General features: G+C 66.1%; 53 protein-coding genes, 2 tRNA genes, 1 pseudogene and 1 riboswitch (2 of these 57 running past the window's edge). Of the genes and pseudogenes, 18 read left to right on the top strand and 38 right to left on the bottom strand.

Annotated features, from left to right (window positions below):
• Nucleotides 1-402, top strand: the 3' portion of a protein-coding gene (locus E3O06_RS17085; RefSeq protein ID WP_134504689.1) for a single-stranded DNA-binding protein. It extends 48 nt beyond the left edge of the window; only the last 402 of its 450 coding nucleotides appear in the window; the start codon falls outside the window, past its left edge; its stop codon occupies nt 400-402.
• Nucleotides 403-472: 70 nt separating this feature from the next.
• Nucleotides 473-958: a hypothetical protein gene (locus E3O06_RS18140; RefSeq protein WP_241980362.1), complete on the top strand. Its 486-nt coding sequence runs from the start codon at nt 473-475 to the stop codon at nt 956-958.
• On the opposite strand, the pseudogene E3O06_RS18500 reads toward E3O06_RS18140, so the two are convergent.
• The 8 genes and pseudogenes from E3O06_RS18500 to E3O06_RS17045 all read right to left on the bottom strand — a co-directional run bounded on the left by E3O06_RS18500 (nt 930) and on the right by E3O06_RS17045 (nt 10,112).
• Nucleotides 930-1,609: pseudogene (locus E3O06_RS18500) on the bottom strand (SCO6745 family protein). The gene E3O06_RS18140 and the pseudogene E3O06_RS18500 overlap by 29 nt on opposite strands.
• Nucleotides 1,501-2,874, bottom strand: a complete 1,374-nt coding sequence (locus E3O06_RS17660) for a gluconokinase, GntK/IdnK-type (protein ID WP_166788244.1) — start codon at nt 2,872-2,874, stop codon at nt 1,501-1,503. The pseudogene E3O06_RS18500 and the gene E3O06_RS17660 overlap by 109 nt, the downstream one beginning before the upstream one ends.
• 309 nt (nt 2,875-3,183) lie before the next feature.
• Nucleotides 3,184-4,737, bottom strand: a complete 1,554-nt coding sequence (locus tag E3O06_RS17070) for a mannitol dehydrogenase family protein (RefSeq protein WP_134504687.1) — start codon at nt 4,735-4,737, stop codon at nt 3,184-3,186.
• A 62-nt stretch (nt 4,738-4,799) separates the two neighbouring features.
• Nucleotides 4,800-5,726: an ABC transporter permease gene (locus E3O06_RS17065; protein ID WP_134504685.1), complete on the bottom strand. Its 927-nt coding sequence runs from the start codon at nt 5,724-5,726 to the stop codon at nt 4,800-4,802.
• Nucleotides 5,726-6,658 (bottom strand): ABC transporter permease, encoded by a 933-nt coding sequence (locus E3O06_RS17060; RefSeq protein ID WP_134504683.1) that lies wholly within the window; start codon nt 6,656-6,658, stop codon nt 5,726-5,728. Before E3O06_RS17060 ends, E3O06_RS17065 begins: the two co-directional genes overlap by 1 nt.
• On the bottom strand, nt 6,655-7,788 hold the full coding sequence (locus E3O06_RS17055; RefSeq protein WP_134504681.1) for an ABC transporter ATP-binding protein: 1,134 nt from the start codon (nt 7,786-7,788) through the stop codon (nt 6,655-6,657). Before E3O06_RS17055 ends, E3O06_RS17060 begins: the two co-directional genes overlap by 4 nt.
• A 3-nt stretch (nt 7,789-7,791) precedes the next feature.
• On the bottom strand, nt 7,792-9,018 hold the full coding sequence (locus E3O06_RS17050; protein ID WP_134504679.1) for an extracellular solute-binding protein: 1,227 nt from the start codon (nt 9,016-9,018) through the stop codon (nt 7,792-7,794).
• 98 nt (nt 9,019-9,116) lie between these two features.
• A complete protein-coding gene (locus E3O06_RS17045) occupies nt 9,117-10,112 on the bottom strand; it encodes a LacI family DNA-binding transcriptional regulator (protein WP_134504677.1) in 996 nt (331 codons plus the stop codon).
• Between the two features lie 277 nt (nt 10,113-10,389).
• Between E3O06_RS17045 and uxaC the strand changes: the two genes are divergently transcribed.
• A complete protein-coding gene (gene uxaC, locus E3O06_RS17040; protein WP_134504675.1) occupies nt 10,390-11,871 on the top strand; it encodes a glucuronate isomerase in 1,482 nt (493 codons plus the stop codon).
• Nucleotides 11,868-13,100, top strand: coding sequence for a D-mannonate dehydratase ManD (gene manD, locus E3O06_RS17035; protein ID WP_134472017.1), 1,233 nt, complete (start codon nt 11,868-11,870; stop codon nt 13,098-13,100). Before uxaC ends, manD begins: the two co-directional genes overlap by 4 nt.
• Before the next feature lie 71 nt (nt 13,101-13,171).
• Here manD and E3O06_RS17030 read toward each other — a convergent pair whose 3' ends face one another.
• Nucleotides 13,172-14,719, bottom strand: a complete 1,548-nt coding sequence (locus E3O06_RS17030) for a UxaA family hydrolase (protein WP_134504673.1) — start codon at nt 14,717-14,719, stop codon at nt 13,172-13,174.
• A gap of 83 nt (nt 14,720-14,802) precedes the next feature.
• On the opposite strand from E3O06_RS17030, the gene E3O06_RS17025 reads away from it, so the two are divergent.
• Genes E3O06_RS17025 through E3O06_RS17015 form a run of 3 tightly spaced genes read left to right on the top strand, consistent with a single transcriptional unit; the run spans nt 14,803 to nt 17,460 of the window.
• Entirely contained in the window at nt 14,803-15,798 is a 996-nt protein-coding gene (locus tag E3O06_RS17025) for a LacI family DNA-binding transcriptional regulator (RefSeq protein ID WP_134504671.1), read from the top strand.
• Between the two features lie 40 nt (nt 15,799-15,838).
• Entirely contained in the window at nt 15,839-16,504 is a 666-nt protein-coding gene (locus tag E3O06_RS17020; RefSeq protein WP_198415844.1) for a bifunctional 4-hydroxy-2-oxoglutarate aldolase/2-dehydro-3-deoxy-phosphogluconate aldolase, read from the top strand.
• Nucleotides 16,501-17,460: a sugar kinase gene (locus E3O06_RS17015; protein WP_134504670.1), complete on the top strand. Its 960-nt coding sequence runs from the start codon at nt 16,501-16,503 to the stop codon at nt 17,458-17,460. The genes E3O06_RS17020 and E3O06_RS17015 overlap by 4 nt, the downstream gene beginning before the upstream one ends.
• Before the next feature lie 216 nt (nt 17,461-17,676).
• Here E3O06_RS17015 and E3O06_RS17010 read toward each other — a convergent pair whose 3' ends face one another.
• From E3O06_RS17010 to E3O06_RS16990, 5 genes are all read right to left on the bottom strand, one after another.
• Nucleotides 17,677-18,372: a tyrosine-type recombinase/integrase gene (locus E3O06_RS17010; RefSeq protein ID WP_134504668.1), complete on the bottom strand. Its 696-nt coding sequence runs from the start codon at nt 18,370-18,372 to the stop codon at nt 17,677-17,679.
• Complete coding sequence (locus E3O06_RS17005; protein WP_134504666.1) at nt 18,372-18,608, bottom strand: helix-turn-helix domain-containing protein; 237 nt, start codon at nt 18,606-18,608, stop codon at nt 18,372-18,374. The genes E3O06_RS17010 and E3O06_RS17005 overlap by 1 nt, the downstream gene beginning before the upstream one ends.
• Before the next feature lie 223 nt (nt 18,609-18,831).
• Nucleotides 18,832-19,200, bottom strand: coding sequence for a GIY-YIG nuclease family protein (locus E3O06_RS18495; RefSeq protein ID WP_134504664.1), 369 nt, complete (start codon nt 19,198-19,200; stop codon nt 18,832-18,834).
• A 741-nt stretch (nt 19,201-19,941) separates the two neighbouring features.
• Entirely contained in the window at nt 19,942-21,696 is a 1,755-nt protein-coding gene (locus E3O06_RS16995) for a thrombospondin type 3 repeat-containing protein (protein WP_134504662.1), read from the bottom strand.
• Between the two features lie 366 nt (nt 21,697-22,062).
• Nucleotides 22,063-22,138: transfer RNA gene (locus E3O06_RS16990), tRNA-Arg, on the bottom strand.
• A 69-nt stretch (nt 22,139-22,207) separates the two neighbouring features.
• Between E3O06_RS16990 and E3O06_RS16985 the strand changes: the two genes are divergently transcribed.
• The gene (locus E3O06_RS16985; protein ID WP_134504660.1) at nt 22,208-22,582 is read left to right on the top strand and encodes a hypothetical protein; all 375 of its coding nucleotides are present in this window, start codon (nt 22,208-22,210) and stop codon (nt 22,580-22,582) included.
• A gap of 31 nt (nt 22,583-22,613) precedes the next feature.
• Here the strand turns inward: E3O06_RS16985 and E3O06_RS16980 are convergent, their stop codons facing one another.
• Entirely contained in the window at nt 22,614-23,747 is a 1,134-nt protein-coding gene (locus tag E3O06_RS16980) for a 3-isopropylmalate dehydrogenase (protein WP_134504658.1), read from the bottom strand.
• A gap of 148 nt (nt 23,748-23,895) precedes the next feature.
• On the opposite strand from E3O06_RS16980, the gene E3O06_RS16975 reads away from it, so the two are divergent.
• Together E3O06_RS16975 and E3O06_RS16970 are read left to right on the top strand one after the other, a co-directional pair.
• Nucleotides 23,896-25,344, top strand: a complete 1,449-nt coding sequence (locus tag E3O06_RS16975) for an aldehyde dehydrogenase family protein (RefSeq protein ID WP_241980360.1) — start codon at nt 23,896-23,898, stop codon at nt 25,342-25,344.
• A gap of 35 nt (nt 25,345-25,379) precedes the next feature.
• Nucleotides 25,380-26,153, top strand: a complete 774-nt coding sequence (locus tag E3O06_RS16970) for an SDR family NAD(P)-dependent oxidoreductase (RefSeq protein ID WP_134504656.1) — start codon at nt 25,380-25,382, stop codon at nt 26,151-26,153.
• A gap of 10 nt (nt 26,154-26,163) precedes the next feature.
• Here the strand turns inward: E3O06_RS16970 and E3O06_RS16965 are convergent, their stop codons facing one another.
• The 5 genes from E3O06_RS16965 to E3O06_RS16945 all read right to left on the bottom strand — a co-directional run bounded on the left by E3O06_RS16965 (nt 26,164) and on the right by E3O06_RS16945 (nt 32,835).
• Complete coding sequence (locus E3O06_RS16965) at nt 26,164-27,597, bottom strand: amidase (RefSeq protein ID WP_134504654.1); 1,434 nt, start codon at nt 27,595-27,597, stop codon at nt 26,164-26,166.
• A 50-nt stretch (nt 27,598-27,647) separates the two neighbouring features.
• Nucleotides 27,648-29,423, bottom strand: coding sequence for a dipeptide ABC transporter ATP-binding protein (locus E3O06_RS16960; RefSeq protein WP_134504652.1), 1,776 nt, complete (start codon nt 29,421-29,423; stop codon nt 27,648-27,650).
• Nucleotides 29,420-30,280: an ABC transporter permease gene (locus E3O06_RS16955; RefSeq protein WP_134504650.1), complete on the bottom strand. Its 861-nt coding sequence runs from the start codon at nt 30,278-30,280 to the stop codon at nt 29,420-29,422. The genes E3O06_RS16960 and E3O06_RS16955 overlap by 4 nt, the downstream gene beginning before the upstream one ends.
• Nucleotides 30,277-31,224 carry an ABC transporter permease gene (locus E3O06_RS16950; protein WP_134504648.1) on the bottom strand — a complete coding sequence of 316 codons (948 nt, stop codon included), beginning with the start codon at nt 31,222-31,224 and terminating at the stop codon, nt 30,277-30,279. Before E3O06_RS16950 ends, E3O06_RS16955 begins: the two co-directional genes overlap by 4 nt.
• A 99-nt stretch (nt 31,225-31,323) precedes the next feature.
• Nucleotides 31,324-32,835, bottom strand: coding sequence for an ABC transporter substrate-binding protein (locus E3O06_RS16945; RefSeq protein WP_134504646.1), 1,512 nt, complete (start codon nt 32,833-32,835; stop codon nt 31,324-31,326).
• Nucleotides 32,836-33,055: 220 nt separating this feature from the next.
• Here E3O06_RS16945 and E3O06_RS16940 point away from each other — a divergent pair, with 220 nt between their 5' ends.
• Nucleotides 33,056-33,823 carry a FadR/GntR family transcriptional regulator gene (locus E3O06_RS16940; RefSeq protein ID WP_134504644.1) on the top strand — a complete coding sequence of 256 codons (768 nt, stop codon included), beginning with the start codon at nt 33,056-33,058 and terminating at the stop codon, nt 33,821-33,823.
• A gap of 7 nt (nt 33,824-33,830) precedes the next feature.
• On the opposite strand, the gene E3O06_RS16935 is transcribed toward E3O06_RS16940, so the two are convergent.
• Nucleotides 33,831-34,091 carry a YbbN family protein gene (locus E3O06_RS16935; RefSeq protein WP_134504642.1) on the bottom strand — a complete coding sequence of 87 codons (261 nt, stop codon included), beginning with the start codon at nt 34,089-34,091 and terminating at the stop codon, nt 33,831-33,833.
• Between the two features lie 79 nt (nt 34,092-34,170).
• Between E3O06_RS16935 and orn the strand changes: the two genes are divergently transcribed.
• The 4 genes from orn to E3O06_RS16915 all read left to right on the top strand — a co-directional run bounded on the left by orn (nt 34,171) and on the right by E3O06_RS16915 (nt 36,715).
• Nucleotides 34,171-34,845 carry an oligoribonuclease gene (gene orn / locus E3O06_RS16930; RefSeq protein ID WP_134504640.1) on the top strand — a complete coding sequence of 225 codons (675 nt, stop codon included), beginning with the start codon at nt 34,171-34,173 and terminating at the stop codon, nt 34,843-34,845.
• Between the two features lie 44 nt (nt 34,846-34,889).
• Nucleotides 34,890-34,965: transfer RNA gene (locus E3O06_RS16925), tRNA-His, on the top strand.
• A 70-nt stretch (nt 34,966-35,035) separates the two neighbouring features.
• On the top strand, nt 35,036-35,386 hold the full coding sequence (locus E3O06_RS16920; RefSeq protein WP_134504639.1) for a metallopeptidase family protein: 351 nt from the start codon (nt 35,036-35,038) through the stop codon (nt 35,384-35,386).
• 24 nt (nt 35,387-35,410) lie between these two features.
• Nucleotides 35,411-36,715: a D-alanyl-D-alanine carboxypeptidase family protein gene (locus E3O06_RS16915; RefSeq protein ID WP_134504637.1), complete on the top strand. Its 1,305-nt coding sequence runs from the start codon at nt 35,411-35,413 to the stop codon at nt 36,713-36,715.
• A 6-nt stretch (nt 36,716-36,721) separates the two neighbouring features.
• On the opposite strand, the gene E3O06_RS16910 is transcribed toward E3O06_RS16915, so the two are convergent.
• The 11 genes from E3O06_RS16910 to E3O06_RS16860 all read right to left on the bottom strand — a co-directional run bounded on the left by E3O06_RS16910 (nt 36,722) and on the right by E3O06_RS16860 (nt 46,725).
• Nucleotides 36,722-36,985, bottom strand: coding sequence for a hypothetical protein (locus E3O06_RS16910; RefSeq protein WP_241980358.1), 264 nt, complete (start codon nt 36,983-36,985; stop codon nt 36,722-36,724).
• Nucleotides 36,986-37,013: 28 nt separating this feature from the next.
• Complete coding sequence (locus tag E3O06_RS16905; RefSeq protein WP_241980356.1) at nt 37,014-37,574, bottom strand: AAA family ATPase; 561 nt, start codon at nt 37,572-37,574, stop codon at nt 37,014-37,016.
• Nucleotides 37,567-38,361 (bottom strand): energy-coupling factor transporter transmembrane component T family protein, encoded by a 795-nt coding sequence (locus E3O06_RS16900; protein WP_134504635.1) that lies wholly within the window; start codon nt 38,359-38,361, stop codon nt 37,567-37,569. The genes E3O06_RS16905 and E3O06_RS16900 overlap by 8 nt, the downstream gene beginning before the upstream one ends.
• Nucleotides 38,358-39,887 carry an ABC transporter ATP-binding protein gene (locus tag E3O06_RS16895; RefSeq protein WP_134504633.1) on the bottom strand — a complete coding sequence of 510 codons (1,530 nt, stop codon included), beginning with the start codon at nt 39,885-39,887 and terminating at the stop codon, nt 38,358-38,360. The genes E3O06_RS16900 and E3O06_RS16895 overlap by 4 nt, the downstream gene beginning before the upstream one ends.
• 3 nt (nt 39,888-39,890) lie before the next feature.
• Nucleotides 39,891-40,535, bottom strand: a complete 645-nt coding sequence (locus E3O06_RS16890; protein WP_134504631.1) for an ECF transporter S component — start codon at nt 40,533-40,535, stop codon at nt 39,891-39,893.
• Between the two features lie 32 nt (nt 40,536-40,567).
• Nucleotides 40,568-40,678, bottom strand: a riboswitch (TPP riboswitch).
• 373 nt (nt 40,679-41,051) lie between these two features.
• Nucleotides 41,052-41,378 carry a hypothetical protein gene (locus tag E3O06_RS16885; RefSeq protein WP_134504629.1) on the bottom strand — a complete coding sequence of 109 codons (327 nt, stop codon included), beginning with the start codon at nt 41,376-41,378 and terminating at the stop codon, nt 41,052-41,054.
• 9 nt (nt 41,379-41,387) lie between these two features.
• Nucleotides 41,388-42,605, bottom strand: coding sequence for a DNA polymerase IV (gene dinB, locus E3O06_RS16880; RefSeq protein WP_134504627.1), 1,218 nt, complete (start codon nt 42,603-42,605; stop codon nt 41,388-41,390).
• A gap of 52 nt (nt 42,606-42,657) precedes the next feature.
• Entirely contained in the window at nt 42,658-43,458 is an 801-nt protein-coding gene (locus E3O06_RS16875) for an ABC transporter permease (protein ID WP_134504625.1), read from the bottom strand.
• Between the two features lie 9 nt (nt 43,459-43,467).
• Nucleotides 43,468-44,394: an ABC transporter permease gene (locus tag E3O06_RS16870; protein WP_134504623.1), complete on the bottom strand. Its 927-nt coding sequence runs from the start codon at nt 44,392-44,394 to the stop codon at nt 43,468-43,470.
• Between the two features lie 32 nt (nt 44,395-44,426).
• Nucleotides 44,427-45,629 carry an ABC transporter substrate-binding protein gene (locus E3O06_RS16865; protein WP_134504622.1) on the bottom strand — a complete coding sequence of 401 codons (1,203 nt, stop codon included), beginning with the start codon at nt 45,627-45,629 and terminating at the stop codon, nt 44,427-44,429.
• Nucleotides 45,630-45,672: 43 nt separating this feature from the next.
• Nucleotides 45,673-46,725 (bottom strand): ABC transporter ATP-binding protein, encoded by a 1,053-nt coding sequence (locus E3O06_RS16860; protein WP_134504620.1) that lies wholly within the window; start codon nt 46,723-46,725, stop codon nt 45,673-45,675.
• A gap of 138 nt (nt 46,726-46,863) precedes the next feature.
• Here E3O06_RS16860 and E3O06_RS16855 point away from each other — a divergent pair, with 138 nt between their 5' ends.
• Together E3O06_RS16855 and E3O06_RS16850 are read left to right on the top strand one after the other, a co-directional pair.
• Nucleotides 46,864-47,670, top strand: a complete 807-nt coding sequence (locus E3O06_RS16855; RefSeq protein ID WP_134504618.1) for a FadR/GntR family transcriptional regulator — start codon at nt 46,864-46,866, stop codon at nt 47,668-47,670.
• A complete protein-coding gene (locus tag E3O06_RS16850) occupies nt 47,667-48,461 on the top strand; it encodes a cache domain-containing protein (RefSeq protein ID WP_134504616.1) in 795 nt (264 codons plus the stop codon). The genes E3O06_RS16855 and E3O06_RS16850 overlap by 4 nt, the downstream gene beginning before the upstream one ends.
• Here the strand turns inward: E3O06_RS16850 and E3O06_RS16845 are convergent.
• From E3O06_RS16845 to gatC, 5 genes are read right to left on the bottom strand one after another with little or no spacing between them, the layout of a single operon-like run.
• Nucleotides 48,458-49,561: a VIT1/CCC1 transporter family protein gene (locus E3O06_RS16845; protein ID WP_134504614.1), complete on the bottom strand. Its 1,104-nt coding sequence runs from the start codon at nt 49,559-49,561 to the stop codon at nt 48,458-48,460. The two genes, E3O06_RS16850 and E3O06_RS16845, sit on opposite strands and share 4 nt — an antisense overlap.
• A gap of 2 nt (nt 49,562-49,563) precedes the next feature.
• Nucleotides 49,564-49,830 carry a hypothetical protein gene (locus tag E3O06_RS16840; protein ID WP_134504612.1) on the bottom strand — a complete coding sequence of 89 codons (267 nt, stop codon included), beginning with the start codon at nt 49,828-49,830 and terminating at the stop codon, nt 49,564-49,566.
• Nucleotides 49,831-49,833: 3 nt separating this feature from the next.
• The gene (gene gatB / locus E3O06_RS16835) at nt 49,834-51,339 is read right to left on the bottom strand and encodes an Asp-tRNA(Asn)/Glu-tRNA(Gln) amidotransferase subunit GatB (RefSeq protein ID WP_134504610.1); all 1,506 of its coding nucleotides are present in this window, start codon (nt 51,337-51,339) and stop codon (nt 49,834-49,836) included.
• A complete protein-coding gene (gene gatA / locus E3O06_RS16830) occupies nt 51,339-52,886 on the bottom strand; it encodes an Asp-tRNA(Asn)/Glu-tRNA(Gln) amidotransferase subunit GatA (RefSeq protein ID WP_134504608.1) in 1,548 nt (515 codons plus the stop codon). The genes gatB and gatA overlap by 1 nt, the downstream gene beginning before the upstream one ends.
• 2 nt (nt 52,887-52,888) lie before the next feature.
• On the bottom strand, nt 52,889-53,185 hold the full coding sequence (gene gatC, locus E3O06_RS16825) for an Asp-tRNA(Asn)/Glu-tRNA(Gln) amidotransferase subunit GatC (RefSeq protein WP_134504606.1): 297 nt from the start codon (nt 53,183-53,185) through the stop codon (nt 52,889-52,891).
• A gap of 790 nt (nt 53,186-53,975) precedes the next feature.
• On the opposite strand from gatC, the gene E3O06_RS16820 reads away from it, so the two are divergent.
• Complete coding sequence (locus E3O06_RS16820) at nt 53,976-55,118, top strand: glutathione-independent formaldehyde dehydrogenase (RefSeq protein WP_134504604.1); 1,143 nt, start codon at nt 53,976-53,978, stop codon at nt 55,116-55,118.
• A gap of 51 nt (nt 55,119-55,169) precedes the next feature.
• Here E3O06_RS16820 and ligA read toward each other — a convergent pair whose 3' ends face one another.
• Nucleotides 55,170-56,258, bottom strand: the 3' end of a protein-coding gene (gene ligA / locus E3O06_RS16815) for an NAD-dependent DNA ligase LigA (protein WP_134504602.1). The gene runs 1,161 nt beyond the window's last position; 1,089 of the gene's 2,250 nt are visible here — the last part of the coding sequence; its start codon lies off the right edge, out of view; the stop codon is at nt 55,170-55,172.

The raw sequence follows: 56,258 nt of genomic DNA, 5'->3' as shown, positions 1-56,258 counted from the left end.
CCTCAGCAGTCGGTCACAGAGAACGGCGACACCCGCTTCTACGTGCGCGTCGGCCAGCCCCACTTCCGTCACGAATACAGCGGCAGCTTCACCTCGCTCGAACCGACGTTCCACGACCTCGTCGCCTACCGCGCCACCGCCGAACGGGCTCTCAACCGACTCGCCAAAGGTGACAGCTTTGTCGCCGAAGGGTATGTGCGCACCTTCCAGGTCGAGCGCGACGGTGAAACCATCCAACGCGAAGAGTTCGTCGCCAAGAAGATCGGCCACGACCTCGCGCGCACTAACTACCAGGTCACTAGAACCAATCGCTCGGCTCCGGGCAGCGAACAAGACGCTGCGACAACGCAGACGGCAATCGTCAGCGAGACGGAAGCTGCTCACACCAGCTCGGGGTGGTGAAGCAGCGATGGCAGGGTCACTCGTCGAGTGGGCATCCGGAGATCACGACGACGCTTTCGGAGCGAGCTCGTTGGACGATCTCGACGGGCCACTCACTGCGGAGCCGCCGCATCCGATCAACTGGAACCTCCTCAGCGCTGACGACGCCGAGGCCGAATGGATCGAACTCAACCGCTGGGTGAACTGGCTGCGGCGCACCTACGGACTGCCGGCATCCGTCGTGCCGCCGTTCTGGCACCGACACCCCATCGGCGCGAGGCTGAGGCTGCCTTCTGTGCTCCTGTCCCTTCTGGTTGACAAACCGACTCGGTGTTCTTCCACGCTCAAGGAAGGCGGACGGCGCAACGTATTCACGATGAGAATCGGAGACCGACCGAACCTTTACGAACAGGCCTCGGCACGCTGCGACGCCGACGACTTCAACTTTGGAACCCATTTCGTTATCGAGATACGCGGCTTAGGAGTCGGAACGTTCAGCGTGGGGAAACCGATCCGAGTCCAGCGCGCTCTAGCCGTCAGAACCTCATTCAGCTCGCGCGCGGCGACTTTGGGATGAAGGACGCGGTCGGGTCCAGATCCGGGTCCCAGGGGCGGGGCATCCCGATCGGGTTCGGAAACGGGAAAACTGTTGGGCACGCTCTCGCGATGGGCGCGAGCGTGCGGGCGATACCTGCGATCTCATCGTCGTTCAATCCTCGCCACGGCCCGACGGCCAACCGATTGGTCATGTGCTCGGCTCGATCCACTGCCGCCCTGCCCTTCTCGCTGATCGCACCCTGGCCGGTCAGTAACCCGCGAGCAACGAGTTTTCAACTTCGACCGCCCACTCTTCCTCGGTCCAGCCACGCGACTTCCGCACACTTATCGCATCGAGGTCCACCGCGCTTCGCAACACGATTGTGCTGATGCCCGCGATCCCTCCCTCGACCAGCGCCATCACGTGACCGTCTCCGCGATGTTCGCGAAGAGTGGCCGCGGCCTGCCAGAGCCGACGATTCGGATCCGCCTCCACCGGTAGGACGCTGTTCGCCGCCGCGAGTTGTCGACCTATGGCGTCGACACGAGCCGCTACCGGGGCAAGTACGTCAGCCGCATCGGCTAAAAAGTCTGCGCTATCACCGCACTCATGGTGTGGGTCTCCCCCGGCGCCAGAGTGACCTGATCGCTCATCACATTGGCGGTTTCGACGCACACCATGCCGGTCCATTCCTCGGCGCCGAAGTCGGGCATGGCTGCCGCCTTGGCGCTCCACGGGTTCCAGATCACTCGGCTCTGCGAGCCCTCGGTCGAGATGGACACTGTGCGCCCGGTTCCATCGGCAATGCGCGCCTCAGCGTTGGTGCCGAGGTAAATCCGGTCCGTCTCGGCCGCTACCGTCACCGGGTGTCCTTCGGCGTCCAGCGCCGGCGGCTCGGCCAACCGGTCGATGAAGCCGAGATCTTCGAATCCCGAGACCGTCACGGCGTGAATGTCGGGCACGGTCAGATAGGTGTGAAACGCCTCGGCAAATGTCATCGACACGACATCGAGGTTGCGCACCTGAAGGGCGAGGCCAAGTTGAGCGCCGACTGTTACCGTGTAGAGCGTCTCAAACCGGTACGACCAGGTGGACCGAAGGTCGTTGTCGGTCAGCCCGAAGACCAGCTCAATATCGTCGCCGACCTCACGCGCCTGCACTAAACGCCACGCGACGAGGCGGGCGAACCCGTGTGCCGGGGCGTTCGCATCCGTGTCATGTGGACCGAACCAGGGGAAGCAGATCGGCACGCCACCGCGAAGGGGCTTTCCTGGAGCGAATTCGCTGAAGTCGCTCATCCAGAGCGCTGAGGACGCCCCAGCGGGCGACCAGCTCGTCACGTGCGCACCCTGCAAATACACCTCCGCCGCGCCGGCCCGACCGTTCACCCGAACGACGGGCAGGCCGCCCGCACCCACACCGATCAGAACGGATGCCGGCAGCTCGGGCGCGCCCAACCTGGCCACGGATTCCGTGACCGCGTTCAACGCCGGCTGGTCGATGTCCACGGCAAATCCCGGTTCGTCGGCCTGCAATTCTTCCAGGGTCGCCAGCTGTGACCGGAGCAGGGCCGGCGGCATGAAGTGTTCGCTACGACCCTTGAGCCGGTTACCGAGCACGTCGAAGGTGCCGGTCAGGTGCACGAACCGCACGTTGGGGGCTGCCGCAACGATCGCGTCGCGGTAGACGCGCTTGAGCGCAGAGCAGGCGATGACCAGGCCGGTTCCCGCTGCACCGGCGTCAGACATGGCCCGGCCGACCAGCGCGAGCCACGGCCAGCGGTCAGCATCCGTTAGCGGCACACCGCTGGCCATCTTGACGATGTTGGCCTGCGGGTGCAGACCGTCAGCGTCCAGAAATGGCACGGCGAGCGCGTCGGCGAGCAGGGCGCCGATGGTGCTCTTTCCCGACCCCGACACGCCCATCACAACGATCTGCTCGGCAGCCGTGCTCATGGGTGGAGCTGCAACGCTGCTGACGGCCTCATTCACCAGTCGTGCACCGTTCCATCGGCGAGGCGGTTGTAAGGAGGTAAACCGTGGCGTAGGGGTATTTGTCTGCTTCGTCGACGTCGAGTTCGACGCCGACCATTCCCGATGATGCCCATCCGTACAGTGGCACCCAAGGCCGCGAAATAAGTCCTCGGTGCTGAGCCGCTTCGTGAGTGATTTCTTCGTCCGCCCAGACCGTTTCGCGAACGGTCCTATAGGCCGGGCTGACACGATTTGAACCAGCTCGTGTCCGGTTCCCGACGAGACAGCCGTTCATACGTGGGCGAAGGATGCGCGCACGATAGTCTGCACCGTGGCCAGCTCATCCACGACAGCCTGTCGAAACTCGGCCGAAGCTTGCACCGCAGGCGGGAATATTTGCCCCAGGGCCAGCACCCGATCCACCACGCCGTTCGGGTCGGTATGCACTGTAGAGGCGTGACCGACAGCGGCCTGGAGCAGGTCGGCAAGCGGGTCGTCGAGCACGGCGCCACCTTCGCCGATCGTAGATGCGATATAGGTGATCCACGCGGCGACCGTGAGGGCGAGGCCGGCGGGCGTCTGGCCTTGCTGCAGGCGGTCCTGCACCGTGCCCAAAATGCGATTGGGCAGCTTTAGTGAGCCGTCCATGGCCACCTGGCGGGTGGTATGCGGTAGGTTCGGGTTCCCGAAACGCTCGAGCACACTGTCCCGATATATTGAGAGATCCATGCCGTCTGGCGTGGCCAATGTCGGCAGAATGTCCTCGTCGATGATTCGCCGGGCGAGGTCGATCAGCACTGGATCCGTCATTGCCTGGGCGATGGTGGCATGGCCACACAACGCCCCGAGGTAGGCCAGCATCGAGTGGGTCGCGTTCAATATGCGCAGCTTGGCCCGTTCGTACGGCGCGACATCCGCCGTGAGGATCGCCCCGGCAGCCTCCCAGCGCGGCCGGGGGCCGGCAAAGCGGTCCTCAATAACCCATTGCTTGAACGGCTCGGCCACCACGAGCGCCTCATCGCGCAGGCCAAGCAGATTTCCCTCAAGCTGCCGGTCAGCTTCCGTCGTCGCGGGAGCAATGCGGTCCACCATCGTCGAAGGAAAGGTGACTGATGCCGCGAGCCAAGCCAGCAACTCGTCCCTCTCCCTCGAATGGTCGTCGCCCACGGCCGCGACCAGCGAGGTGACCAGCCGATGAGTGATCGTGCCGTTGTCAACGAGGTTGTCGCAGGGAAGCACTGTGAAGGGCTTTCCGCCCTGCCGAAACCGACGAGCCAGTCCCCGCACCAACAGCCCGAGAGGTGAAGTCGAGGCCGGTAGGCCCGTCTCCCCGCCGAGTTCACGCTCAAGCAAGCCGAGATCCTGCTGCACCACGGGCAGGGCTAAGTCAAGGTCGCCGTCTGGCCCTCGCAAATAGCCTTTCTCGGTGATCGTCAACGTAGCGATATGCGTGCTGGGCCGCGCCACTATGTCGATGATCTTTTCGGAGTCCCTGCCCGGCCAGGCGACGTCGCGCACCGCACTGACTATGCGCAGTTGAGTATCGTCCACTCCCTTTTCGAGCACGCCGTAGAGACAGTCCTGTGGCTGCAGCTGCTGGGCCACGGCCTCCGTACGCCCCGTGACCCCGAGAATTCCCCACCCGGATTCGCCTGAAAGCGCCATCGCATCCTCGGTGAAAACGGCTTGGTGTGCACGGTGGAACGCACCAATTCCAAAGTGCACGATACCGATTGACACCGACGCCGGGTCGAGCCGTGGCAGAGCCAAACCGGGCGTGGCGGATAGCCCGGCGAGCGTGTCTAAAGAGAGCCGCGCGGATACAGGCGGCAAGGATGCGGTCATGATTGTGTTCCTAAATGGTAGAACCAGCAGATTGGGTGCGTGTCGGGCAACGTATCGGACGGTCAGTCCTCCCGCGAGTCCTTCACCTGCGCAACCAGCTGAGTGGGGTTGATGAAGCGCAGCGCGATGATGAGAATGAGCAACATCAGCGCGGTGTAGATCACGCCCATCGACGAGATGAGCTGGCGCGATTCGCCGCCGCCGGCGCTGGTCATGGCCCGGTAGATGGCCACCACGAGGGTGTCGGAGGTGGGCCCGGAGACCAGAAAGGTGAGGTCGAACATTCCCACGGTGCGTACCAGCACGAGGATGCTGGCGGCCAGGATGCCCGGGATCAGCAGCGGGGCGAGCACCTTGGTGAAGACCCGGTACATGTTGGCGCCGCACATCTTGGCGGCGTTCTCGATGGCCGGGTTGATCTGCTCGATGAACGGCGTCATGGTGATGATCACGAACGGCACCGACGGCACGAGGTTCACCAGGATCACGGCGAGCACCGTGCGCCCGAGTCCCATGTTGTACATGACCGTCGCCAGCGGAATACCGAAGGTGATCGGCGGAATGAGGATCGGCAGCAGGAAGAGCAGCATGACGAGCTTCTTGCCGGGGAAGTTGCTGCGGGCCAGCACGTAGGAGGCCGGCACCCCGATCACGACCGAGATGACGATGACTGAGACGGCCACGAGCAGGGTGACGCCGATGATGTGCGTCAGGTTGAAGCGTTCCCAGCTCTCCTGGTACCAGCCGAGGGTGAAGTTCTCGGGCAGCCAGGTGTTAAACCACGGCTTGCCGAGCGAGTCGACGAGCACGCTGAGCACGATGCCGAATAGAAGGATGAAGAATGCGGCGATGCCGAACCAGACGAACCAGGTGCCCGGCGAGGCGATGAGTGCTTTCTCGCCCGGGGGCAGTTTGCCCTTGTTGCGGTTCTTGACGATATTGACCACCTCGGTGGGTGGGGCCGTGCGTGTGCGCAGTGAGTTGGACATCAGCCCTTGCCTCCCGTTGAACCCTTATAGAGGAAGGAGCGGCCCAGGAACACGAACGCGATCACGATCAGTTCCACCACCCCCATCATGATGGCGATGGTCGAGGCCATGCTGTAGTCCAGCTGCTCCGAGAACGCACGGTAGGCCATCAGCGCCAGCACCCGGGTGTCGCCCGAGGCGTCACCGACGAGGCGCGCCGACGGAAACACGCTGAAGGCGAGTACGAAGGTCAGGATGAACGTCGTGGCCAGGCCCGGGGCGAGCAGCGGCAGGGTGACACGGCGAAAACGCTGCTTCCAGTTGGCGCCGAGCGTCTTCGCCGCTGCTTCGAGCGACGGGTCGATGCCCGACAGGTACGAGGAGATCAGCAGGTAGGCGAACGGGAAGCCGGAGATGATCAGCGACAGCATCACGCCGATGTAGTTGTTCACCAGCGCCAGCGGCTGATCGATGATGCCGTTTTCCATCAGGAAGCGGTTGAGCCAGCCCTGACGTCCGGCGAAGATCAGCAGTCCCTGCGCGGTGAGCACGGTACCGAGGGTGATCGGCAAGACCAGCAGGGTCTGCAGCAGCCGCTTGCCGCGGAATTTGTTGCGCAGCTTGAAGGCGATGGGGATCGAGACCAGCACATTGAACAGTGCCGCCGGCAGGGCCAGCTTGAGGGTCAGCCAGACCGAGTCGAAGATGAACGCGTCGCGGAAGAAGGCGACATAGTTCGAGAGGAACCCGCCGCCCCACTGGTCTTGCGTGGCCGCGAGCGGCTGGAACGTGAGCCCGATGCCGTAGGCGAACGGGTACACGAAGAGCAGCAGTGCGAACACGATCGCCGGCACCAGCAGCAGCAGCTTGGTGTCGATGCCGCGTTCGGCGAGCCGGTGTTTGAGGCTGGCCGAGCCGTGCGCGCGGCTCGCGGTGTTGGTAGCGGATGTCACGCCGGCACCCCCGCAAGTTGGCGTCGGGAGTCGTCGACCTGGTCGAGGCTCGTGCGGTAGACCAGGGCCCGGGAGGGGTCGACGGACAGCTGCACGGTCGAACCCGGCAGCAGCGCGCTGTAGGCGTGCACGAATAGATTCTGGCCGGCCGTCGTGGTGACTTCCACCGCGAATTCGCGGCCCTGGTATTCGACCACGTTGACTGTGGCCTCGATGGTCTCGCGACCCTGCGGCGACTCGCCGGGGGCCAGCACCACGAGGTCGGAAGGGCGGATCGCCACCCGCACGGTGTCGCCGACGGCGGCGGTCTGCGCGACGGTCGCCATGATCGAGATGCCGTGGCCGGAGACGCGGGCGAGCGACCCGGTCACGGAGTCGACGGTGAGGTCGACGATGTTGCGGTAGCCCATGAAGTCGGCCACGTGCCAGTTGGTGGGGTTGTTGTGCAGCTCTTCGGGGGTGCCGATCTGCTGCACCCGGCCCTCACGCAGCACGACCAGCCGGTCGGCCAGCGAAAGGGCTTCTTCCTGGTCGTGCGTGACGTAAATGGTGGTGAGGCCGAGGGACTGGTGCAGGCGACGGATCTCGGTGCGCATCTCCAGGCGCAGCTTGGCGTCGAGGTTGGAGAGCGGCTCGTCCATGAGCACCAGTCGGGGCTCGAGCACCACGGCGCGGGCGATGGCGACCCGCTGCTGCTGGCCGCCGGAAAGCTGGCCGGGAAGCTTCTTGGCCTGTTCCTGCAGCTTCACGAGGGCGAGGCCGTCGGCCACGCGCCGGGTGATCTCGGCCTTGGGCAGGTTGCGCATCTGCAGGCCAAAGGCGATGTTCTTCTCCACCGAGAGGTGCGGAAATAAGGCGTAGTTCTGAAAGACCATGCCGAAGTCGCGCTTCTCCGAGGGGAGGATGTCCACGCGTTTGCCGTCGATGAGGATCTCACCGTGGGTGAGAGGCAGCAGGCCGGCGAGGCAGTTGAGGGCGGTGGATTTACCGCAGCCTGACGGTCCGAGCAGGGCGATGAATTCGCCGGCCCGAACCGTCAGGTTCAGGTCGACCAACGCATCGTGGCCGCCGAAACTGCGTCCGACATTCTTCAGCTCGAGGGTCTCGAATGTGTTAGTCGACGGAGCCATCGGCTATTTCACCTCAAATTTGCCGGTACCGATTTCGCGGTCCCAGATGTCGAATGCCTGCACGAGTGCGTCGGGCGCGAGCGGGGTAGCCTTGGGCATTTCCTCGATCAGAGCGTCGTACCAGTCGCGGCCGTACTCGGCGATGACGTCCTGGCTGGACTGCGGGGCGAGGTCGAGGGTGGCGCCCTCGATGGCCGGGCCGGGGTAGAAGTAGCCGGTGTCGTAGGCCATGGCGTTGGTCTCCGGGGTCAGGATGTCCTGCAGCAGCAGGAGGATGGCGCTCATCTTGTCGGCGGTCTGGCCGACGGGAACGACGGCGTAGTGGGCATCCGTCACCCAGGTGAAGTCGTCAAACGGAGCCGCTTCGATGGTGGCGGGCATCTTGGCCGTGGCACGGGGCTCGATGTCCCAGCCGGTGGTGGTCGGAATCATCGACCAGGTTCCGTCGGCCATGTTCGTGACGACCTGGCCGGTGCCGGTGGGGTAGTTGGTGATGTCCTGGCCCAGTTCGCCGAGGTAGGCCCAGGTCTTATCCCAGCCGTTGACCGGGTCGGTCGGGTCGTCATCGCCGAGGATGTAGGGAAGGCCTTGGAGGAAGGTGCGGCCGGGGCCGGAGTTGGCCGGGCGGGCGTATCCGAATTTGCCGGGGTTCGCCTGCGACCAGGCGAGAAGCTCTTCGGGGGTGCCGGGGACATCCGTCACGACGGCGGGGTCGTACTGCAGCAGCGGCCCCGACGGGTAGTAGGTGGTCACGACGCCGAAGCCTTCGGCGAGCTCCTGCATGTTGGCGGCCGGCTCGATGTAGTCGGCCTGGTTGCTGAGGCGGTCGGCGTAGTCGGTGACGATGGGAACCCAAAGGTTCTGGCCGATGCCGGCGGCAAGGCCGTCGGTTCCGGTCATCACGAGGTCGATGGACAGGCTGCCGCTGTCGACCTGCGGCTTGATGGAGCCGACCAGGTCGGGCGCTCCCGCGCTCTCCCAGGTGACGGCGGAGATGATGTCGGGGTTGGCGGCGACAAAGGCGTCGACCATCGGGCCGGTCAGCTTCTGGTTGCCGGCGACGTCGAGAATATTGAGGGTGACCGGCGCCGACGGTTTGTCGGGCACGTCGGACGCGTTGGCGACCGGAGTGGCCGGAGTCGCCCCCGAGTTCGGTGCCGTGCAACCGGTGAGTGCCAGGGCGGCCACGGCAAAAGCGGCCGTGAGATATGTACGTTTCGAAACTCGCATATCGTTTTCATTCCTTCTGTGTTCCCCAAACGTCAGCGTTTGGAAGTGTTTGGGTGTGGTGAGGCTGCGGTGAAAGTGTGAAAGTGGGTGAGCGGCGTTCAGGCGCGCTGAGGCGGTGGCGCCGTGGATTGCCGGACGACCAGTTCGACGGGAATCTGCGTGATCGCCGGCCGGATGCTCGTTCGGTGCAGCACGGTGTCGAGCAGGGCATCCACGCTGGCCCGCCCCATCTGGATGCGGGGAAAATCGACCGTCGTGAGGTTGGGCCAGACCAGGGTCGACACCGGAACGTTGTCGAATCCGGTGACGCTCAGGTCGGCGGGCACCTGCAGCCCGCGCTGGCGCAGACGTTCGATGACGCCCACGGCGACGAGGTCGTTGAACGCCACGATCGCGGTGGCGCCGCTGGCCACCGCGAGGTCGGCCGCCTGCATTCCGCCGGAGAAGACGGGCGGGAAGTTGCCCAGCTCGATCAGGTCGACGTGGTCGGATTCGGCGGCGAAGGCCTGCAGCGCCAGGGTGCGCTCCCGGTTCGACCACGAGGTGACCGGGCCGGCGACGTAGGCGATGCGTCGGTGCCCGAGGGCGATCAGGTGCCGCATCACGACCCGGGCACCCCCCCCGTTGTCGAAGGTGATGGAGGGCACGCCCGGCAGCGCCCGGTTCACCAGCACCAGGGGGCCGTCCCCCGCCGCCTGCTGCAGGGCCGCGTCGGTGCTGCGGGCCGAGCAGATGATGACCCCGTCGACCTGCTTGGTGAGGTTGCGCACGGCCTCGTCTTCGAGCGAGGGGTCTTCGTCGGTGTCCGCGATGAACACGGAGTACCCGGCGGACCGCGCTCGGGCCTGTACCCCCTTGCAGATGGAGCCGAAGAACGGGTTCTCCAGGTCGGGAACGACCAGGCCGATGCTCGTGGTTCGGCCGGTGACCAGGCCCCGGGCAGCCCGGTTGGCCCGGTAGCCCATGGTGCGGGCGGTGTCTTCGACCAGCACGCGGGTGACCGCGGAGACCTTATCGGGCGAGGCGAGCGCCCGGGAGACGGTAGAGATCGATACTCCGGCAATCTGTGCAACGTCGCGAATCGTCACCACCATGTTCAACACCACCCCGTGTTTTGGAGAGCGGCCAGGCCGCGGTCTCGTCGTTGGTGAGCACCACTGCTTCACCGTGGGTCCATTGTGCAAACGTTTGCAGTGATTAGTCAAGTCACAGATTGGTCACGACTGATTTCGTCGGGGAATTCGACACTTGTCGCTCGCGGTGACCCTGTTTACATGCATATAGTGGAACTCGACGGACCGGCTCGCCGGGTCGGAGTGTCGGCACGACACTGCAACTACGTTCATTTTTGTTTCAACGAGGAGGCAGAAGATGGCTGAACAGCCATGGGTACTTCATCCGGATCGGGCTTTGCCCACCGAACCGGGCCAGCGCAGCATCGCCCGGGAGATCTACGCGAGCACCGCGGCGCTGCCGATCGTGTCGATGCACGGTCACATCGAGCCGGGCGCCATTCGGCGCAACGATGCCTTTGGCGATCCGGCTGAACTCTTCATCATTCCCGACCACTACCTCGTGCGCATGCTGGTATCGCAGGGCTATCGCAACAGCGACCTCGGCGTACAGCCGCACCAGGGCGACGCCCCCGTCGAGACCGACCACCGGCTCATCTGGCGCCGCTTCGCCGAGAACTGGAAGCTGTTTCGCGGAACGCCCACCCGGTACTGGATGGAGCACGAGCTCTCCGTGGTCTTCGGTATCACCCAGGAGCCCAGCGCGGCCACCGCCGACGCGATCTACGACCAGTTGTCGGCCAGCCTGAGCACCCCGGAGTTTCGCATCCGCGCCCTCTTCGACCGTTTCAATATTGAGATTCTCAGTACCACGGATGCCCCCGATAGCGACCTCGCCGAGCACGCCGCCCTGGCCGATCAGGGCTGGGGCGAGCGGGTCGTGCCGACGTTTCGGCCCGACGGCGTCTTCTACCCCGACCGGGTCACCTGGCGCGCCGCCGTGCGCGCCCTCGGCGCCCGCTGCGGCCGAGAGATCGTGTCGTACCAGGGCTTTCTCGATGCGTTGCAGGAGCGCCGGTTCGCGTTCGTGGCGGCCGGGGCCCGGGCCACCGACCACGGCCACCTGACCGCCAACACCACTCCCCTGGCCGCAGCGGATGCCGAACGCATCTTTCAGCAGGCCCTCTCCGGCCCGGTCGACGCGGCCTCGGCCGAAGCCTTCGCCGGCAACATGCTCTTCGAGAGCGCCCGCATGTCGGTGGAGGACGGCTTGGTCATGCAGCTGCACCCCGGTGTGGCCCGGGACCATTCCGCGGCGATCCAGCAGGGCTATGGGGCCGACAACGGCTTCGACATTCCCGTCGCCGTTGACTTCACCCGCGGGCTGCAGCCGTTGCTCAACGCCTTCGGGCTCGATCCGCGCTTTCGCCTCATTCTGTTCACGATCGACGAGACGGTGTACTCGCGGGAGCTGGCACCGATCGCCGGCGCGTATCCCTCGGTACGCCTCGGGGCGCCCTGGTGGTTTCTGGACTCCCCGGCGGGCATGGCCCGCTTTCGCGAACTGGTCACCGAGACCGCCGGTTTCTACAACACCAGCGGTTTCGTCGACGACACCCGCGCGTTCGCCTCCATTCCGGCGCGTCACGACCTGTCCCGCCGAGTGGATGCCGGCTACCTCGCCAGACTCGTCGGCGAACACCGGCTCACCCTCGACGAAGCCACCGAGACCGCGATCGATCTCGCCTATACCCTTCCCCTCACCGCCTACGCCCGTCGCGGCGCGGTCACGCCGGCAGCGACGCCGGCGCGTGCCGAAGCAGAAAGTGCAGCACAATGACCGTCATCACCCACGCCGAGGTCTTCGTCACGAGCCCCGGACGCAACTTCGTCACCCTCAAAATCACGACGTCCGACGGCGTCACCGGGCTCGGTGACGCGACCCTGAACGGTCGTGAACTCTCCGTGGTCGCCTATCTCCAGGAGCACATCGTGCCCCTGCTCATCGGTCGCGACCCCCAGGCGATCGAGGACACCTGGCAATACCTGTACCGCGGCGCGTATTGGCGCCGCGGACCGGTGACGATGGCCGCCATCTCGGCCGTCGACGTGGCCCTGTGGGACATCAAGGGCAAGGTCACCGGGCAGCCGGTCTACCAGCTGCTCGGCGGGGCATCCCGCACCGGCGCCCTCGCCTACGGCCACGCGTCGGGCTCCGACCTGCCGTCGCTGTTCACGTCGATCCAGAACCACCTCGACCAGGGTTTCAAGGCCATTCGGGTGCAGACCGGCGTTCCCGGACTCGGCCAGGTCTACGGCGTGGCCACCAACCAGAAACCCGGCGAGCGCTACGACTACGAACCGGCCAAGCGCACCTCGGTTCCCACCGAGGAGGAGTGGGACAGCCGTGCCTACCTGCGCCACATTCCCACGATCTTCGCCGCCGTGCGCGCGGAGTTCGGCTACGACATCCCCCTGCTGCACGACGGCCATCACCGGCTGACGCCCAACGAGGCGGCCATCCTGGGCAAGTCGCTCGAGCCGTACGACCTGTTCTGGCTCGAAGACTGCACCCCGGGCGAGAACCAGGAGTCGTTGCGCCGCGTGCGCGCGCAGACGACCACCCCGCTGGCGATCGGTGAGGTCTTCAACACCGTGCACGACTACCAGACCCTGATCACTGAACAGCTCATCGACTACGTGCGCAGCGCGGTCACCCACACGGGCGGCATCAGCGCGCTGAGGAAGATCATGGACTTCGCGGCGATCTACCAGATCAAGTCTGGTTTTCACGGGCCGACGGATATCTCGCCGGTGGGCCAGGCCGCGGCCCTGCACCTCGACCTGGCCATTCACAACTTCGGCATTCAGGAGTACATGAAGCACTCCGGCGATACCCTGGAGGTGTTTCAGACCAGCTACACCTTCGAGAACGGCCTGCTGCATCCCGGCAACAACCCGGGACTCGGCGTGGAATACAACGAGGAGCTGGCGGCCACCTTCGCCTACACGCCGGCCTACCTGCCGGTGAACCGGCTGCAGCGCGACGGCACAATGCACGACTGGTAACCGCACGACCAATCAGAACGGGCCCGACGCAGATGCACCGGGCCCGTTTCTGCGTTCGCAGCGCCTGCGCGTCAGGTCACCGTGCCGAACTGCCACGGCACGAATTCTTCCTGCCCCACGCCGAGCTCTTCGCTCACGGTCTGCTCGCCCGAGGCGACCCGAATGATCATCTCGAAGATCTCGGTGCCCACCTCGGCGAGGGTCGCCGTGCCGTCCACGATCCGGCCGGCGTTCAGGTCCATGTCGTCGGGCATCCGGTTGTAGGTGTCGGAGTTCGTCGCGACCTTGATCGACGGGGTCGGCTTGGCCCCGAACACCGACCCGCGGCCGGTCGTGAAGACCACGACCGTGGCCCCGCCGGCGATGATCCCCGTGACCGACACCGGGTCGTAGCCGGGGGTGTCCATGAACACCAGGCCGCGATCGGTGATCTTCTCGGCGTACTCGTACACGGCGGTGAGGTCGGCCTGGCCGGCTTTGGCTACGGCGCCGAGGGACTTCTCGAGAATGGTGGTCAGCCCGCCGGCCTTGTTGCCCGGCGAAGGGTTGTTGTCGAGGCTGCCGCCGCCCTGGGCGGCGTAGTCCTGCCACCAGTCGAGGCGGTCGAGCAGCTTCTGCCCCACCTCCGGCGCCACGGCCCGGCTGGTGAGCAGGTGCTCGGCCCCGAAGACCTCGGGTGTCTCGGCGAGCACGGAGGTACCGCCGTAGGACACGAGCCGGTCCGAGGCGATTCCGAGCGCCGGGTTCGCGGTGATGCCCGAGAATCCGTCGGAGCCGCCGCAGTTGAGGCCGAGGACGAGTTCGGAGACTGGCGTGGCCACCCGGCGGCGTTCGTTGAGCTGCGGCAGCATCGAGCGGATGCGCGCCACGCCCTCTTTCACCGTCGCGCGCACCCCGCCCTCGCCCTGGATGTTCATGGTGGACACGACGGTGTCGGCGGGCAGGTCATGCCCGGCGACGAGGGCGTCGACCGGCACCATCTCGCAGCCGAGCCCGACCACGAGCATGCCGCCGAAGTTCGGGTGCGCGGCGTAGCCGCGCAGGGTGCGCATCAGGGCCTGGGCGCCGTCGCTGGTCGGGACCAGCCCGCATCCGCTCTGATGGGTCAGCGCCATCACCCCGTCGACGTTCTCGAATTCGTCGAGGGCCGCGCCCCGAAAGGCTTCGGCGATGAGGTTCGCCGCGGTCGCCGAGCAGTTGACCGAGGTGAGGATGCCCACGTAGTTGCGGGTACCCACCCGCCCGTCGGCGCGCGGATAGCCGAGGAAGGTGGGAACCGGCCCGGCGGGGGCGACGAGAGTCGTGCGCCCGGTGCCAAATTCGTGCCGGCGGCCCGCGTCGTCCATGCCGAGGTTGTGGGAGTGCACGTGATCGCCAGCGGCGATCGGAGCGGTGGCGAGGCCGATCGATTGGCCGTACTTGTGCACCCGTCCGCCGAGCGGGATCTGCGCCAGAGCAAATTTGTGGCTTCGTGGAATATCCCCGGTCAGCACCAGATGTGCCGCTCCGTCGCCCAGTGCGATGATCGTGCCGGCGGCCAGCGGAGCAAGGGCGATGGCCACCTCGTCACGTGGACTCAGGTGCAGGGCGACATTGCTCAATTTGACTGTGGGGGGCATCTGGCGGGATCCTCAGGGCTGCTATAGGGTGAATGTAAACGTTTTCATTATCTATTCTTAGTGTTTCGAACGGGCGGGTCAAGGTGACGACAACAATTCGGCAGGTCGCGGCAGCGGCCGGTGTCTCTCTGGCCACGGCCTCTCGCGCCCTCAGCGGCTCCCCTGCCGTTGTCGAGTCCACCCGCAAGCGTGTGCAGCACGCCGCCGCCGAGCTCGACTACAACCCCAACCGCCTCGGCCGCAGCCTCGTGACGGGCTTGACGGGCAACATCGGACTGATCTTCCCCGACATCTCCAACCCGTTCTACACACAGTTTCTAGCCGAACTGGAATCGGTCGTCGCATCCCGTGATATCGGAATTCTGATCGGCGATGCGCACGAAGACAGCGACCGCGAAGCCAGCCTGCTGCGCCAGATGGCAACCCAGGTCGACAGCCTCGTGCTCGTCTCCAGCCGCATGACGGATTTCCAGATAACGGCCGCCGCCGCACGACTGCCCGTCGTCCTGGCCAACCGACAGCTGGAGCCCGGAACGCCGGTGCCCGAACTGCTCAGCCAGATCGTGATCGACGTCGACCCCGGCTTCAGCGCGGCCATCGAGCACCTCCACACACTCGGCCACCAACGGGTAACCTACCTAGACGGTCCCGCACGCTCTTGGTCGGCGCGCGAAAAGCGGGCGTCTCTCAGCCAGGCGTGTGCCCGGCTGGGCATCGACCTGTCGATCCTGCGCGTCGAGAAGCCCGACTTTGACTCCGGCCGTGCGATCGCTCAGCACCTTGACCCCGCCACATCCGTCGTCGTCGCCTTCAACGACCAAGTCGCCCTAGGCGTGCTCTCTATCTGTCGGGACCGCGGCATCCGGGTGCCCGACCATATGAGCGTCGTGGGGTGTGACGATTCCCTCCCACTCGGTCTCGCCTGGCCCGCACTGACCACGATCGACAGTTCCTCAGGCGCCCTCGGGGCCCTAGCCGCGCGGGCGGTTCTCGACCCGGCGGCACACCGCACAGGGAGCGTGCCGACCCGCTTGATCGTGCGCGATTCCACCGCGGTGGCCGGGGCATCCGCTCGCTGAGCCCAACTTTTCTCCGTCCGTCACCAACAAGGGAGTTTTCGTGACCACATCTTTTCCGCTCATTCGGGCGGTGCCCTCGAGCGTGCTGCGCGCCAACCCCGTCATCGCCGTGCTTCGCGCGCAGCACGCCAGCCACTACGCACCGGTCGTGCGGGTACTCGCCGAGAACGGCATCCGGTCGATTGAGCTGACGCTGAGCACACCCGGCACCTTCGAGGAGCTGGCCACTCTGCAGGCCGGGATCGGCTCCGATGTGGAAATCGGCATCGGCACCATCGTCACCGTCGACCAGGCACAGCGGGCGATCGATGCCGGCGCCAGTTATCTCGTTACGCCAATCGTGAATCTGCAGGTGATTGCCCTCGCGGTGCGGGTGGGGATTCCGGTGTTTCCGGGCGGACTGACCCCGACCGAGCTCTACTCGGCCTGGGCCGCCGGTGCGACGGCGGTGAAGATCTTTCCAGCCGAAGCCGTCGGCCCGCAGTTCGGTGGACACTTGCGGGGACCGTTTCCCGACCTGCAATTCGTGCCCTCGGGCGGCATCGGCTTGGGCGACATACCGGCCTGGCTTGCAGCGGGCGCCACCGCAGTAAGCCTGGGCGGCCCGTTGATCGGCGACGCTCTCACTGGGGGTTCCCTCGAGCAACTCGCCGAACGGGCGCGGCGTGTGACCGAGCTGGCGGCGAATGCCCGTCCTCGGTCATGAGCGACCGTCAGCCCCGCCGCGTCGTGACGCTGGGCGAGACGATGGCCCTGATGAGCAGCGAGACCGAGGGGCCGCTGCAGCACACGCGGTCACTGGCGCTTGGCATCGGAGGTTCGGAGAGCAACGTGGCGATCGCCCTCACCCGACTCGGCACGCCGGTCACCTGGATCGGTCGGGTCGGTGAGGACTCCCTCGGCGATCTCGTGCTACGCGAGATCCGCGCCGAGGGCGTGAACGTGATTGGCATTCGTGACCCCGATGCCCCGACCGGGATGATGGTGAAAGAGCGCCGCACCAGCAGCGAGATCCGCGTCTGGTATTATCGACGCGGAAATGCCGGCTCGCGGCTGTCGCCCGCCGACCTGGACCCGGCGATCATCGCCGGCGCAGCGCTGCTACACGTGACGGGCATCACGCCGGCCCTGTCACCCAGCGCCGCCGAGGCGACGTTCGAGGCGATCCGCATCGCGAAGGAGGCAGGCGTGGCCGTGTCATTCGACCTCAACTTTCGCGCCAAACTTTGGTCGCGTGCCGAGGCGCAGCAGGTCTACCTGCGCATTCTGCCCGAGGTTGATCTCGTCTTTGCCGGAGACGATGAAGCATCTATTGCCGTCGGGAAAGCGGATGCTCCAACCACGCTGGCGCACCGACTGGTTGACGCCGGGGCCGGCCAAGCCATCGTTAAGCTCGGGGAACTCGGGGCAGTTGCAGTCGTGGAGGGTGTCGAGTATCAGCGCGACGCGATTCGCATCCGCCCAACCGACACCGTTGGCGCTGGTGACGGTTTCGTGGCGGGGTATCTGGCGGACTATCTCCTCGGCGCCGACGTGCCCACCCGACTGACGACCGCAGTCTCGGTAGGCGCATATGCGTGCATGGTGCCGGGCGATTGGGAGGGGATGCCGCGTCGCAGCGAGATTGCGGGCCTCACCGCGAGCGAACCTGTGAGCCGCTGAGCCGCCCCCAGGGAGGGTTCGTCAGCGCTTCAGGCCTTGCACCTTTGTGGAAGCTAGGTGCTTCCGGCGTCGCGCTCAGTAATCTTCCCTTGTGACTGCCCAGGAATTCACGCCGATTTCGTGTGAACGCAGCCAGGCTCCCACCACAGGAGAGTCGCTTCGATCTCCCGGAGGACAAAACGTTCGACGCTGGCGTTCAAAGGATCAAGGGATTCTTTACGAAGGCGGAGCGAGCCGCTGCAGCACCGTCGCCGGCTCGGATTTGACGGCGCGGTCAGGCTCCGCGTAGTGCGCCTTTGTCGTCGACGTTGACGTGTGTCCGAGTACATCGGCCGCAGCCTGCATACCCAGTTCGTTGGCGAGCAGCGTCGTCCCCGTTCGGCGGAAGGCGTGGGGCGTGATCCCCATGCCTTCGAGTCCAGCGTTCCGGAGAATCTCGCGGAATGTGCGCACCATGCTGAGGATCGTGCGGGAGTGCTTGGCTCGCGTGTACGAGATCGCGCGCTGCACCTTCAGGAAAAGCTCAATGCGGCCGACGCTTACCTCGCGAACCGTGAAGTGCTCGAAAAAGGGAAGCACAAGCCCGCGAAGCTCGTACTCGTACACGATTTTTTTTGTACCGTTCGCGCGGTCGACGTCGAGCATCAGGTCCTCCAGCCAGGCCTCGGCCAGCAATCTGAACGGCGAGCCCGCGTTCACTGAGTCGCCGACATTACCGACGCGCATACGCGCGGCCAGCTCGACCTTGAGCGCGGTCTCCGCCGCGTTGCGACTCGAGCCGGTCGCGGTGACTTGCCTCGACTGACCGTCCCAGTCGCGGAAACGAGTCGTCGACCGGAAACGCCCTGCACCGACCTCGGTCGTCTTTATCGCGCCGAACGTGCTGATCGGCAGTCGTGGTCGGCCAGCCATCAGCGCTCGCCCCCGCGGCCGTTCATGGACGGTACGGGCTCGTGAAGACCGTCCAGCCACCGAAGAACATCGGAGACGCGGTAGCGGATCTCCCGTCCGACGCGAATGCCGGATGGGCCGCGGCCATCGGTACGCAGATCGTAGATCGCCTGCACGTGCACACCGAGATACTCGGCGAGCTCACTCGTCGTGAGTACGGGCTCCAAACCGAGCCCAGAGAGATTTGTAGCATCCATAACCCGTAGGTGCCCAAGGTCACACCAGGTGAATCGAACTGGGTCGCGCACCTTCTCTACGAGCGCCCACAAGGGGCGGGCGCCGCGGAATAACCGTTGAATAAACGTGGAGTGAATCAAGTCTTGCCCCTTCGGTGAGGACAAGAAACCCTGGGCAGACGATTTTTTCTTGGCACCCAAATGGTCTGAATGTCGGTTCGAAGGCCGGCAGCGTGTCAGCGCATCAATCGTTCCTGAACTCGCTTCGCCCGGTGTGCACGGTTAGTAGCCCGATGACCTTTGCCATTGAGTCGAGGAAGTCCTCGTTGGTGAGAAACCATTCAGTGCAGACCTCGCGGCCTGTCCTCCGCGGGTTGTCATGCCCGGCGGTGCGTAGCAGCTCGTGGAATGAGTGCTCGACCTGCTCCGGGTCTCGCTCTGCCGTGCTGTACACGCGGATGAGTGCCAGCGGTTCTGGACTGTGGGTGTGAGCGCTGGATGTGTGCTGGCGGATGCGCTGAGCGACGTTGCTGAAGTGGCCGACTTTGATCAGAGTGTTCCCTCGGTCGGGAGGGGACCAGGCTCTCCAAGTACCATCCGTACGAAAACGCATAAATGCGGGGCATCCCTTCGATCTCTGCCAGCGTTATCGCCGCTTCTCGGCCTTCCTCGGCCGCTTCAACCGCGGCCTCAATTGGGTCTTCCGTGGCGCCTGCCGCCTCGATCATCGCTCGGTTTGCGGCCAAAAGGTCCGCAGTAGCCGGGGAGAGAATCCCTCGACCGCGGGCTGCTTGCGTGCCGAAGACTCCGAGCACCTGCTTCCGATAGGTTCGCCCGTCGACAGGGCGGCCGTCAAGAATCGCATCGATGGTGCGCCGCAAGTTGTAGACAAACGCCGGTGTGGCGACGTTGAGCTCCTGCGCAATTGCTTCCGGTTCCTTGTTCGGCCGAAGGAACACATCCCCGAGGCGGCCCTGGTCCGTCGCAAGCAACGCTTCCAACTCCTGGCGGGGCGTCAGAGGTTGGGTAGAACCGTTTTTCGGCTCTTCAGAGTTCGAAAGGAATTCAGTCTCAATGGCAGGGTATCGGCGCGGCAGGCCAGCAGCCGGGACGAGCTCAGCGCCTTCACACGGACAGGGCGCAGCCACATGACCCGGTTAGTATTCGATGTGCTTCAAAAAAAGTACCCCGAAGGCTTCCTGCGCAGCAACGGCACCCTGGAGTCAAAGGGGCTGCCCCGTCGGCTTCGAGCTGCAATACTCAAACCAAAACGCAATCTTCGCCCAGACTGCAGTCGTGGCCCGTTCAAGGGCGCGTGGAAAACGTCGCGCTCTGCAACGCGCGTCGTGGCCCTCTAGTTCGCGCTGAGGATGGCTGTGGTGGGTCGATCGAACGCAGACGTTCGAGTGGTCGCCTTCTGGACGGTAACCATCCCATTTGACTCACACTGCAGCGGCAGGTTTTCCCGGATCGCCTTATCGGGGGAGAACCGCTTCACCTTCTTGTCGTAGGTCCTCGCATAAGACAGCTCCTTGTCCTTCGTCGATACGGACCCGCGGCTGTACACCATCGACCAGTTAGCGTTTAGCGTGCCGTTGTCAACATTGACAAGCAGTTGCACGCATGCGTTGTTATTCCTGATCTGACCCAGTACAAATGCTGACGCGAGCGGCACGGCCGCGTATCCGGCAAGCTCGCCGGCGGTGAAGACAACGTTGCTGCGCCGGAGAAGGGACGCCGCCTGCGGGAAGAGCTTGGCAGCATAGATTCGCCCGGCCTGTAGCGCCCCTTTATAGGCAAGCTTGGGCGCCGCGTTAGCCGCGACGACGTCCAGGTTCTCGCGGATGTACTGCGTCGCGACGTCGGTGATGGTCGAGCCGTTTGCGAGGGCGGTGTCTAGGAGTTCATTTGCGACATCATTTGAGAGGACCAGAACGCATGCGTATTCGTGTTTGGAAACCGCTGTCGGCTGTAGCGTGACCTCCAGCAGATCGTGCTTGGCCGTGCCGCACAGCGTTCCGAGGTCACCTGTACCGGAGCGCGCAAAGGTTTGCGAATCGTAATCAAATGTGAGCAGAGGGTGGGAGGCGGGGTTCGTCGATGAGGTTCCGAGTTCCGCTTCTTCGTCATCAGTCCAGCCGTCCCCATCAGTGTCCCCCCCGAGACCATCCGTAGGGTCGAGCCAATCGAGGATGCTGTCGCCATCGAAGTCGGTATCGCCCTCGGCCGAGTCGGGCTTTCCGTCGTTATCGCTGTCGACGTCAAGGTAATTGGGTACGCCGTCACCGTCGGCATCGGCGACGGCCCCGCCTTCGGCGAGGTCGGTTCGACCGTCTCCGTCTGTGTCAAGTGGTAGGCCGTCCGGGGCGAACACAAGGTCCAGACTCACCGTGACCGAACCGGACTCATAAGGTCCGACGCATACGATGGTCGCAGACCCACGATTGACGAGGCGGGTCACCAACACTCCGCCAACGGTCTCCGTGACCGTCCGCAAAGACGAGAAGGGAATGGCGTACCCTCCTGGCGGCACGCACCAGGTGAGCGGGCCGTAAAGCGAGTCGCGTTGGGGCCAGCTCACCCCGCCGCACCCCGACGGCGGCGTGTCTAAAAAGCTCGTGTCGACCGCAGCCGGGTCCGGGCGAAAACCGATCCCTAAGGACAGCTGAAATTCATCTGTGAACGCCTTGCCGCCCCTGATGTCGTAGGACCCTCTGCCGTTCGACATCGAGAGGTCCCCCGTCGAGACGCAGCCGAGGAGATCCCGGGTGCTGCGGTGCTCGTTATATGAAATGGAGGACAGATTCGCCTGGCCCACTACGGTGCTCCCGGAAATCGTATCGAATGTTCCGGGGAAGCCGAACTCCAGGTCATTGCCATGCCCCGGCGCGTCCAAGTCTATGGTCGTACTGCTGACCACTGTCCCCCAGCTCGGGACAAATCCCGGGTCGACTCGATAATCGAACGCCACGTTGGCGTCGACGCGAATAGTCCCCGTCCAGACCCCGAACACCTCATCGACAGCCGATGCCGCAGAGGGTACTGCCCCTGCGCCGAGCACTACCACCGTCGCTGTCGCTAAGGCCAAGACAGCTGATCTGCGCATCATCGCACCTTCCTAGGTGGACCGGCTCCGGCCGGGACGTCATCATGACACGGCGGGCGGAGTTTGTCTAGGAAGTGAAGCTCAAGAGGACAGGGGGAGAATACCGCCGTGTCGGCTCACGTGCACACCGAGATACTTGGCGAGCTCGCTCGTTGTGAGTACGGGCTCCAAACCGAGCCCCGAGAGACTTGTAGCATCCATAACCCGTAGGTGCCCAAGGTCACACCACGCGAATCGAACTGGCTCGCGTACCTTCTCTCCGAGCGCCCACAAGAGGCGGGCGCCGCGGAATAAACGTTGAATAAACGTTGCGTGAATCAAGTCTTGCCCCTTCAGTAAGGACAAGAAACCCTGGTCAAACGACTTTTCTGGTGCCCCCGGTAGGAATCGAACCTACGACAATCGGATTAGAAGGCCGGTGCTCTATCCACTGAGCTACGGGGGCGGGATCGTCCAAGGCTACCAACCCCTAGGCTGAACTCACACCAGCCCGCGCAGCCGTACCAGGAGCACCATGACCGATCAGGCTCACCGAAATTCCATTGACGGTCAACCGACGAAGACAAAGAAGGCGGGATCGAGCACGGTCGGGTCGGTTCTGGTCACCAGTGTGCTCCTGGTGCTCAGTGTCGCACTCGCCTGGGTGCTCGGCATCGCGGGAATCTTTCTGGCCGTGACGAACTGCTCGGCGGCCGACTGTACCGGGTTGACGATCGGCTCGGGCATCGCCACGTTCGGCCCGGCCGCAGTGGTTCTCATCAGCATTGTGATCTCGATCGTTCGCCTGGTTCAACGGCGCCGTGCGTTCTGGGTTCCGATCATCGGCATGGTCGTGGCTGTGCTTATGACGGTTCTCGGCGGCGCGGTCGCATTCATGTCGATCGGCTGACGAACCTCTCAACCACTCAGCACCCGAACCGTCAGCGCAGCGCGGCGAGGTCGTCCATGACCGAATAGCCGGGGACGGCGGGCACCGGTGCGCCGCTCGTCAACAGCCCGGCGATCTCCCGGCCCAGCTGGGCGGTTGAGAAGCCCATGCCCGGCCCGGCGGTTGCCGGCAACTGGGCCAGAACGTGCACGGCGGCCGCCTCGATGGCCCGGGCGGCGTCGGTCTCGCCGAGGTGGGCGAGGCACATGGCGGTCGAGAGTACCGCTCCGATCGGGTTGGCCCAGCCCCGGCCGGCGATGTCGGGAGCTGAGCCGTGAATGGCCTCGAACATGCTCGGGCCGGAGCCGTCCAGGTTGAGGTTGGCGCTCGCGGCGACGCCGAGACCGCCCTGGATGGCGGCGCCGAGGTCGGTGATGATGTCGCCGAAGAGGTTGTCGGTCACGACCACGTTGAAGCGTTCCGGAGTCGTCGGCAGGTAGAAGCACAGGGCGTCGACGTGCACGTAGTCCACCGGAACGGTCGGAAAGCGCGCGCTCACGTCGTCGACCGTCGACTGCCAGAGGGTGCCGGCTTCGACCAGGATGTTCTTCTTGTGACACAGGGTCAGGGTGCCGCCGCGTCGTTCGGCAAGGCGAAACGCGAACTCGACCACGCGCTCCACGCCCATGCGGGTGTTGACCGATTCCTGCACGGCGACGGCGTGCGGGGTGCCGGCGTGCACCGTCGATCCGCGCCCGACGTAGGCGCCCTCGGTGTTCTCCCGCACGATCACGAGGTCGCAGCGATCCGGGGTGAGACCGTCGATCGGCGTCGTCACGCCCGGATACAACTTGACCGGTCGCAGGTTAACCGCCTGCTGAAAACTGCGTCGCATCTCGAGGATGAAGCCACGTTCCAGAATTCCGGGGGCGACGACGGGGTCACCCATCGCGCCGAACAGAATGGCGTCGTGTTCACGCAGCTGCGCCTGGAGGGCGGGCGTCCATAGTTCGCCGGTGGCCAGATAGTGCCGGGCACCGGCCGAAATCTCGGTGAGCTCGGCCCGAAACCCGAACACCGACTCCGCCGCCGCGAGCACCTCGAGCGAAGCGTCGATCACCTCGGGTCCGATTCCGTCTCCGCGGATCACGGCCAGCCGGTGGACTCTCACTGCTGAGCTGGTCATTGGCTCTCCCTCATGAATGAATGAATGAGTGCCGCGACAGATGATTGACCTGATGATCGCCACTCGATACTCTAGTTAGGTTACTGGTCAGACCAGTAGAAATGCCAGTACCTCTCGACAGCAGCACTTCCTGAAAGAAAGCAGTCTCGTGACTTTGTTCCCGATCCCCTACCCGGCCGGGCTCCCCATCGGTGAGCGCTGGTTGGACTGCTCCGAGCAGCAGGAGATCGTGTTTCCCTTCGACGGCTCCCCCGTCGCATTGGCCCCAGTCGGCACGCCGGCGCAGGCCGTGCTCGCGGTGGACGCGGCCGCCTCGGTACGCGCGGAACTGGCCGGGCTGAGCGCGGGCATCCGTCGTACCCTGCTCATCGGCATTCACGACGCCCTCGCCGAGCGATCCGGCGAATTCGAGCAGCTGCTCGTGCTGGAGACCGGCAAGCCGCTCACGGACTGCCGCACCGAGGTCGCTCGCGCCCTCACCACCTGGTCGGCGAGCGCCGAGGAGGTCGCCCACCTGCACGGCGAAACCGTTCCACTCGACCTGCAGCCCAGCGGTGTGGGAATGATCGGCTACTGGACGCGGCGTCCGGCCGGAATCGTCGTGGGCATCACCGGCTTCAACTACCCGTTTCTACTGGCCAGCCACAAGCTCGCTCCCGCTCTTGCGGCGGGCTGTCCGATCATCATCAAACCGGCCCCAAACACCCCTTTGACCACACTGTGGGTGGTCGACCTCATTCGCGGGGTGCTGCATGACCACGGGGTGTCGACCGCTGCCGTTCAGCTCGTCACGGGCGGAATCGCCGTTGGCGAAGCGCTGGTGCGCGATCCGCGGGTGGCTGTCGTCTCGTTCACCGGCTCTGCCGCCGTCGGACACCAGATTGCCCGCGACGCCGCCCCGCGCAAGGTCGTGCTCGAGCTTGGCGCCAACACCGCACTGATCGTCGCGAGCGACGCCGACGTGGAGAAGGCGGTCGACGCGGTGATTCGCGGCGGCTTCTACGCCAACGGTCAGGCCTGCATCTCGGTGCAGCGCATTCTGGTGCACGATACGATCGCCGACGACTTCGAGCGGATGCTGCTCGCCCGCCTCCCCGAGGTACTCGTCGGTGACCCACGCAACGAGGGCACCCGCGTGGCGCCGGTCATCAACGAGGCCTCGAACGAGCGCATCCTGGCCTGGATCACCGCCGCCCGGGCGAGCGGGGCCCGGGTGCTGGCCGGCGGCCACCGGATCGACCGTAGCATTGCCCCGACCGTCCTGACGGATGTTCCGTACGACGCCCTGGCCTGGTGCGAGGAGATCTTCGGACCGGTCGTCGTGCTGCAGCGCATCTCCGACCTGGGTTCGGCCATCGAGCTGGTCAACCGCTCACGCTACGGCCTGCAGGCCGCGATCTTCACCAGTTCGCTGCAACGCGCCTTTCGCGCCATCAACGAGCTGGACGTCGGCGGCGTCGTGGTCAACGAGATTCCCGGCTTTCGCTCCGACATCATGCCGTACGGCGGCGTCAAGGACTCCGGCACCGGCCGGGAAGGGCCGCGGTTCGCCATCGAAGAGTTCACCGTGACCCGCATGGCCATGATCCGCCCGTGAGTCAGCCGCACCTCAGCAGATGTGAAGGAATTACCGTGGACTACACCCAACTGTTCCAGTTCTCCGGTCGCCGCGTGCTCGTGATCGGGGCCGGCAGCGGCATCGGTCGGGAAAGCGCCCTGGCCCTGCACGCCCACGGCGCCACGGTGATCTGCGCCGACCGGGACGCCCCAAGCGCGGCAGCCACCGCGGCGCAGCTCGGCGCCGGAGCCAGCTCGCTGCAGCTTGACGTTCTCGACCAGGACGCCGTGCGTGCCGTTGCCCGCGACCTGACCGACCTGACGGCTCTCGTCTTCACTGCCGCCACCAACGTGCGCAAGCGCATCGCGGACTACACGCTCGACGAGTTCGATCGCGTCGTGAATCTCAACCTGCGCGCCGCCTTCGTGCTCATCCAGGCCTTCGCGCCGAACATGGCGGCCAACGGCGGCGGCAGCATCATCGGCTTCGCGTCGATTCGGGCGGTCACGGTCGAGCCCGGCCAGGGGGTCTACGCCGCGACCAAGGCCGGCTTGGTGCAGCTGTTGCGCACGGCCGCCGCCGAATACGGGCCGGCCGGGGTGCGGGTGAACGCGATCTCCCCCGGCGTCGTAGAGACGCCGTTGACCGCCCAGATCAAGAACGATCCCGAGTGGTACAACGCTTACGCCGCCAAGAGCGCGCTCGGCCGCTGGTCGACCCCGAGCGAACTGGCCGGTGCCGTGGTCTATCTCGCGTCGGACGCCTCGCGGTTCGTCACCGGGTCGGTGCTCACCGTCGACGGCGGCTGGACGGCCGTCGACGGCCGCTTCGATCCGCCGAACGCCTAGCTCAGGTCGGTCAGCGTGCCAGCTGGGCCGCGGTGTGAAAGGGCCAGACCGGCGCTGCCGCTGCCGGCCGCGCCTGCTCATACCAGTGAGTGGCCCGCAGCACGGCGAGGTCCTCGAAACGACGCCCGGCAATATGCAGCCCGATCGGGCGTCCGTCCGCAGTGAACCCGCAGTTCACCGAGCTGGCCGGCTGCTCCGAAAAGTTGTACGGCGCGGTGAACGCGATGTGATCGAGCGAGGTGGCCGCGTCGTTGGTCGGCATCGGCCATTCCGCCGGGAAGGCGGCGACCGGCGACACCGGCGACAGCACCACATCGTAGGGAGCGGTGGCCGCGACGGTCGCCGCGCGCAGGTCCTGGATGCTCCGGTAGCACCGCAGCACCTCGGTGCCCGACACTCCTGCCCCGGCTAGCACCCAGTCCCGGATGAAGTCAAGCACCATCGCCTGCCGCGCCGGTTCGAGCACCTCATAGTCGGCGAGGGAGCGCACCCGCAGGAACAGGTCCAGGTCGGCGAGGTATTTCTCGGTCATCGGCGGGGCGATCTCCTCGACGATCGCACCAGCGGCTGCAAATAGTTCCACCGCCCGCAGAACGGATGCCGCCACCTCCGGGTCGGTCGCGAGGCCGGCCCCGCCCGCGAGGTGAAAGGCCACCTTCAATCCAGCCACACCCGATTCGCCGCAGTGCACGTCGGTCCAGTCCAGGTGCTGATCGCCGAGACTGGTGTAGTCGCGCAGGTCTGGCCGGGCGAGCACTCCCAGGAACAGGGCCGCGTCATCCACTGTCCTGGTGAGCGGTCCGGCCACCCGGCCCATGTACGGCGGGTCGACGGCGACGCGGCCGAAACTCGGTTTCAACGTCACGAGCCCGAGCCAGGTGGCCGGCAGTCGCAGCGAGCCGCCGATGTCGGAGCCGAGGTGCAGCGGGCCGATTCCAGCAGCAGCAGCGGCGCCGGCGCCGGCGCTCGACCCGCCGACCGTCCAGGCCGGGTTCCATGGGCTGCGGGTGATTCCGTGCAGGCTCGAGACGCCGGAGGACAGCATGCCGTAGTCGGGCATGACCGTGACGCCGAAGATGACACCGCCGGCCTCCCTGATGCGCGCGGTGCTCGGCCCGTCGACGGTCGCGACCGGTGCGTCGAACTTGGCAGCGGTGCCGGACGGCTGGCTGAAGCCGCGCACGGCGACGTTCTCCTTGATGCTGGTCGGCACGCCGTCGATCGTTCCGAGCGGAGTTCCGGCCGCCCAGCGGCGTTCACTCGCGGCCGCCGCGGCGAGCGCCCCGATCCGGTCGAGACCCCAGAAGCAGTTCAGCTCGGGCTGCAGGCGCTCGGCCTTGTCGAGCACCGCGGCCGTCACCTCGACCGGCGAGAGGTCGCCGCTCTGGTAGCGCTGAACGAGTTCGGTCGCCGGCAGGCATTCGATGGGCGCGGTCTCGGTCATGGTGCCTCTTCCAATGGGTCAATAGCGCGGGCAGATCAGGCTGTGGTGCGTCAGTTCACCACGCGGCGGGCCAGCTCGTCCAATGACGGCGTCGCGCTGACCAGTTGCCGCGTGTACGGGTGCAGGGGGCGGTCGTAGACGCTCGCGGTGGGCCCGCATTCGACGATGCGCCCGTCGGAGATGACGGCGACGGTGTCGCAGAGGTGGCGGATGACGCCGAGGTCGTGGGAGACGAACACGAGGGTGAGCTGGTATTCGTCGACCAGATCGGCGAGCAGGTTGAGCACCTGGGCCCGCACCGATACGTCGAGGGCGCTGACCGCTTCGTCCGCCACGAGCACGCGCGGCCGGGTGATGAGCGCCCGCGCAATGGAGATTCGTTGCCGTTGGCCGCCGGAGAACTGGTGTGGATGCCGGTGCATCACGTCGGCGTCGAGCCCGACCGCGGCGAGCTGGGCTTCGACCCGGGCCAGGGCTTCGGCACGGCCGATGTGGCGCAGGGGTTCGGCGACGATGTCGCGCACCCTCATGCGCGGATCCAGCGACCCCATCGGGTCCTGGAAGACGATCTGCACCTGGCTCCGAAAGTCACGCAGTTGCCGTTCCGAGGCACCACCGATGGACTGCCCGAGCACGTCGACAGTGCCGCCGGAAGGCTGGTCGAGGGCGCAGAGGATGCGCATGAGCGTGGATTTACCTGAGCCGGATTCGCCGACGATGCCGAACCGTTCACCCTCGGCCACGTCGAACGACACCTCGCGCAGGCCGTGCACGATCGGCGCCGGGGCGAACAGTCCGCCGCCGCGCCGCCGGTACTGACGGCTGAGGCTGCGCACCGAAATGGCCGGTTTGCCGGCGACCTCGTTGAAGATGACCGGTGGGCCACCCTGTTCGAGTCGCTGGTGTGCGGCGCGGTGCGGCGGCAGGATCGGCGCTGCTGCGGCATCCGCTTGCAGCGGGCGGGGTGAGGACGGTGCCACGCGCTGGGTGCTGATGACCGGCATCGACATGGTGTGCAGCCGGCCACGGTCGTCGACCGAGGAGAGGTCGGAGGCCGCGATGAGTTTCTGCGTATACGGATGCTGCGGCGCGGTCAGCACGCGCCCGACCGGTCCATCTTCGACGATGTTGCCCTGGTGCATGACGAGCACCCGCTGGCACACCTCGGCGACCACCGCGATGTCGTGCGTGATCAGCAGCAGCGCGGTTCCCCGCTCGGTAACGAGGTTGCCGATGAGTTTCAGAACCTCGGCCTGCACCGTGACGTCGAGGGCCGTGGTCGGTTCGTCGCAGAGCAGCAGCTGCGGGTCGTTGGCCATGGCCATCGCGAGCATGACGCGCTGGCGTTGCCCGCCGGAGAGCTGGTGCGGAAACGCCAGGGCCGCCTCAGCGGGGTTCGGTAGTTTCACCTGCGCCAGCAGTTCGACGGCGCGTTCCCGAGCCGGCCGCCGACCTCGCTCGGTGCGGTGCACCGTCATGATCTCGGCCACCTGGGCTCCGACCCGCATGAGCGGGTTCAGGGCGGTCATCGGCTCCTGGAACACCATTGCCATGGCGTTGCCTCGCAATGAGTTCAGGCGGCGTTCGCCGGCGGTGAGCAGGTCGGCGTCGACGCCGTTCAGGCGGATCGTGCCGGTGGCCGCAAGGGTTTCCGGCAGCAACCCCATAACGGATGTCGCGGTGAGCGACTTCCCCGAGCCGGACTCCCCGATCAGGCCGACGCGTTCGCCGGCCGCGATGTCGAAGCTGATGCCGTGCAGCAGGTCGTTGAAGGGTGAACCGACGCGCAGGTCCTTCACGCTGAGGGTGGGTGTGCTCTCGCTCATCGTTTCACCTGCATTTTGGGATCGAAGCGGTCGCGGAGGCCGTCACCGAGCAGGTTGAAGCCGAGCACCGCCACGGCGATAGCGATTCCCGGCCAGACGATGAGGAGAGGCTCGATGAACAGGTACCCCTGGGCGTCCTGCAGCATGCGTCCCCAGGACGGCGTGGGTGGCGGTGTGCCGAGCCCGAGGTAGGAGAGGGCGGCTTCGGCGAGAACCGCGATGCCAAACGACACGGAGGCCTGCACGATGAGCATGCCGCTGATGTTGGGCAGTACGTGCCGCAGGCCGATGAAGAGGCCGCCCTTGCCGGAGGCACGGGCCGCCTGCACGTATTCGCGACTCATGATCTGCATGGTGCCGCTGCGGGCGATGAGGGCGAAAGCGGGTGCCGTGCCGATGCCGAGCGCGACCATGGCCGTGACCGTGCCGGCGCCGAAGATGGCCCCGAAGATGATCGCGAGCAGCAGGGCAGGAAAGGCGAGGGAGATGTCGTTGCCGCGCATCATGAACTGGTCGAGACGACCCGGATTCATGCCGGCGACGATACCGAAGGGCACACCGAGCACCGCGGCGATTCCGACCGCGACGGTGCCGACGAGGAGTGAGATCTGGGCACCGCGCAGAATAGAGCTGAACACGTCGCGCCCGAAACTGTCGGTGCCGAGCAGATGTTCCGCGCCGGGCGGCAGAAGGATGGAATCCGAGAAGACCCCTTCCGGGTCGAACGGTGTCCAGAACGCTGACACGACGGCCGCCACCAGCACGAGGCCGATGAGCACGAGGCCGGCCCAGAGCGTGGCACCGCCGCCATGACCGGCCGGACGGCGGGTTGGGGTCGCGGATTTTATCGCGGTCATGCGGCGCTCCGAAGTCGGGGGTCGATCAGCGTGAAGGCCAGGTCGACCAGAAAATTCAGCAGCAGCACGAATACGACGAGCACGAGCACGATGCCCTGCACGGCGGGCAGGTCGCGCAGGGCGACCTTGTCGAGCAGCAGGCTGCCGAGGCCGGGAATGCTGAAGACCCGCTCGATCACGACGGCACCGACCAGCAGGGTGGCGATCTGCAGGCCGAGCACGGTCATCACCGGAACGGCCGCGTTGCGCAGCCCGTGCCAGAACAGGGCCCGCCCCGCGCCGAGGCCCTTCGCTCGCGCGGTGCGGATGAAGTCTTCCCGCATCACTTCCAACACCGAGGAGCGTACATACCGGCTGAGCACGGCGCCCTGCACGCTGCCGAGCGCGATCGCCGGCAGGATGAGGTGCTCGAGGAATCCCGTGAAGTCCTCGGCCGGGTCGATCCAGCCACCCGCCGGAAGCCAGCGAAGCGTCACGGCGAAGACCGTGACGAGCAGCATCCCCGCCAGGAACCCTGGTACGGCCACGCCGATCTGGCTGATGCCCGACAGAATGACGCCGTCGGGCTTCCGCTGCCTGACCGCCGTGAGGATTCCGAACGGAATCGCGAAGAGCAGCGCCAGCACGACGCTGGTGAGCACGAGGATCACCGTGATACCGAGGGCATCCGTTATTTCGGGACCGATCGGCTGGCGGCTCACGGTAGAGGTGCCAAAATCGCCGATGAGCACGTGCCCGAACCAGTCCAGGTAGCGCACGATGGCGGGGCGGTCCAGCCCCATGGCCGTGGCCTGCGCCGCGACATCCGCTTCGGTCGCCTGCACGCCAAGGGCGATGCGGGCGGCGTTGCCGGGCAAAATGGACAGCATCAGAAACGTCACGACCGAGGCCACAACCACTGTGGTGGCGAAGACGCCGAGGCGACGCAAAACCACAAAGACCATAGCGGGGCTTTCCTCTGGATGATTCACGGTGGTGCGACGCTCAGACAGCGCCGCGCCCACCGCTCGAACAACAACGGTACGCGTACCGCCCGGACGTGCCTACCGTGCGATGGTCGACAGGTCCAGCGCGAGGCTCGGTGTGTTCTTCGGCACCCCGACCAGGTCTGCGTCGGCGAGGGAGATCGCTGGCTGCAGGTAGAGCCAGTCGGCGGTGGCTTCCTCGGCCATGGTCGTCGTGGCCTCCTTCATCAGTTCGATGTAGGTGGTCGCGTCGGCGGCATCCGCTTCGGCGAATTTGGCCATCACCGCGGGCGAGTCGTAACCCGCGTAGTAGGTGGGGGCGGCGAAGGCGGTCACGTCGCGCGGCTCGCTGTGCATGATGAGCGACATGTCGTAGTCGTGGTTGGAGAACACCTCATCGAGCCAGACCGCCGGAAATTCGAGCGCCGTCACGTTGGCGGTGATGCCTACTTTGGCGAGCTGATCCTTGACGACCTGTGCCCCGGCCACGGCGTAGGGCAGGTTGGGAATCTTGAAGGCGACGGTCAGGTCGCTGACTCCGGCCTCGGCCAGGAGCTCGGTGGCCTGGTCGGGGTCATACGGGTAGAGATCGGCCAGGCTCTCGTCATACCAGGGGTCGGTTGGCGGCACCATGGAACCGATCAGCAGGCCGTAGCCGCTGTTCGCGGTGTCCATGACCGCCTGGCGGTCGATGGCATACATGACCGCCTGCCGCACCCGAACGTCGCTGAAGGCATCGCTGGCATTGTTCATCGACAGGGTGACCTCACCGGTGCTGGCGCCTTCGAGCACCTGGAAGTCGGTGTTGGACTTGAACTGGTCGACCAGCTGGAACTGCGAGATGCCCGAAATGAGGTTGATGTCGCCGCTCAGCAGCGCGTTGGTCTGCGCGGTCGCGTCGGTGAAGTAGCGCAGCGTCACGTCGGTCATGTAGGGGGCCTCGCCCCAATAGTCGGCGTTGGCGGCGAGTACGAGGCTGTCACCGGTCTTGAACGAACTGACCGTGTACGGACCGGTACCGACCGGAGCGGAAGCGAGGTCGGCAAGGCCGGATTCGGTGAACATGGTGCCGACCGGGCCGCTCATGTTGAACAGCCAGCTGTTGCTCGGCTTCGACAGGGTGATGCGCGCCTCGGTGGCGCTGACCGCCTCAATGCTGGCGATCGGGTCGAGGTACGCGGGTCCGTTGGCGGTCCAGTTGTCTTTGACGCGTTCGAGGCTGAACTTGACGCTCTCCGCGGTGAACGGCGAACCGTCGGAGAAGGTCACGCCGTCGTGCAGCAGAAAGTCATAGACCAGCCCGTCGTCGCTGACCGTCCACGACTCGGCGAGCAGTGGAATGATCGTGCCTTCGTTGTCGAGTTTCACCAACCCCTCATAGACGTTGTAGAGGAGGGCCTGCGGGATCGCGGCACCGGCGGTCGTGGTGTAGTCGAGGTTGCCGGGAGTGGCCAGCAGGCCAACGGTCAACGACGTGTCCGGCTCCCCTTCGGCGGTCGTCGACCCGCTGGTACAACCGACCAGGGCCATGGACGCGACCATGACCGTGGCAAGGCTGGCGAACATGCGTCGCCGGGTGTGTGCCCTCATTCGAACGTGCCCCTCTGGTTCGGCTGGCCCCACGAAGCTCGGCCAACAATACTGCAAGAAATGCCGTGGAAATGTGCTGTGCATACCGGTGAAACACATGGTCAGACCAGTACACTCTGTACCAAAGTCAGCTTTACATGTAGATCTCAGATCGTCAAGATCGACCCCGACATTGGCGCCGCTTCTATTGGCTCTGGGTCGCAACCTCGAGGAAGTGCAGATGACCCACAAAGCCGCATTTACCGCCGTCAAAACCGTCAAGGCCTACGAGCGTGTCGTCGAACAAATCGAGACTGCCATCAGCAAGCGGGAACTCCGCCCCGGCGATCGCTTGCCGAGCGAGCGCGAGTTGATGCTGACTTTCGAGGTGAGCCGGTCGACCATTCGTGAAGCCCTGCGTGTGCTCGAGAGCACCGGACTCGTGCGCTCGCGCCCTGGCGACCCGCGCGGGCCCGAAGTGCTGCAGGCCTCGCCCGCTATCCTGACGAAAACCGTCAGCCGTCTGGTGCGCCTGGAAACCATCGCCCTGTCGGAGCTCGTCGAGTTTCGCATCATGCTGGAGGGTACCGCCTGCACCCTGGCCGCCCAGCACCGCACCGAGCTGCAGCTGCAGGCGATGCGTTCGGCCGTCGACGCGATGCAGACGGAAGTGGCCCACGGACCGATCGCGTTCAGCCGAGCGGATGTCGCCTTCCACGTGAGCGTGTGGGCGGCCAGCCAGAATCAGCTCCTGCAGATCTGCGGGGAGGCCACCCGCGGTGCCCTCATCGACATGGTCACCGACGAACTCGATCGCGCACCCGACTCCCGGGCCAGGATGGAACTGTCGCTGGCCCACGATCGTGAGATTCTGGCCGCGATCTCGGCGGGAGACGGAGCGACCGCCGGACGCCTGGCCCGGTCCTTCGTCATCGAGTACTACGGCGGGATCATTTCGCCCCAGAGCCGGGCAGCACTCGGCAACGTCGCAGACGAAGCCCCGGCCTAGGGCCGGCTCAGAGCGCCTTGGCTGCGGCGACGAGAACCTGAGCGAGGGTGGGTACTCCGGCCGCGCGAAAGACCTCGGTGCCTGAGCTGTTGGTGATGATGACCGTGGGAGTGTTGCGAATGAGCAGCGCCTCGGCTTGCTCCGGAGCACCGGCGACATCGATTTCGCGCACGGTTGCACCCGGGACCAGTCGTTTCGCTTCGGCGAGCACCGCCCGCGTCTGCATGCACGGTTCGCAGAATGACGACGAATACAGGGTGAATTCCATCAGGGCCTCGCAGGTAGCGCGTTGAGTTCGGTAGTTCAAGTTTACAGGCCGTGTCGCAGGCCCCCGGTAGACTCGGGGCATGACGAACAGCACGACTGATGAAGCCCCGACGACCTCCCCCGCGACCTCCCCCACGTCGAAGAGTCCCGACCGCCTGGTCTGGATTGACTGCGAAATGACCGGGCTCGATCTGGACCGCGACGAGCTCGTCGAGATTGCCGTCGTCATCACCGACTACGACCTCAATGTGCTGGACCCCGGCCTTGACATCATCATCAAGCCCAACGATTCGGCCCTCGAGAACATGGGCGACTTCGTGCGCAACATGCACACCTCCTCCGGCCTCATCACCGAGATCCCGAACGGTGTCAGCGCCGCCGAGGCCGAGTTTCTGGTTCTCGAATACGTGTTGAAATTCATCCCGGCCGAGCAAAAAGCCCCGCTCGCCGGCAACTCCATCGGCACCGACCGTGCCTTCCTCACCCGCTACATGCCGAGGCTCGACAACCAGCTGCACTACCGCAACGTCGATGTGTCATCGATCAAGGAACTCGCCCGCCGGTGGTACCCGCGGGTGTACTTCAATGCCCCCGCCAAGGATGGCGGACACCGGGCCCTGGCCGACATTCTCGAATCGATCCGCGAGCTCGCGTACTACCGCCAGACGGTGTTCGTGGCCGACCCGGGGCCGACGAGTGACGAAGCCAAGTCGCACGCGGCCGATGTTGTGCACTTATTCGCCTCCGAGGTGTAATAGGATTGCTGAGTTGCCCCGCGTTGTAGACGTGGGGACGCATGGTGGGTATAGCTCAGTTGGCAGAGCGCCTGGTTGTGGTCCAGGAGGTCGCGGGTTCAATCCCCGTTACTCACCCCAATGAAACCCAGCACGTCCGCCCCTGGCCGTCGTCTGGTGGTCGGGAGCAGGTCGCGATATTGAACGCCGCATGCTAGAACTCGGCGCGACTGAATTCGAGCGCCTTGTCGTCGATGAGCTCGATCTGCTGCCGGACGACATGGTCGATGGCCTCGACAACGTCATCTTCGTGGTCGAAGACCGTCCCGAGGACGGTACCCTCGACACCCTGGGCCTGTACGACGGGGTTGCCCTCACCGAACGTGGCCAGTACGGCTTTGGCGAGATGCCCGATCGCATTGTGCTCTATCGCGAGCCGTTGCTGGCGATCTGTGAGAGCCTGGACGACCTGCACGATGAAATTCACATCACTCTGGTTCATGAAATCGCGCATTTCTACGGTATTGATGACGACAGGCTGCACGAACTCGGCTGGGGCTAGCCTCCCGCGGTCTAGCCTTGGGGCATGAGTTCCTTCCGCCCCGGCCGTTTCGTCGGCATCCTGGTCGGAACCGTGGTGATTCTCGCCGTGGGCGTGTACGGCCCGGCGACGCTGCTCGGGCCCCTGCCGGCCGTCACCGCCACAAAAAGCATCCCGGGCGACAGCGTCACCGCGCCGACTCCCCCGACCCTCTCCGCCAACGGCGCGAGCGCCATCGCCGTGCTGGCCGCCACGACCAGCTCGGCCTCCGGAACGACGTCGACCGGCGCGACCGGAGCAGATTCGACCGGCACCGCGGTGCCACCGCCGATCGCCGTGGCCGGCACCACTGAGGCGCTCCCGATGGCCTCCATCGCCAAGGTCGTGACCGCCCTCGTCGTTCTCGACGCCAAACCCATCGTGGCCGGTGAGTCCGGCCCCCGTGTGACCCTCACGGCGGCAGACTTTCAGAGCTACCTGGACTACGACAAGGCCGGTGCCCGCTCGGTGGCGGTCTTCGCCGACGAGCAGTGGACCGAGCTGGAGCTGTTGCAGGCGCTGCTGCTCGGGTCAAGCAACAACCACGCCGACAGTGTGGCCCGCTGGGCGTTCGGCTCGGTCGACGCCTACGTCGTCGCCGCCAACGCCTGGCTCGCCGAGAACGGGCTCACCGGCACGGCCGTCGTCGACGCCACCGGGCTGCACGATGCCAGCGCCGGCACCGCAACCGACCTCGCCCACCTCGCGGGGCTCGCCGCGACCGACCCCGTGGTGTCTGCGATGCTGGCGAGTCCCGCATCCGCTCTGGCGAACCGTCGTGGGGTCGAGAACACCACGTCATATCTGCCCGAGGAAGGCATCACGGGCATTTCGCGCAGTTATACGGACGCCGCGGGGGTGTGTTTTCTGTTCACCGCCCAGGTGAGTGACGGCGCCTCGAGCTTTACGTTCTCGGGCGCCTACATCGGTGAACCGACCTACGACGCGCTCACGGCGGACCTGACCGCCCTCATGGCGAGCGCACGGGCTGGAGTGGGTCCGCTGCCGGTTCTGGCCGCGGGTGATGCCTATGCGACGTTTGAATCGGCGTGGGGTGACGAGGCCTCGGCCGTAGTCGGCGTCTCACGTACCCGCTATGCCTGGCAAGCGGCCACCCCGGCGGCCGCGACGGTCACGCTCAAGGACTTCGCCACGGCCCGCACCGGCGCGAACGTCGGCCAGGTGCGCCTCACCGTCGCCGGGGAGCAGGTCTCAGCCGCCCTCAAACTGAGTGAAGGAATCACCGACCCGGGGCCGGGCTGGCGGCTGTTGCATCCGATCGTGATGATCACGGCCCTGCTCGAGCAGTAAGACCGGCTAGAGCGGTTCGACCTCGGTGTCGACCGGGTCGCTCTCGCCCTTGTCGAAGGCGTAGCGCACGCGACGTTGCCCGTTCAGGTCGCGCTCGTCGACCTCGTCGTACCAGAACACCGACTCGAGGCCGCCGACGGCAGCGACCATGCTGATTCGGGGCGCGTGTTTGCCGCGCACGAGGGCCCGAGAATCAATCTGACCCTCGAGCGGGCCGTCGATGAACTCGGCGATATACATGGTCGGGGTTTCGCTGTCAGGACTATTCATGGCAGACAATCTAGTCCTCTGCGGCAGGTTAGGCGCCCGCCCGTAACCGCACGGTTGCACGACCCTCAGGGGTTTCCTGCTCGAGATAGCTGGCCCATTCCTGCTGCCACTGGTCCCAGTGGGCGCGAAACGCTTCTCCGTCGCGCTCGAGCGCACGTCGTTTGCGCAGCGCGTCGTCGGCCGCCAGCCAGACCCGCACGTGGCTGAGCGGTTCATGCTCGGCCGCGAGGGTTCCACAGCCCTCCACGATCAGTGGGCGGGCCGCGTTAAGCGGATGCCACTCCGCCGCCTCGTTCTCGCTCCAGTCGTAGCGCTGCCAGGCCGCGGGCAACCCTTCGTGTCGCGGTTGTAGAACGTACCGGTGCAGGTGCCGAACGGCCGCGTCCAGGCCGTCCCAGCCGGGATAGATGTCGTCCATCCGCACGAGTTGCGGGTGGACCGTGCCCGGCCAATGCTGTCTGAGGGCGTCGGCGAGGGTGCTCTTACCCGCACCGCTCGGCCCGTCGATGAGCACCACCGGGTTCGGCCCGGCAGCGGCCACCGCCTGCAGAATGGGTGCCAGCAGCGCCTCGCGCTGTATCTCAGGCAAGGATGAAACTCCAGGTCTCGGCCCTCACCGCAACGCCGATGGCGATGCCGGTAATCGCGAATCCAATGCTGACGAGAACGGCATCCGCTACCCGAAATCGGGATTCCCTGGCCCAGGTGCGTGGTTCGTCGCTGCCGAAGCCGCGCGCCTCCATGGCCGTAGCGAGTTTGCTACCGCGACGCACCGAGATGACGAGCAGGGAGAAGGCCGGGCCGAAGAACCGCCGGGCGGCCCCACGCAGGCCGCCGCCGTCGCCGACCCCGCGAGCTCGGCGGGCGAGGGTGAGCGAGTGCCAGTCTTCGATGAACATGCCGACGAGCCGAAGTCCAGCGAGGCCGCCAAGAACAAAACGAGCCGGCAGGCGCACCACCTGGGCCAGTCCGTCGGCAAGGTCGGTCGGGTCTGTCGTGGCCAATAAGACAATGCCGGGCAGGCCGATAGCGAGCACGCGCAGCCCGATCGCCAGGCCCAGCTGAGCTGAGCCCTCGGTCACGGAGATGAATCCGAACTGCCAGAGCAGCGCGCCGGAGTCTTCGCCGTAGAGCACCGTCGTAATGGAGGCCATCGGGGCTGCGATCCAGACCGGCGCGGTTCGCAGCCAGAATTGTCGGGCGCTCAGGCCGCACCAGAGCAAAAGCCCGACCTCGAGCAGCAGGGCGACCCCCGCTGAGACCCAGTCGATCGAGAGCAGCAGCGCACAGCTCACGATGAGGGCTACGGCGAGCTTGGCCACCGGGTTGAGTCTGGCGACGACGCTCGGGCGGATCGTCGGGGTCAGCAGGCTCACAGCGCTCCCGCCCCGAGCCGAATCGCGTCGGGAGCGCCCAGCCGGTATTCCTCGTCGGCGAGGGCGCTGACGAACTGGGCGTCGTGGGTGACCGCGACGAGAGCGGTGCCCTCATCGAGCAGCTCGGCCAGCAGGGTCACGAGTTCCTGCCAGGTGCGGGAATCCTGTCCGAAGGTCGGCTCATCGAGCACGAGCAGGCGGGGGCGGGTGGCGAGAACGGTGGCGACGGACATCCGTCTCTTTTCGCCGCCTGACAGGGTAAATGGGTTGGCGTCGGCGAGGTGATCGAGTCGCAGCCGGTGCATCAGTTCGTCGACCCGGCCGGTCTGCTCGGCCACGCTGAGCCCGAGGGCGCGCGGTCCGATCAGCAGGTCATCCCGCACCGTGGCGGCCAGAAACTGGTGCTCCGGGTCCTGGAACACCGTTCCGATCCGGGTGAGCAGCTGCTTCGAGCGCCACCGGTGCGGCTCGGCCGGGATGCCATCCGCAAATTCGTCGCTCGCGCGCAGCGCTCCCCCGGCCGGCCGCAGCAATCCGGCCAGGGTGAGGGCGAGGGTGGATTTGCCGGCGCCGTTCGGCCCGGTCACAACGGTCGCCGTGCCGGCACGCAGGCCGAGGTTGATTCCGTCAGCGACAACGCATGCCGTGCGCCGGCCAAACGGAACGCGACCGACCTGCAGTCCCTCCGCCCGTAGCAGGGTCTGCGACGCACGCATCGGGTGCCGTACCGGAAATCGGGGCGGCAGGGCCGGTACCCAGACGCCGGCCTGCGCCAGCCGTTCGCCCTGGCTCGACAAGATTTCGCGGGTCGGACCGTCCGCGAGCACACCGCCAGACGGATCGAGCACGATGACGCGGTCGACGACGTCCTGCCAGACCTCGACCCGATGCTCAATGACCACGAAGGTGGCCCCGGAGTGGTCGAGCGAGCGGACCACGGCGTCGCGCACCTCGATGACGCCGCCCGGTTCAAGGTTCGCGGTCGGTTCATCGAGCAGCAGCAGTCCCGGCCGCATAGCGAGCACGCCGGCCAGGGCCAGACGCTGCTTCTGCCCACCGCTCAGGCTCGAGGTGGGATGGTCGAGGGACAGGTCCAGGCCGACCTCGGCGAGAGCCTGCCGCACCCGCGGCCAGATGTCAGCTCGCGGAACGGCGAGATTTTCGCAGCCGAACGCGACATCGTCCCCGATCCTGGCCAGCACGACCTGGGAGTCGGGATCTTGCAGCACGAGGCCCACCCGTCCGCGCGCCTCCGCGGCGGGGCGGCCATCAATGAGCAGACTGCCCGTTTCGTCACCGTCCTCAGCGTCGCCGAGCACCCCGGCCAGGGCGTGCACCAGGGTGCTTTTGCCCGCGCCGCTCGCCCCGAGCAGCAGAACCCGTTCGCCAGGCTCGATTTGCAGGTCGAGCCTGGACACCGCCTGATTGTGGCGACCGGCGTGGCGCCAGCCCCAGTCGCGGGCGCGAATGTGCACGGCACGGATCTGCGGGGCGCGACCCGAAAGGTGCGGCGAGGTGTCCGGCATCCGCTAACTGATCGCGGCAGCGGGAGCGCGCGAACCTTCCCGGCCAGCGGCGAATCGGCTGAGCGCGCCGGTGCGGGCCAGGCCGCGAACGGCTAGCCAGGACAACAGTCCGGCCAATACGGTCCCCGAGATGACGGCGGAGACGAAGTAGACGGCCTTGTAGCCAAAATCCAGTGCCGCGTAGCTCGTGAAGGTGGTGTCGAGCAGTCCGACGGCCACTCCGGCTCCGGCACCGGCGAGCAGGGCGACGCCGAGACGCCAGTTCGAGTACAGGAACAGGGCCAGCACGATTTCCGCGCCGAGTCCTTCGACGACGCCCCAGATCAGGGTGGAGAATCCCCACTGGGTGCCGATCAGCATCGACACGACAGCGGCGACGACCTCGGTGTACACGGCCGCGCCGGGCTTGCGGATGATGAGGCCGCCGAGTACTCCGGCGAACAGCCAGCCACCGGCCAACAGCCCTTCGAGGCCCGGCGTAAAGGCGAGGATCGCACTGAGCGGAGACCAGGCGAGGCCCCATGCCCAGAAGATGACACCGCTCGCGACGCCGATGACGCTCGCGACGACGATGTCGACGACGCGCCAGCGATAATTGCGCGATTTATTCGCGGTGGCCGGTCGAGTGGATGTGATTGTAGCGTGCACTGTTCGTGCCCTTTCCGTAGGTGAATACAGGGCACGGGATCGAGAAGTCTCCCTGCGCTGGCATGATCCAGATCAGGTTCGACGGTCGAAGCTTAGGTCAGCTTCCTCTCAGCCCGGTGTACCGGACTCCCGTGATCGTGTTCAATTATAGTGCCCCGCCTAGACTTGCGGCATGGGGATCACAACGTGAGCATCGGCATCCTGCTCGTGCTGGCGGCGCTGTACCTCGTGCTGATGCGCCGTTTCATTCTGCGGCGACGCCGCATCGCGCAGGGCCTGCCCGTGGGCGGCCCGTGGCATTTTCCGGCTTGGTTGCGTCCGCGGGTGCCACGTTGGGTACGACGACGCTTCGCGCGGCGGCCGCGCTGGCCGCGTCGCATCCGCTCTGCGCGCTGGCCTCGCCGCACACGACCGGGCCCACCTTAGGAAACTGGGCCCATGATCTATCCCGGGCCCACTTTCCGGGCCCGGGCCCGGAAAGAAGGAGCCCACCCGCGAGCGTCGTGAGGGAACGAGCTACTTCTTCAGGGCCCGGATCACCCGGGCGAGGGCGCGGCCGGCAACCAGGAGGAACGGCACACCGACGGCGAGCAGCGCGATGACGTTGGGTTCGAACCGGGCGGTCCCGCCCGACTTGACGTAGGCGCCGATCGGCAGGGATACGCCGCCGCCGCCACCGCCGGATCCGGCACCGCCCTCACCGGCGTCGCCGCCGCCGAAGCCGTAGTAGGTGAGCGCGACGGGTACCAGGGTGACGCCATCGATCTGCACGGGTTCACCGTACGCCGACTTCACACCGGCGGAACGGAACGTTTCTGCGAGTTTTTCCGGGAGGCTGGTCATGCCAACAGGTTAGCGCGAGTCCGGTTTGAAGTGCGAGGCCGGACGCACGGTTCCCGCCCCGAATCGTTTCGCCACTGTGTCGACGGCGAGTTCAGCGCCGCGCCAGTCTTCGTCCGGGTCCCACAGTCCCACCGATCCCGATGCCGTGCCGAGCTGCTCGGCGCGCACCCCGATCAGGCGCACCCGAATGCCCGACGCGGCCAGCAGGTCGAACGCGGCCACCGCTTCCTCGTAGATTCGGCGACCAACATTGCTCGGTTCGGCGAGGGTGCGCGATCGGGTGACCGTGCTGAAATCGGTGTAGCGCAATTTGAGGGCGACGCGTCGCGCCACGAGGTCACTCCGGCGCAGCCGCGCGGCCACGAGGTCGCACTGTCGCAGCAATTCGCTGCGCAATCGGTCAACATCCGTCACATCGTGTTCGAAGGTCACCTCGTGGCCGACGCTTTTCTCCTCCCGCTCGATCGTCACCGCGCGCGGGTCACGTCCCCAGGAGAGTTCGTAGAGCTTCACACCGGATGCCTCCCCCAGCGTCTTCTTCAGCACGTCCAGTGGGGTGTGCGCGATGTCGCCGATCAGTTTCAGGCCGAGGCGGGTCAGCGCCTGCTCGGTGGCGGCTCCCACTCCCCAGAGGGCGGTCACCGGCAGCGGATGCAGGAACTCGATCGTCTCGTCGGCCGGAACGACCAGCAGACCATTCGGTTTGGCCAGGCCCGACGCGAGTTTGGCGACGAACTTGGTCGACGCCGCGCCGACCGAGCAGACCAGCCCGGTCTCGGCGAACACGCGGGCGCGGAGGAGTTCGCCGATCACGGCCGGCGAGCCGAACAGGTTGGTCGCGCCAGCCACGTCGAGAAAGGCCTCGTCGATGCCGAGCCGTTCGACGAGCGGGGTCACGTCGTCGAAGATGCTCATGACCCGGGCCGAAAAGTCGCGGTACAACCCCATATGCGGCTCGAGCACCATCGCGTTCGGGCACTGCCGCAGCGCGAGCGCCATCGGCATGGCCGAGTTCACACCGTACCGCCGGGCAATGTAGTTGGCCGCCGTGACAACCGAACGGCCGCCGCGGTGGCCGACGATCACCGGCAGGTCGACGAGTTCGGGGTGGGAGAGCAGCTCGACCGAGACGAAGAAGGCGTCGAGGTCGACGTGCAGCACTGTGGCCGAACGGTCATCGACGTCGTCTGCCGAGATCTGCCGCCCGCTGCCGTCCTGTCTGCCCACCGAAAAACCCTAACCCGATCCTGCCCTTCTGCACTACCTCCCGGGGCGAAAGCTAGCGCACGACCTTCTCGGCGCCCGCGATCCGCTGCGCGAAGTAGATGGGAACGATCGAGACGAGCACGAGCACCACCGCGATGACGTTGACGACCGGCGCCTGGTTGGGCCGGAACAGGTTGTCCAGAATCCACAACGGCAGGGTCTTCACGCTCGACCCGGCCGTGAACGTCGTCACGATGATCTCGTCGAAACTCAGTGCGAAGGCGAGCAGTCCGCCGGCGAACAGCGCCGACCGCAATTGCGGAAAAGTCACGAGGCGAAACGTCGTCCAGATGCCGGCGCCGAGGTCGGAGGAGGCGTCTTCGAGGCTCGTTCCCAGCCGCCGCAGCCGGGCGATCACGTTGTTGAACACGGTCACGATGCAGAAGGTGGCGTGGGCGATGATGAGCGTCAGAATGGACAGCTGCACGCCCAGGCCCGTGCGAAAGGCGTTGTTCAGGGCGATGCCGGTAACGATGCCGGGTAGCGCGATCGGCAGGATGACGAGCAGGCTGATGGCATCCCGGCCGAAGAATTCGAAGCGCTGCAGCCCGATCGAGATCAGCGTACCGAGGACGAGGGCGATGGCCGTTGACGCGAGCGCGACCTGCAGGCTGGTCAGCACCGCGTCGAGGGCACCGTCGCTCTGAAATGCCTTCGCCCACCACTCCAGGGTGAAGCCCGGCGGCGGCCAGGTGAGGTTTTGGCTGGTGCTGAACGAGTTCACGAACACCACGAGCAGCGGCAGGTAGATGAGGGCCAGGACCACGGCCGTGATGGTCGCGAGCAGGCCGCGAGCCGGTCGACTCAGACGCATGACAGGCTCCTAAAGGTTATTCAGCGCACCCGTGCGCCGCACCGCGGCGAGGTAGGCGAAGATGATCAGAATGGGAATGAGCGCGATCGCCGCCGCGAGCGGCAGGTTGTTGGCCGCCCCAACGTTGGTATAGACGAGGTTGCCGAGCATCTGGTTGGCCCCGCCGACGATATTGACGGTGATGTAATCACCGAGCGACAGCGAGAAGCTGAAGATCGACCCGGCAATGATCGCCGGCCAGATCATCGGCAGCACTACCAGCCGCAACGTCGACCAGGTACCGCCACCGAGATCAGCGGATGCCTCCATCAGCGAATCCGGCACCCGCTCCAGCCCGGCGTAGATCGGCAAAATGACGTACGGCAGCCACAGGTAAGACAGGGTGATGATCGTCGCCGGCAGGCCGTAACCGGGGCTGTGCCCGCCGAACGGTGAAACCAGCCATTCGAAGATGCCGCCCTGGGACAGCACCGAACGCCAGGCGTACGCCTTCACGAGGTAGCTCGCCCAGAGCGGCATCAGAATGGCGATCACGAGGATGCGCTGGGCCCTGGGGCTGGCGACCTTGGCCATGTAGAACGCGATCGGCAACGCGATCAGGATGTCGATGATGGTCACGAGCAGCGCCACGCCCACGGTGCGAAGCGTCACGGTTTGGTAGAGCGACCCGGTCAGCACCGCCACGATGTTGTCGAGGGTCCACGTTTGGGAGATCTGCCCGGTGAACGAGTCGACCGTCCACAGGGCGGTGATCAGCAGAGCGGCGAGGGCCGCAATGTAGACCAGTCCGAGCCAGAACAGGGGTGCACCGAGCAGCAATGACAGCCGCACGCGCGGGTGCCGGCTGAGAAAGACCGAGCCCCGCCGGGCGATGCTGCCCCGTTGCGGGGGCACCACCGCCCGGCGTGTGGGTGGCGCGGAAGCGTCAACCGTCATTGTTCATCCTTCTGTTTGGCGCGAACGGGCTGTCAGCCCTTGATCTCCTGCCAGGCCGTGGTCCAGTCGGAGTAGTCCGTGCACTCGACGTCGGTGCGCCCATCGAGGCACTCGGCGATCGGTGTCGACCAGTACCAGATCTGGGCGGCGTACTCGGCGTCGCCGGCGTGGAAGACCTCGCAGTGATCCGGGTTGACCGTAAAGTCGCAGGCTCCGGCGTTGGACGGCGCCTCACCGAAGTACTCGGTGGCTTGCGCGTTGGCTTCGGGGCTCGCGATGTAATCGAGCCAGGCGTAGGCACAGTTCGGGCTCTTGGCGTTGGCGGCGATCATCCAGGTGTCCGACCATCCGGTGGCACCCTCCTCGGGCAGTACGACCGCGGCCGGGGTTCCCTCGGCGAGCGAGTTGTGGATGACCTGCCAGGTCGTGCCGACCACCGTGTCACCGGTTTCGAAGGCCTGCACCTCCTTGAGGTAATCCGACCAGTATTCGCCGATGTTCACCCGCTGGTCCTTGAACAGTTGAACGGATGCCGCGAGCTGCGTTTCATCCAGCGCATACGGGTTCGTAATCCCCAAGTCCGGCTGGTGCGTCATGAGGTAGACCGCGGCATCCGCCAGGGAGATCGGCGAATCGTAGGCGGTCACCGCACCCTTGTAGGCGGACGACTTATCGAAGACGACGTCCCACGAGGTGGGCGCCGGGGTGACGACCTCCGTGTTGTACATGAGCAGGTTGGCGCCGTAGCCGTGCGGAATTCCGTAGGAGACACCGTCGACGCTGTTCCACGACTGCATCTTCAGAAAGTCGAAGATGCCGTCGTAGTTGGGGATGAGGTCGGTGTTGACGGGGGCAACGTCGCCGGCGGCGACGAGCCGCAGCGAGGCGTCACCGGAGGCGGCGACGACGTCGTAGTCACCGGTCTTCATGAGGCTGAACGCTTCGTCGGAGGTGCCGTAGGTCTTGCTCGTGACCGTGCAGCCGGTCTCGTCTTCGAAGGCGCTGACCCAGTCCACTTCGGGGTCGTTGCTGCCGTCTTCGACATAGCCGGGCCAGGCCAGCAGCGAGACGGTGCCTTCCATCTCGCCGAGTTCGGACTGGGCCTCGGTCGAGACCGTCGTGCCACCGCCCTGGTTGGTGCCGCAGGCGGTCAGGAGCAGGGCTACCGATACGATCGCGACGCCGGTGAGGGCGCCAGAGGTAAAGCGTGTTCGGCGTGCAGGGGTGCGTTTCATGACTTTCTCCATTCGTGAATCGGTCAGGCCAATCGTGAATCGGTCAGGGGTGTGAAGTGAGAGCAGGAGCGGGAGCGGCCAGGGTGACGATGTCGGAGTCGTTCCAGCCGACGGTCACGCGCGCGCCGCGACCATTGGTCGCCGCGCGGTGGGCATCGTTCTGTTCGAGCACGACGACGCGCGAGCCGGCGTCGAGATCGACGATGAGTTGAGTGCTGCTGCCGACGTAGATGATCTCGGCGAGAACGCCGGCCGCGGTGCGATCGGCGACGAGGGGCAGGTTCTCGGTGGTGACGCTGATCTTTTCGGGGCGCACCGAGTGCACGCCACCGCGGCCGAGGAGGGCCTGCGAGATGCCGTCGTCGAAGATGTTCGAGGTGCCCACGAAAGCGGCGACGAAGGGCGACGCCGGGCGCTCGTAGATCTCGGCCGGCGTGCCGAGCTGTTCGATTCGGCCCTCGTTGAAGACCGCGATGCGGTCGCTGAGGGTGAGGGCTTCCTGCTGGTCGTGGGTGACGAAGATGAACGTGATTCCGAGGGTGCGCTGCAGTTCCTTGAGTTCGACCTGCATCTGCTCGCGCAGCTTGAGGTCGAGGGCGCCGAGCGGTTCATCGAGCAGCAATACCTTGGGCTGCACGACGGTGGCGCGGGCCAGGGCCACCCGTTGGCGTTGCCCGCCGGAGAGCTGGCTCGGCTTGCGATCGGCGAAACCGCCCAGGCGCACGGTGTCGAGGGCTGCTCGGGCCTGCTCCTGCCTGGCGCGTTTGGCGACGCCGCGCACGCGCAGCCCGTAGGCGACGTTGTCGAGCACGCTCATGTGCGGAAACAGGGCGTAGTCCTGGAACACGGTGTTGACGTCACGGTCGAACGGTGCCCGGTTCGTGACGTCCTGGCCGCGCAGGGAGATGGTTCCGCTCGTTGGCTGTTCGAAGCCGGCGATCAAACGCAGCACGGTGGTCTTGCCCGACCCCGACGGCCCGAGCATGGAGAAGAATTCCCCCTCGACGATGTCGAGGTCGACGCCATCGACGGCATTGACGCTGCCGAAACTCTTGGTCAATCCGGTCAAGCGTATGGCGGGCTGCGCTCCAGTCATACGATCTCCTCACTCATTTACTGGCACTTCAGGCATTCACTGGCTCCCTGCTCACTCGCAGGCTAATCATATGGAGTTAGATGTCATGAAAGTGCGACGGGATGTTACGGTCGTGTCACAACCTGAAATGAGTCGCCCATGCCGCAGTCCATCCGCGCCGGATCGGGAACGCGCGCGGCCATTTTCGCTCCGCTCGATGGTGCCGGGCGCGCCGAACTGGTGTTGCAGCGCCTGACCGACGCCATCGTGCTCGGGGTGCTGCACAATGGGGAACGGCTGCCGAGCGAGGCCGAACTGGCCCGCCAGCTCGGTGTCGCCACGGTCACCGCCCGCGAAGCGCTCGAGATTCTGCGCCGCAACAACCTCGTGCACACCAAGCGCGGTCGCGACGGCGGCAGCTTCGTCACCTTCGCCGGCGGGGGTGCCACCGACCTGCAGGACGACCGCCTCCTGGCCTGGTCCCGGGTGCAGGTGCGCGACCTCGGCGTGCACTATTCCGCGATCGCCGGCCTCGCCGCCGAACTCGCTGCCGAGCGGGCCAGCGCCGCCGACATCGCCAACCTCGAGCGCATTCTCGACCGCACCGATGCCGGCACAGCGGATGCCGCGCGTCGCGGGCAGGGTACCTTCCGCCTCGAAGTGGCCGCGCTCAGCCAGTCCGCCCGGCTAGTGCGCGAAGAATTGCGGCTGCAGGCCGAATTCGGCTCCCTGCTCTGGCTCAGCCTGCGCGAACCCCGTCGACGGGAGCGCTGCCGAGCCGAACAACGCGAGACGGTCGCTGCCCTCGTCGCCGAGGACGGCGCCAGGGCGCGGCAGCTCACCGTCTCGCAGATCACCGAATCGATCGAGTGGCTGATTGAAGCCAAAGCACGTTTGGAACAGAAGGGCAGGTCGACGATGACCGGCAGTACGTCCGCGCCAGTACCGACCGGGGCACCCGCATGACCATCACGCCCGAGCAGACGACGCCTCCCACCGACGCCTGCGTCGCATCCATTGCCGACGTGTTCGACCCGGTCTTCTCCCGTCTGGAACAGTGGGCCGACCTGGTCGAGCGCTATGCCGCGCGTCCCGACAGTGTCGCCGACCGGGCCGAACTGGACCCCCTGGTGGAGCAGCTCGTGCGCCGCGAGTTCGCCGACTCGGACGGATGCGTGATCGGGGCCGGTTTCGTCTCCGCGCCGCACTTTCTGGGCTGGCACCTGGCCTGGTGGCTCGGCGGGCAGAACGCGGCGTCGCAGGGGCTGCCGGCCACCGGCATCCGTCATCTGGAAACGGTCGAGGACCCGCTCAAGGAGAGTTTTCGCGACTACACGGCGTTGGAGTGGTGGCGCGTTCCGGCCCACACCGGACGCCGGCACATCACCGGGCCCTATGTGGACTATTTGTGCACCGACGAATACACGTTGACGCTCACACTGCCGGTCTACCGCGGTGGCACGGAGCTGATCGGGGTCGTCGGCATCGACCTGTCGGTCGATGAGATCGAACGCGATCTGGTGCCGCGCCTGGATGCCGGTGCCGTGGCGGCGACGGTCATCAACGCGAGCGGTCGGGTGGTCGTCTCGACCGACGCCCACCTCGCGACCGGGGCCCTGTTGCGTCTGCCGGGACTGACCGAACGTCTGGCCGACCCCACGCCGGCGTTCACAGCACTCGGACCCGACGGCGCGCACTCGTTCCAGTGGTGCGGCCGAACCGGGCTCGCGGTCGTCGCCGGCCCGGCGCCGAGCTAGCCGATCGTGGTGCCGAAAACCAGCCCGAGCAGGTAGGTGACCGCGGCCGCGCCGAGGCCGATCACGAGCTGCCGCAGTGCGCGCTTGAGCGGCGGCCCGCCCGAGAGCAGGCCGACAACCGCGCCGGTGGCGAGCAGCGCCACGCCCACCAGAACGGTCGCGACGATGATGGCCGCATAGCCGCTCAGGCCGAACAGGTAGGGAAGCACCGGCAGCAGCGCGCCGGAGGCGAAGAAGCAGAAGCTCGACAGGGCGGCGCCGGTTCCGGTGCCGATGGCCTCGTGTTCGTCGGGCTCCGGAGCCTGGTGGCCGACCGCGGCAATCGGGCCGGTCGCGGCATACGCGGTCGCAAGCACGCCGCGGGCGTAGCTCTCGGCTTCTTCTTCGGACATGCCCCTGGCCCGGTAGACCAGGGTCAGCTCGTTGGCGGCGAGGTCGAGGTGCTCGAGCACGCTCTTCGCCGGGGCCGCGGGGGTGGAGGCTTCGAGCAGTTCCCGCTGGGACCGCACCGAGACGTACTCGCCGGCCCCCATCGAGAGCGCCCCGGCCAGCAGCCCGGCAATACCGGTGAACAGGATCGTCGCGGCCGGCACCCCGGTCGCGCCGATGCCGAGCACGAGGGCCAGATTGCTGACGAGGCCGTCGTTGACGCCGAACACAGCAGCGCGAAAGGTGCCGGAGAGGCGTTTGCGGCCGCGCGCGGCGAGGCCGCGCACGACTTCCTCGTGCACGGTTTCGTCGGCGGCCATGGCGCTCGTCGCGTCGGCATCCGCTTGGTAGGGCGAGCGGCCCTCGGCCCGCTGGGCGAGGGCGAGCACGAAGACGGAACCGAACCGGCGGGCCAGCAGGCCGAGAAACCGGGTGCGCAGCGCGCCGCGCCGGGGCGAGCCGAGGTTGGGGCCGAGCAGTTGCCGCCAGTGCTCTTCGTGACGGCCCTCAGCGTCGGCGAGGGCGAGCAGAATCTGCCGCTCTTCGCCGGAGCGACGGTCGGCGAGGTCGCGGTACACCGCAGCCTCGGCCTGTTCATCGGCCAGGTATTGCCGCCATCGACGGATGTCCCTGGCCGACGGTTCCCGCCCGTCCCGCTGCGTAGTGATCACGTTCACGCCTCCGGCGCCGCTTCCAGGAAGCTCTGCGGGATGCGCGCGGAATCGTGCGGTCCGGAGCCGCCAAGGCCGAAGAAGGGTTCCTCGAACCGCACCACCCAGAACTTCTCGCGCGCCACGGCCGGTGCGTAGAGGCTGGCTCCCTCCGACTCCCCCGCCGCCACGATTACGCCGATCGGGTCGTCGATGAGGGAGTCGGGAAAGCGGGTGCGGCCCCGGTGGACGATGACCTGCACGCCTACGCCGAAGGCTGCGCTGCTCATGCTCTACTCGATCGTGGCGGCGCGTTCGAGCACGAGTTCGCGCACCCGCGCGGCATCCGCTTGACCGCGCATGGCCTTCATGACCGCGCCGATGACGGCACCGGCGGCCTGCACCTTGCCGTCCCGAATCTTGGCGAGCACGTCGGGCTGGCCGAGCAGCGCGGCGTCGATGGCGGCGATGAGGGGGCCGTCGTCGGAGACCACGGCGAGGCCGCGGCTCTCGACGACTTCGGCCGGGGTACCTTCCCCGGCGATGACGCCCTCGAGTACCTGGCGGGCGAGGCGGTCGGTGAGAGTTCCGGCCTCGACGAGCTTGATCAGCGCGGCGAGTTGCACCGGCGTCACGAGAGAGTCGGCGGCGACCCCGGCCACGTTGGCGAGCCGGGCGATTTCGCCGGTCCACCATTTGCGTGCGGCCTGAGCGGATGCCCCGGCGGCGACGGTCGCTTCGACCGCGTCGAGCAGGTCGGAGTTGACGACGTCCTGGAACTCGAGGTTCACGAAACCCCACGCCGCCTGCAGCCGCTTGCGGCGGGCTGCCGGCGGCTCCGGCAGCGTCAGGCGCAGTTCTTCGACCCACGCGCGGGACGGCGCCATCGGCAGCAGGTCGGGCTCGGGAAAGTAGCGGTAGTCGTCGGCGTCGCTCTTGGGTCGACCGGCGCTCGTGCGGCCGGTGTCTTCGTGCCAGTGCCTGGTCTCCTGGGTGATGGTGCCGCCGGCATGCAGCACGGCCGCCTGACGCTGGATCTCGTAGCGCACGGCACGCTCGACACTTCGCAGCGAGTTGACGTTCTTGGTTTCGGTCCGGGTGCCGAGCACGTTCGAGCCGCGCGGGCGCAGGGAGACGTTGGCGTCGCAGCGCACGTTGCCCTCTTCCATGCGGGCATTGGAGACGCCGAGCGCCTTGGCGATCTCTCGAATGGCAGCGACGTAGGTCTTGCCGATCTCGGGGGCGTCGTGTTCGGCACCCTCGATCATCTGGGTGACGATCTCGACGAGCGGCACGCCGCCACGGTTGTAGTCGACGAGCGAGTAGTCGGCGCCCTGGATACGTCCGGTGGCGCCGCCCATGTGGGTGAGCTTGCCGGCGTCGTCTTCCATGTGGGCGCGTTCGATCTCGACGGTGACCAGGCGGCCGCTCTCGAGTTCGATCGTGATGGATCCGTCGTGGCAGATCGGATCGTCGTACTGGCTGGTCTGAAAGTTCTTCGCCGTGTCGGGGTAGAAGTAGTTCTTGCGGGCGAACCGCGAGTGTTCCGCGATCTCACACCCCAAAGCCAACCCCAAACGGATGCTGGATTCGATCGCCTTCTTGTTCACCTGCGGCAGGCCGCCGGGCAGGCCGAGGCAGGTGGGGCAGGTGTTCGTGTTGGCGCCGGATCCGAACTCGTTGGCACAGCCGCAGAACATCTTGGTCTTGGTGTTCAGCTCGACGTGCACCTCGAAGCCGAGCACCGGCTCGAACAGTTCGAGTGCTTTGTCGTAGTCCATCAATTCAGCACTAGCCATCAGACGGCTCCCTCTTCGCTGGCAAACATTTCGGTCGGGGTCAGGGCTGGAGCCTGGCTGAGCATGGTATGCCCCCAGTTCGCTTCGAGCAGCTGCTCGATGGCGGCGCCGACGGTGTAGAGGCGGGCATCCGCTTTGGCGGGGGCCATGATCTGCAGGCCGACCGGCAGGCCGTCTTCGGGTGCCAGTCCGATCGGGATGCTCATGCCGGGCACTCCGGCGAGGTTCGCCGGGATGGTGGTGACGTCGTTGATGTACATGGCCATCGGGTCGGCGAGCTTTTCACCGAACTTGAACGCGGTGGTCGGGGCGCTCGGCGAGACGAGCACGTCGACCTGGTTGAACGCGGCGGCGAAGTCGCGCTGGATGAGCGTGCGCACCTTCTGCGCACTGCCGTAGTAGGCGTCGTAGTAGCCGGCGCTCAGGGCGTAGGTGCCGAGGATGATGCGGCGCTTGACCTCGGCGCCGAAACCGGCCTCGCGCGTGGCGCTCATCACGTGCTCGCTCGTGAGCGAGCCGCTTTCGGGGTTGACCCGGATGCCGAAGCGCACCGAGTCGAAGCGGGCCAGGTTGCTCGACGCTTCGGCCGGCAGGATCAGGTAGTAGGCCGCGACGGCGTACTCGAAGTTCGGGGCGGAGACCTCGGTGATCTCGGCGCCGGCGGCAACGAGCAGGGCGAGCGTTTCGTTGAAGCGCTGGGTGACTCCGGCCTGGAAGCCATCGCCGGAGAGTTCCTTGATGACGCCGACGCGCACGCCCTTGAGGGCGCCGTCCTGGAGCCCGGCCCGGGCGGCGGCGGCCATGGAGGGCCAGCGCTCGGTGAGGGAGGTGGAATCGAGGGGGTCGTGCCCGCCGATGACGTCGTGCAGCAGCGCGGCGTCGTAGACCGTGCGGGAGACCGGGCCGACCTGGTCGAGGCTCGACGCGAGGGCGATCGCGCCGTAGCGGGAGACTCCGCCGTAGGTGGGTTTGACGCCGACCGAGCCGGTGACGGCGGCGGGCTGGCGGATGGATCCGCCGGTGTCGCTGCCAAGGGCGAGCGGCGCCTGGAAGGAGGCGACGGCCGCGGCCGAGCCTCCGCCGGAGCCGCCGGGAATGCGGTCGCGGTCCCAGGGGTTGCGCGTGATTCCGTAGGCGGAGTGTTCGGTGGAGGAGCCCATGGCGAATTCGTCCATGTTGGTCTTGCCGAGCGGTACGAGCCCGGCCGCGCGCAGCCGGGCGACGACGGTCGCGTCGTACGGCGGAACCCAGCCTTCGAGAATTTTCGACCCGGCAGTGGTGGGCATGTCCTGGGTCGCGAGCACGTCCTTGATCGCGATCGGAACACCGGCGAGCGGATTCAGCTCTTCGCCGGCGGCGCGCCGGGCGTCGATCTGTGCTGCGGTAGAGAGGGCGGCGTCGCCGGCTACGTGCAGAAAGGCGTGCAGGTCGGTGTCGACGGCCGCGATGTGGTCGAGGTGGGCGCGGGTCGCTTCGACGGCGCTGACCTCCTTGCTGATCAGCAGTTCACTGAGCGCGGCGGCGGAGAGCTTGGTGAGATAGGTCATGGTTACTCCTCGTCCAGAATTGCGGGCACGCGGAACTTGTCACCGGCACGGTCGGGAGCACCGGACAAGGCCTGCTCGACCGTCAGGGACGGCACGACGACGTCGTCACGAAAGACGTTGGTCAGCGGCATCGGGTGGCTCGTGGCCGGGGTGTCGGCGGTGGCTACCTCGGAGACCTTGGCGATCGAGTCGACGATCTGGCCGAGGTCATGGGTGAGATCGGTGATCTCGAGGGGGCTGAGGTCGATCCGGGCAAGGTGTGCCAAATGGGCAACCTGCTCGGCCGTGATTTCAGACATGGTGCTCCGATACGCATTGGGGTGGATTCTTCAATCCTATTCGCCAGCCGCCGCGAGCCCGTTCCGCCGACCTCACCACGCAGAACCCGAGTGGATCCGTGCTTTCGATGCGGGATCTCCCGAGCCCTGAACCGGGCTCGGGTCAGATCAAGATCCGTGTGCGGACTGCGTCGGTGAACCGTGCCGACCTCATGCTGAGTGTCGAGGATACGGTAAGCCAGACCGTCTGGAATGCACACGATGAAAAGACAACGCATGCGAGAGACCGATTTTTTTTGACGGCGCTAGGGTGCCCGCCATTGGCCAGGGAACCTGGCATCTCGGTGAGAACGCCGCGAAGCGAACAAACGAGGTGGCGGCCCTCCGGGCAGGGATTGACGCCGGCCTGGGTCATTCGGCAACCGGGCGTCATCGCGATTCCCAAGGCATCGTCCGTGGAGCACGTGCATCAAAATGTCGGCGCTGCTGCGGTGGTGCTCGACGCCGAGGATTGCCTGTCGCTGGATAACGCATTTCCGGCGCCCCACGGCAAGCAACCGCTCGATATTCTGTGACGTCTTCTGTTGTTTCGTGACGAAGACCTGTTTTCCGTGACGACGATCCAGCCAACGCACTTCCGCCCACCCGTGTCAGAGCGAAACTGGCAGGTGAAATGTGATCATGATAGACCTGAGGTATGCACACTTTCCGTGCGGCCCGCGGCTGTTCGGACATTCAGACTCAGAACATCTCCGTAAGTGAAGACGGAACTTCTGTCTTCACCGTCACGAAAATATGGGAGTGAAGAGAAATGAAAGCAGTCGTTTACAAAGGCCCCAACTCGGTCAGTGTTGAAGAGGTTCCGGACGCCAAGATCGAACGCCCCACCGACGTTTTGGTACACATCACAGCTACAAATATTTGCGGTTCAGATTTGCACATGTACGAGGGACGAACCGATTTCGAGGCTGGACGCACGTTTGGTCACGAGAACATGGGCGAGGTCATCGAAGTCGGCAACGGCGTCGACGCCGTCAAGGTCGGCGATCGGGTCGTGTTGCCGTTTAATATCTCCTGCGGCTTCTGTAAGAATTGCGAACGCGGATTTACCAATTACTGCATGACTACTCAACCGGACCCGGTCGGCGCGGGCGCTGCCTACGGCTTCGCTGGCATGGGTCCGTACCCTGGTGGGCAGGCCGAAATGTTGCGTGTGCCCTACGGCGACAACAATTGCCTACGCCTCGGTGAAGACGCCATAGAAAAGCAGAACGATTACGTGATGCTCTCGGACATCTTTCCTACGGGCTACCACGCCACCGAAATGGCCGGCGTGATCCCCGGCGACACGGTAGTGATTTATGGCGCGGGTCCGGTCGGGCTGATGGCCGCCCTGTCTGCAACGATCAAGGGCGCGAGTAAGGTCTGGGTGGTGGACCGACGCCCGGATCGGCTGGCCCTCGCCGAGCAGATCGGTGCGATCGCCGTGGATGATTCAAAGACAGACCCGGTTCAGTTCATCTTGGACCAGACGAAGGGTATCGGCGCGGACCGGGGTTGTGAATGCGTGGGCTATCAGGCCCACGACCCACAGGGCACCGAAGATCCCGCGATGACTCTGAATCGGCTGATTCAGTCCGTGCGCATTACCGGGGGCATTGGCGTTGTCGGCGTCTTTTTGCCGGCAGATCCCGGCGGCTTCGACGCGAACGCCAAACAGGGCAAGCTTGCCATCGACTACGGCCTGCAGTGGCTTAAAGGCCAGAGTATGGGCAGCGGCCAATGCCCGGTGAAGAAATACAATCGGCAATTGCGCGACCTCATTGCCGTGGGCAAGGCCACGCCGTCATGGATCGTTTCCCACGAGATCCCCCTCAGCGACGCCGCGGATGCCTACAAGAACTTCGGCGATCGCAACAAGGGGTGGACCAAGGTCATTCTCAAGCCCGAGTAGGCCGGACCGCGGCGCGATCACCGCGCAGACTCGACCGTTGAGGGAGTGAACTCACGAGGACGCGGGTGCCAAACCGGCCGGTCCACCCTCGAGTAAGGTTCGAAACTCGTCGGCGTCGAGAATGCGCAGGCCCAGCGCCTCGGCCTTGCCGAGCTTGGATCCGGCGCCCGGCCCGGCAGCGACGAAGTCGGTGTTCTTCGACACGCTCGACGCGCTCTTGCCGCCGGCTGCGATGATCGCCTCTTGGGCGCCTTCCCGGGTGAAGCCCTCGAGCGAGCCGGTCGCGACGACGGTCAACCCGGCGAGCACTCCCCCGGCGGCCGCGGCCGCGCCCGGACCTAAATGGCCGGGCGTGGTGAACTGCACGCCGGCCGCGGCCCACTGGGTGACGATATCGACGTGCCAGTCCACCAGGAACCAGTCGAGCACCGCGTCGGCGATGATGCCGCCGACGCCGTCGACCTCGGCGAGTTCCTCACGGGTGGCGGCACGAATGGCGTCGAGCGACCCGAAGTGGTTGGCGAGCGCGCGGGCGGCGACCGGGCCGACGTGACGGATATTGAGCGAGACCAGGATACGCCACAGCGGCTTGGTCTTGGCCTTGTCGATTTCGGCGAGCAGTTTGAGTGCGCTCGAGGACGGCTGCGGGCCCGTGAGGCCCTGCTTCTTTTCGGCGGCGGTGGGATTGCGCTGGAACGGCATCCGCTGTCGGGCCGTGCCGCCGTCGTCTTCCTTGGGCAGCCCGGTTTCCGCGTCGCGCACGATCACCCGGATGGGCAGCAGGTCACCCAGGGCGAGGTCGAATAGGCCGGCCTCGGTCGACAGCGGCGGATCAGCTGGCACGGTCGGCTGGGTGAGCGCGGAGGCTGCGACCTCGCCGAGCACCTCGATGTCGAGGCCGCCGCGGCTGCCGATGTGTTCGACCCGGCCGCGCACCTGCGCGGGGCAGCTGCGCGCGTTCGGGCAGCGCAGGTCGATGTCGCCCTCTTTGGCCGGGGCCAGCGGGGTGCCGCACTCCGGGCAGTTCAGCGGCATGACGAATTCACGTTCGGCGCCGTCGCGCAGCTCGACGACCGGGCCGAGCACCTCCGGGATGACATCGCCGGCCTTGCGCAGCACAATCGTGTCGCCGATCAGCAC

It is taken from the genome of Cryobacterium glaciale (assembly GCF_004402535.1).
Lineage (GTDB): Bacteria > Actinomycetota > Actinomycetes > Actinomycetales > Microbacteriaceae > Cryobacterium > Cryobacterium glaciale.
The sequence above is the reverse complement of the archived record's forward strand: the minus strand, read 5'-3'. Positions and strand labels throughout refer to the sequence as shown.

Bases quoted from the DNA above. Each gene is read 5' to 3' on its own strand.
- E3O06_RS17660 (WP_166788244.1), bottom strand. From the start codon at position 2,874: ATGAGCACGGCTGCCGAGCAGATCGTTGTGATGGGCGTGTCGGGGTCG.
- E3O06_RS17070 (WP_134504687.1), bottom strand. From the start codon at position 4,737: ATGACCGCATCCTTGCCGCCTGTATCCGCGCGGCTCTCTTTAGACACG.
- E3O06_RS17065 (WP_134504685.1), bottom strand. From the start codon at position 5,726: ATGTCCAACTCACTGCGCACACGCACGGCCCCACCCACCGAGGTGGTC.
- E3O06_RS17055 (WP_134504681.1), bottom strand. From the start codon at position 7,788: ATGGCTCCGTCGACTAACACATTCGAGACCCTCGAGCTGAAGAATGTC.
- E3O06_RS17050 (WP_134504679.1), bottom strand. From the start codon at position 9,018: ATGCGAGTTTCGAAACGTACATATCTCACGGCCGCTTTTGCCGTGGCC.
- E3O06_RS17045 (WP_134504677.1), bottom strand. From the start codon at position 10,112: ATGGTGGTGACGATTCGCGACGTTGCACAGATTGCCGGAGTATCGATC.
- uxaC (WP_134504675.1), top strand. From the start codon at position 10,390: ATGGCTGAACAGCCATGGGTACTTCATCCGGATCGGGCTTTGCCCACC.
- manD (WP_134472017.1), top strand. From the start codon at position 11,868: ATGACCGTCATCACCCACGCCGAGGTCTTCGTCACGAGCCCCGGACGC.
- E3O06_RS17030 (WP_134504673.1), bottom strand. From the start codon at position 14,719: ATGCCCCCCACAGTCAAATTGAGCAATGTCGCCCTGCACCTGAGTCCA.
- E3O06_RS17015 (WP_134504670.1), top strand. From the start codon at position 16,501: ATGAGCGACCGTCAGCCCCGCCGCGTCGTGACGCTGGGCGAGACGATG.
- E3O06_RS17010 (WP_134504668.1), bottom strand. From the start codon at position 18,372: ATGGCTGGCCGACCACGACTGCCGATCAGCACGTTCGGCGCGATAAAG.
- E3O06_RS17005 (WP_134504666.1), bottom strand. From the start codon at position 18,608: ATGGATGCTACAAATCTCTCTGGGCTCGGTTTGGAGCCCGTACTCACG.
- E3O06_RS18495 (WP_134504664.1), bottom strand. From the start codon at position 19,200: ATGCGTTTTCGTACGGATGGTACTTGGAGAGCCTGGTCCCCTCCCGAC.
- E3O06_RS16995 (WP_134504662.1), bottom strand. From the start codon at position 21,696: ATGATGCGCAGATCAGCTGTCTTGGCCTTAGCGACAGCGACGGTGGTA.
- E3O06_RS16985 (WP_134504660.1), top strand. From the start codon at position 22,208: ATGACCGATCAGGCTCACCGAAATTCCATTGACGGTCAACCGACGAAG.
- E3O06_RS16980 (WP_134504658.1), bottom strand. From the start codon at position 23,747: ATGACCAGCTCAGCAGTGAGAGTCCACCGGCTGGCCGTGATCCGCGGA.
- E3O06_RS16965 (WP_134504654.1), bottom strand. From the start codon at position 27,597: ATGACCGAGACCGCGCCCATCGAATGCCTGCCGGCGACCGAACTCGTT.
- E3O06_RS16960 (WP_134504652.1), bottom strand. From the start codon at position 29,423: ATGAGCGAGAGCACACCCACCCTCAGCGTGAAGGACCTGCGCGTCGGT.
- E3O06_RS16955 (WP_134504650.1), bottom strand. From the start codon at position 30,280: ATGACCGCGATAAAATCCGCGACCCCAACCCGCCGTCCGGCCGGTCAT.
- E3O06_RS16950 (WP_134504648.1), bottom strand. From the start codon at position 31,224: ATGGTCTTTGTGGTTTTGCGTCGCCTCGGCGTCTTCGCCACCACAGTG.
- E3O06_RS16945 (WP_134504646.1), bottom strand. From the start codon at position 32,835: ATGAGGGCACACACCCGGCGACGCATGTTCGCCAGCCTTGCCACGGTC.
- E3O06_RS16940 (WP_134504644.1), top strand. From the start codon at position 33,056: ATGACCCACAAAGCCGCATTTACCGCCGTCAAAACCGTCAAGGCCTAC.
- E3O06_RS16935 (WP_134504642.1), bottom strand. From the start codon at position 34,091: ATGGAATTCACCCTGTATTCGTCGTCATTCTGCGAACCGTGCATGCAG.
- orn (WP_134504640.1), top strand. From the start codon at position 34,171: ATGACGAACAGCACGACTGATGAAGCCCCGACGACCTCCCCCGCGACC.
- E3O06_RS16920 (WP_134504639.1), top strand. From the start codon at position 35,036: ATGCTAGAACTCGGCGCGACTGAATTCGAGCGCCTTGTCGTCGATGAG.
- E3O06_RS16915 (WP_134504637.1), top strand. From the start codon at position 35,411: ATGAGTTCCTTCCGCCCCGGCCGTTTCGTCGGCATCCTGGTCGGAACC.
- E3O06_RS16910 (WP_241980358.1), bottom strand. From the start codon at position 36,985: ATGAATAGTCCTGACAGCGAAACCCCGACCATGTATATCGCCGAGTTC.
- E3O06_RS16895 (WP_134504633.1), bottom strand. From the start codon at position 39,887: ATGCCGGACACCTCGCCGCACCTTTCGGGTCGCGCCCCGCAGATCCGT.
- E3O06_RS16885 (WP_134504629.1), bottom strand. From the start codon at position 41,378: ATGACCAGCCTCCCGGAAAAACTCGCAGAAACGTTCCGTTCCGCCGGT.
- E3O06_RS16875 (WP_134504625.1), bottom strand. From the start codon at position 43,458: ATGCGTCTGAGTCGACCGGCTCGCGGCCTGCTCGCGACCATCACGGCC.
- E3O06_RS16870 (WP_134504623.1), bottom strand. From the start codon at position 44,394: ATGACGGTTGACGCTTCCGCGCCACCCACACGCCGGGCGGTGGTGCCC.
- E3O06_RS16865 (WP_134504622.1), bottom strand. From the start codon at position 45,629: ATGAAACGCACCCCTGCACGCCGAACACGCTTTACCTCTGGCGCCCTC.
- E3O06_RS16860 (WP_134504620.1), bottom strand. From the start codon at position 46,725: ATGACTGGAGCGCAGCCCGCCATACGCTTGACCGGATTGACCAAGAGT.
- E3O06_RS16855 (WP_134504618.1), top strand. From the start codon at position 46,864: ATGCCGCAGTCCATCCGCGCCGGATCGGGAACGCGCGCGGCCATTTTC.
- E3O06_RS16850 (WP_134504616.1), top strand. From the start codon at position 47,667: ATGACCATCACGCCCGAGCAGACGACGCCTCCCACCGACGCCTGCGTC.
- E3O06_RS16840 (WP_134504612.1), bottom strand. From the start codon at position 49,830: ATGAGCAGCGCAGCCTTCGGCGTAGGCGTGCAGGTCATCGTCCACCGG.
- gatB (WP_134504610.1), bottom strand. From the start codon at position 51,339: ATGGCTAGTGCTGAATTGATGGACTACGACAAAGCACTCGAACTGTTC.
- gatA (WP_134504608.1), bottom strand. From the start codon at position 52,886: ATGACCTATCTCACCAAGCTCTCCGCCGCCGCGCTCAGTGAACTGCTG.
- gatC (WP_134504606.1), bottom strand. From the start codon at position 53,185: ATGTCTGAAATCACGGCCGAGCAGGTTGCCCATTTGGCACACCTTGCC.
- E3O06_RS16820 (WP_134504604.1), top strand. From the start codon at position 53,976: ATGAAAGCAGTCGTTTACAAAGGCCCCAACTCGGTCAGTGTTGAAGAG.